We start from the raw sequence: 57516 nt of genomic DNA on the forward strand, positions 1-57516 counted from the left end.
GCTGAGTGTCGGAACCCTCATCGGGGTCTCAGCTCTGCTCGATCATCCCTCCGCTGCTGCCGGCTGCTCGGCCGGCGCCTCGGCAGTGTCGTTGAGCGACTCGTCGAGGGTGATGACGCCGTAGCTCCAGCCGCGGCGGCGGTAGACGACCGAGGGCTTGGAGGTCTCCTCATCGATGAAGATGTAGAAGTCGTGGCCGACCATCTCCATCCGGTTGAGGGCCTCCTCGATGCCGATCGGGTTGGCGGGGAAGTTCTTCTCGCGCAGCACCACCGGCGAATCGCCTTCGGACTTGATGCGCCCGTTGGTCTTGTCGGTGCTGGGCTGCTCGGTCTGGCTGTCGTCCTCCTGGCTCGGCGCCAGCGGCTCGATGACCTCGAGTTCCGCGAGCGCCTCGGCGGTCGAGGCTTGGCGGTGTCCGCCCTTGCGGGAGACCTTGCGGCGATCGCGCGCCCGGCGCAGACGCTCGAGCAGCTTCGCCCAGGCGAGGTCGAGGGCCGCGTAGCGGTCGGATGCGTGTGCCTCCGCGCGGAGCACCGGGCCCTTGGCGATGACGGTGATCTCAACGCGCTCAGCGGTGTCGGGCTGGCTGGTGTTCGCGTCGTGCGTGGCGACGACCTCAGTGCGCAGGGCGCGCGGCGCCAGCTGCTCGACCTTGGAGACCTTGTCCTCGATATGTGACCGGAAACTGTCGGAGATGGTCGTGTGGCGACCTTTGACGACGATGTCCATGGTGACTTCCTTTACACGTCGGGGAGACGGATCGCTCCGTACCCATCCGAGCGGATGGGGTTACTCCATTACATACCATGTCGGCGCTCGAGGGAACCACTGCCGGGGGCGAGTGCGATCACGGCCGTTCCACATGGCAGGATGCCGCCGGCGCGCAGCGCGCGTGCCGACTCGGCAAGTGTCGCCCCGGTGGTGCAGATGTCGTCGACGAGCACCGTGGTCGTCTGCGACACGGCGTGCCGGGCCCGAGGTGTCAGGCGGGTGTCGAGAGCATGGGAGCCGCGCACGTTGCGGCGTCTGCTGCGCGCACCGAAGCCCACCTGGTCGCGGTGCCGCCTGACGGTCAGCAGCTCGGCGGTGTGCACGCGCAGCCTGTCGGCGGCCAGCAGCTGTGCGGCGGCCGCGCACAGCTGGGCGACGTGGTTGCCGTCGCGTGCCCGGCGGGCCTTCGGTGTGGCAGGGACGGGGACGAGGAGGACGAGCCCGCCGGGTGTCGGGATCTCCTGTAGGCAGGTGATGATCGCCCGGGCCAGCTGCAGGCCGAGCAGCGGGGCGAGGTCCTTCCGGCCGGATTCCTTGAAGGCCACGAGTGCTGCCCGCAGCACCCCAGTGTAGGAGCCTGCGGCGGTGACTGCTGCGGTGCCGTAGCGCGGCAGCGCGGTGATGGTCTCGGTGGCCATGCCGGTCAGGCAGTGCCCGCACACGGAGACGGTGTCGGCCCCGCAGCCCACGCAGGCGCGCGGGATGACGAGCTCGGCGAGCTCATCGGCGGCTGCGGCCGCCCATGCTGTGACCGGGCCCCGTGCCCGAGGTGCGCCCATCGTCCCAGCGTGCCCACCGCCTCGGGCGCGGGCAACGGGGAGACGGCGTTTGTGACCTCAGGTCGGCAGGTATCAGCCGGGTGCTGAGGGGTCGTAGGTCTGGGCGTCGACGAGCTTCTGCCACGAGCCTGCCCCGTAGCTGTAGATCTCGCCGTCGGCGGTGCCGACGCGCACGGAGCGCTGCTCTTCTCCGGAGGTGATCTGGGTGCCGCCCTCGATCGAGCCGAGCGAGGTCGCCGGCCCGGAGACCGGCACGGACAGCGGTTCGACGCTCGTGCCCTGTTCGGCGCCGAGCAGGACGAGGGCGTCGTAGCCGAACCAGGAGAAGTCGGTGATCTTCGAGAAGCCCGTGGCCACCTGCAGGGGCGTTGCCGAGGAGACCCCGGTCGGGGCGCCCTGGGAGTCCCGGGAGATGCCGACGACCTCCAGACGGGTGTCGTCGCCGTCGCTGCTGAGGACTGCCAGGCGGGTGCCGTCGGGTGAGACGCCGATGCTCGTGACCATGCGGCCGCCCAGGAACGGAACCGCCACCTCGGTGAGTGCACCGTTGCGGCTGATCGCCTGGATGCGGCCGTCGGAGGCCGTCTCCGCCGCCCACAGCCAGCCCTCCTTGTCGAAGGACAGATTGGCGTAGCCCTCACCGCGCAGCACCTCCTCGTCATTGGGGCTGTCGGCGAGCAGGCGCCGCACAGCCTTCGCGTCGTCGGCGAGATAGGCGTACATCGACTCATCGAGGGCGATCGCAGGCCGGGCCGCTCCGTCGACGAGCTCCGGGGCCCCGTCGATCGGATCGATGGCGGTGCCGAGAATGCGCACGAGCCTCCGATCGGAGATCGCGATCGGGTTGTCGGAGATGTTGAGCGTGGTGGGCACGTCGGGCAGGGAGCCGAAGTCGAGTTCGCCGCTCGTGCCGGAGACCCGCGCCGCGGTGATCGACCCGACTTCCTTGAGGGTCGTCTGGATCTGCATCGCGATCCGCCCGTTGGTGCGCTCGTCCAGGCCCGAGGCAGTCGCAGACAGTTCGACGCGGGCGACCCCGTCGGAGACGGCGACCGAGCGCGGATCGAGCTGGGTGCCGTCGGGGATCGCGGAGACGACCGCGCCGGTGAGGTAGTCGGCCGGGCCGCCGAGCAGCTCGGTCATGATCTCACTGGCCGTCGCCGGTGAGCGGATGAACCAGCGGGTGTCGGGCACGAGCAGCTCGTAGCCCGGTGAGTAGAAGTACAGCGGGTAGGGCTGGAACAGGGTCGAGAAGTTCACGGCGGTGAGCACCATGCCCGCCGGGGCCTGGGAGATCCGCCATTCGCCGTTGACCTGCCGCAGTGTGAAGTCCATATCGACCTGGGTGCCGCGGGCCGATTCGCGGTAGATGCGGCGGTCGTCGAGCACGCCGCCGACCGGGATCGTCAGCGACACCGACTGCGAGTCGGTGGTGACCTCGCTGGTCACCGAATCCAGTGTGCGCCCAGGCTGCAGCACAGTGACCGAGGACAGCGGGTTCCACTCGCCGGCGAAGCTGTCGGTGAGGTAGGAGCGGGCGACTTCGAAGTTGTTGCTGTAGCCGGCGCCGGCGGCGAGGAACCCGCGGACGATCTCGTTCGGGCTCTGCCCAGGGACCGGCCCGTCGGGATCGATGCGGGACTGGACGTGCGGGTCATCGCCGCTGACGTCGCGGTGGCCGACGGATCCATCCTTGGGGATCGAGGCGCAGCCGGAGATGAGGACGACGGCTGCGAGGATGGCGGCGAGCAGGCTACGCGGTCTCATCGCTGGCCTCCTGGGTCTCGACGACGATCGGGATGCTGCCGGTCTGGATGCGCAGCGAACCGTCCGAGGTGGCCGGTCCTGCCACGAGTGCGGTGCCGCCGACGCGTGCATCGGCCGGCGGCAGCGGCAGCGGCGAGGTGGTGATCGACTGGCCCTCCCGGCGCGGGATCGTGAGCCGGAAGCACGAGCCCTCCCCGACCCGGCCCCAGGCCTGCAGCCAGCCGCCGTGCAGGTGAGCGTCTTCCAGGGAGATCGCCAGGCCCAGCCCGGAGCCGCCGAGCGTGCGGCGGCGAGACGGGTCGGCTCGCCAGAACCGGTCGAAGACGTGCTCGACCTGCTCCTCGGACATGCCCACCCCGTGGTCGCGCACGCTCACGGCCACCGCCTCGGCGTTGGCGGCGACGAACACGTCGATGCGGCGCTGTTCGCCGTGCTCGATGGCGTTGACGATGAGGTTGCGGACCACCCTGTTGATGCGCACCCGGTCGATTTCGGCCATGACGGGCGCGGAGGGAGCGTGGAGGATGATCTCGGTATCGGCGTGATCGGCGACCATCGTCAGCGTGTCGATGACCCCGGAGACCACCTCGCACACATCGGCCGGCTTCGTCACCAGCTGGGCGGCACCGGCATCGTGGCGGGAGATCTCCAGCAGATCATTCAGCAGCGTCTCGAAGCGCTCGACCTGCGAGTTGAGCAGCTCGGCGATGCGGCGATGGGATTCGTCGAGCTCGTCGCGGGACTCGTAGATCACGTCCGATGCCATCTGGATGGTGGTCAGCGGGGTGCGCAGCTCGTGGGACACGTCGGAGACGAACTGGCGCTGCAGCACCGTCAGCTGTTCCATCCGGGTGATCTGGTCCTGCAGCGTGTCGGCCATGTCGTTGAAGCTCTGCGCCAGGGTGGCGAGCTCGTCATTGCCCTGAACCGGCATGCGCTGGTCGAGGTCGCCGTCGGAGAGCTTGCGGGCCACCTCGGAGCCGGTGCGCACCGGGACGACGACGAGCCGGGTGACGATCCACGCGACCGCGCCGACGAGCACCACGAGCACGAGGGCGGCGACGATGAGCACCCGCTGGACGAAGTCGAGCGTGTTCTGCTCCTCCTGCAGGTCGGCGACGACGTAGAGGTCGAACTGGCCGGCAGAGGGCACAGTCACCTGCTGGGCGAGGATGAGGCCCGGTGAGCTGCCGGGCCCGGGCAGTTCGACGGACTGGTAGAGCTGTTCGCCGGCCTGCGCCTGGGACACAGCGTTGCGGAACGCATCCGGCATCGCCGAGGGTGCGATCGCCTCACGCCCAGACATGACCGCGGTCGTCGGCTGGACCTGGGATGAGCGCTCACGCGGTTCCAGCGCGATCGAGCGCAGCGGGGTCGGGGACCGGGAGAGCATCCCGCGCAGCTGGACGTTGAGGCTTTCGGACAGCGCGCTGTCGTCCTCACCTGGGGACAGCGATTCGAGCTCGCCGGCATAGCCGGACATCTGCGTCGAGACCGAGGACAGCTTCGCTTCGAACAGGCCGCGGGAGATCTGCTGGGCCATGAAGCTGCCGACGCCGTAGACGGCGATGATGGTGAGCAGGATGGTGAGCACGACGATGCGCAGCTGCAGCGAGCGGGTGAAAGCCGCTGCGAGGAACCGGTAGATCCTCATGAGGCCGCCCCAGGCGCTCCGGCCCAGTCGCACGGCCGATGCGGAACGACTCACGAAGCCTGGCCCGCCTTGTAGCCGACACCGCGGACGGTGACGACGATGTCGGGCTTCTCCGGATCCTTCTCGATCTTCGAGCGCAGCCGCTGGACGTGGACGTTGACGAGCCGGGTGTCAGCGGCGTGCCGATAGCCCCACACCTCCTCGAGCAGGGTCTCGCGCGAGAACACCTGCCAGGGTTTGCGGGCGAGCGCGACGAGCAGGTCGAACTCCAGCGGGGTCAGCGACACCGGTTTGCCGCCCTTCGTCACGGTGTGCCCGGCGACGTCGATCGAGACGTCGCCGACGTTGAGCACCTCGGGCGCGGAGGGCTCTGACATCCGCAGGCGGGCGCGCACGCGCGCGACGAGCTCCTTGGGCTTGAACGGCTTGGGCACGTAGTCATCGGCACCGGATTCGAGCCCGAGGACGACGTCGACGGTGTCGGACTTGGCGGTGAGCATGATGATCGGCACCCCGGATTCCTCACGGATCTCCCGGCACACCTCGAGGCCGTCTTTGCCGGGCAGCATGAGGTCGAGCAGGATGAGGTCGGGCCTGACGCTGTGGAAGGCCTCCATCGCACCATCGCCGGTGGCGCAGAAGTGCGGGTCGAAGCCCTCGCTCTTGAGCACAATGCCGATCATCTCCGCCAGTGCGGTGTCATCGTCGATTACCAGGATCCGTGCGTTCATAGCACCCATTGTCACCTATCCGGCTGAGAAGTCCGCGCAGGGGGCGGCAGGTGTCGGCAGGTTCACACGGTGAGCCTGCATGACGGGCCCGCGTGGCGCGCCTGCTGGTCCGGCGCCGAGGCGGTGATGCAAGTGAGTGCCCGAATGTCGTCTCGGCACCGGGCACGTGTGCATAGAATGGGGCGTGATCTGACCCCGAACCAGGAGGTGCCGTTGTTCGTCACCGACCGCGCCGCCTGGGACGCACAGACCGATTGGGCGACCGGCCGCTGGCACCCGCGCACTGAGACCCGCACCCGCCCGGCCTGGCAGCCGGCCCCGCAGCCGGGCGTGCTGTCGAAGCGGCCGATGCGCTTCGCCGAGTCGCTCGATGCCGGGTTCCGGCTGCTGCGCTTCAGCCCCGGGGTCTCCGTCGGCACCGCGATGATCGCGCTGACGCTGTTCCTGCTCGCTGTCGGTGCCGCAGTCGCCGGTCTCATCTGGTTCAGCTTCGGCTATGTCGTCGGCATCGCCGGCAACACCGAGGCTGTCGGCGGGCTGTCCTTCCTCATGCAGTTCGGCGCCTCGGCTGTCTCTCTGCTCTCACTGTGCTTCCTGCACTTCCTCTCCGGGCTTCTCTCGATCCCGGCCCGGCAGGCGTTCTTCACACCGCCCGGCGGCCGCGCCGTCGACGCGCGCGGGCGGTCGACGACGACGCTGCGCCGCACCTGGGGGCTGCTGGCCGGCCAGCGGCTGCGTCTGATAGCCGCCACCGCCCTGCTCGGCGGGGCGCACTTCGCGGCTCTGGCGCTGCTGCTCGCTCCCGGAGTGGTCATCGCGGTGTTCACCGCGCAGGCCGTCGTCGGGTTCCTGCTTGCCGGTCTCGGGGCGCTCGGCTGGGTCGTGTTCACGGTCTTCTTCATGGTCCGCACCGCCTTCGTCGGCTGCGCGATCGCGCTGGAGCGGATGACGATCCGGCAGGCCTTCGCCCGCTCCTGGAAGCTCACCGGCCGCCGCTTCTGGGCCACCGCCGGCACACTGCTGCTGTCGTACTACCTGTCTTCGCAGCTCGTTGGCATCATCGTCTTCCCGCTGCTGCTCATCTTCTTCATCGCCGCGCTCATCGTCTCGCTGACCTTCCTCGACTCCACCGATGCCGACACCTTCGCCACCGTGGTGATCGGTGTGCTGACGATCCTCGGGCTCGCTTTCACCGCGGCGGCGACCGCGGTGCTCTACGCCTACCAGTCCGGGGTCATCACCGGCCTGTACTTCGACCGCAGGATGCGCTTCGAAGGCTATGACCTCCTGCTGCTGCGCGAGGCCGAGGAGCTGGATCGCCGCACATGAGCACTCCCCTGACCCCCGATCGCGACGAGGCCCGGCGCTGGGCTGAGAAGAAGCTGTCCGAACCGGAGTACCGCGACGCCGACCTGTCCCCGCTGGAGAAGCTCGGCCGGGCCATCGACCGGTTCTTCGACGGGCTCATCAGCAGCGCTGCCGCGATCGACTCGCCGTGGACGCTGCTCATCATCGCCGCGATCATCGTCGGGCTCGTCGTCCTCGTCATCCGGCGGGTCCGCCGCGGCACCAGCGGCGGTGTCGACCTCGCCGCCTTCGACCCCGCCGAGCGAGCCGAGACGATCGACCCGCAGGCCTTCTGGGATGCCGCCCAGACGGCAGCCGGCAAGGGAGACTACACGCTGGCGGTGCAGAACGGGGTGCGGGCGATCTTCGCCCAGTTCGTTACGCTGAGTCTCATCGACATGACCGCCGCCTCGACCGCCTCGGAGCTGGCCCGCGCGGCCGCTTCTGCCTGCCCGCCGGCCACCGCCGATGCGCATGCCGCCGGTGGGCTGTTCGACGCCGTGACCTTCGGCGAAGCCCAAGCCACAGCCGCTGACTGGCAGGACCTGCTCGCCCGCGCCGAGCGGATCACAGCCGCTACCTCCCAGGCCGTCTCCACGCGGTCCGCCGCCTCGGGAGCCGCCAGCTCGGCCACCGCCTCGGGCGCGGGCAGCGGGGAGGCCGGCGCATGAGCACGAGTCTCGACCTCGCCGTGCGCGGCACGACTGCGCACACCGGGCCGGGCCGGGTCGACCGGCTGCGCAGCGGCACCCGGGCGGCAGCACTGTGGGTCATCGCCGCGGTTGTCATCCTGGTGACCGCGATCGGTGGGTTCTTCCTCTCGATCCTCGATGAGGAGACCGGCGAGCTGCACCCGGAGTCCGTGCAGCCCTCGGGCACGAAGGCGCTCATGGACATCCTGCGCGAGCGCGGCGTCGAGGTCACGGTCACCGAATCCAGGCAGGAGGCGCGCACGGCCGCCGCAGGGGCAGACACCACGGTGCTCTACCTCGACGTTGAGGGCAACGGCGAGACCGAGACGCGCGAAGAGCTCGGCGAGGCGGTGCGCTCCGGCGGCAATTCGCTCGTGCTCGCCGATCCCGGTTATGACGTCGAGGACTTCACCCCAGCACTGCGGATGGCGCCCTATTTCGAGAACGAGGCGCAGAACGAGCTGCTGCAGCCCGGCTGCCAATCCCCGGCAGCCGTGGCCGCCGGGCAGCTGCGCGGCGCCGATGGCTTCTACGCGGCCTCGCCGGGATACGAAGACGCAGTCACCACCTGCTACGCGTTCCCCGGCGTCCCGCCGGATTCGGGTGCCTACGCCCGCGCCGAGGCGGACGGCGCCGATGTCACGGTGCTCGGTGCGCGGGCGTGGATGACGAACGCCGAGCTTGACGAGGAGGGTCATGCCGCGCTCATGCTGCACACCCTCGGCCAGCACAAGAACCTCGTCGTCTACCTGCCGCAGGCCGGCGACCAGCCCTCGGCCGGTGAAGAGGAGCCGCCGAATGCGCTGACCTTCATCCCGCCGTGGTTCGGCGTCGCGCTGCTGTGGCTCATCCCGCTCACCGCCGCACTGCTGTGGTGGCGGGTCCGGCGCTTCGGGCCGCTGGCTGTCGAACGACTGCCGGTCGTCGTCCCGCCGGTTGAGACCGTGCACGGCCGGGCTGCACTCATGCAGCGGGCCGGGGCCCGCACCGCATCGCTGCACTCGCTGCGCACAGCTTCACTGCTGCGCATCGCCGCCCGGCTCGCCCGGCCCTCCCAGGAGCGGCCCGAGCAGCTGTGCGCTGCGATCGCCGCCCACACCGGCCGCGACCTGGCCGAAGTCCGCTACGCCTATCTTGAGGGAGTGCCGGCCAACGACCGGCAGCTCTCAGACATCGCCGTCCTCATCACCGCCATCGAAAGCGAGGTCTCCCCGACATGACCGACACTCCCCACCATCCGCAGCAGCCCGGCCAGCAGCCGGGACAGCCTGCTGGTCCGTTCGGGTCGGGCGGTCAGCCGGGCGGGCCCGGCGTACCGGTCGGCAGCCAGCCCGGTGGTCCGGTCGGCAGCCAGCCGGGGATCCAGCCCGGCCAAGCGCCGCTGCCGCCGCAGCATGCGCCAACCCACGGGCAGATGCCGGGCCAGCTGCATGGCCAGCAGCCCGGCCAGCCGGGGCACGCGTCCGCGCCAGCCCCCGGGCAGCTTCCGGGCCAACCGCACGGACAGGTTCCGGGCCAGCCGCACGGACAGGCGCCCGCCGCCTCGGGCGCGGGACAGCCAGGACTCCATGAGCGGCTGGCGGCCGAGCACCAGCTCGGCGACCGCGACCACGAACTGCGCGAGCGATTCCTCGCCGTCCGCCATGAGGTCGGCAAGGCCGTCGTCGGCCAGCATGAGGCCGTCGACGGGATCCTGCTGGCACTCCTGTGCCACGGGCATGTGCTGCTCGAAGGCGTGCCCGGTGTGGCGAAGACGCTGCTCGTGCGCGCGCTGGCCGAGGCGCTCGAACTGGACTCGACGCGCGTGCAGTTCACCCCCGACCTCATGCCCGGCGACGTCACCGGCTCGATGATCTACGACACCCGCTCAGGCGACTTCGAGTTCCGCGAAGGCCCGGTATTCACCAACCTGCTCATCGCCGACGAGATCAACCGCACCCCGCCGAAGACCCAGTCGGCGCTGCTGGAGGCGATGGAGGAGCGGCAGGTCTCCGTCGACGGGCAGACCCGCCGGCTGCCCCAGCCGTTCCTCGTTGCCGCGACCCAGAACCCGATCGAGCATGACGGCACCTATCCCCTGCCCGAAGCACAGCTCGACCGGTTCCTCTTCAAGCTCATGCTCACGCTGCCCGAGCGCGAGACCGAGCTTGAGATCCTCACCCGCCACGCCCACGGCTTCGACGGCCGGCGCCTGTCCGATGCCGGCATCGAGCGCGTCGCCGATGCTGCGACGATCCTGGAGGCCGGGAAGCGGGTCGGTGACATCTACGTCGATCCCGAGGTGCTCGGTTACATCGTCGACCTCGTGCAGGCCACCCGCAGCGCACCGTCGTTCGCGATGGGCATCTCCCCGCGCGGCGGCACCCGGCTACTGGCCGCAGCCCAGGCGCAGGCGTGGATGTCCGGGCGCGGATTCGTCACCCCCGATGACGTCAAGACGCTCATCTCGCCGGCCTTCCGCCACCGCGTCATGCTGCGGCCGGAGGCGCAGATGGACGGCATCACCGTCGACCAGGTGCTCGCCTCGATCATCGACACCACCCGCGTGCCGCGATGATCGTCACCTGGCGCTTCGTCGTCCTCGTCGCTCTGGCGGCGATCCCGGTCATGGTCTTCCCCAGCTGGGGCACCACCGGCATCGCCTTAGGCTCTGTGCTGCTCGTGGCGTTCCTCGACTGGCTGGTCACCGCTTCGCCTGCGACGATCCGGCTGCAGCGCACCCCCGGCCGGCGCGTGCGGCTGGGCCATGAGACGGACTCGACGCTGACGGTCATCAATGCCGGTAAGCGGGCCGCCAGCCTGCACATCCGCGACGCCTGGCCGCCGTCGGCAGGCGCGCAGGACAACCGTCTGCGGGTTCGGCTGGCAGCCGGTGAGCAGCATGAGCACGTGACACGGCTGGTGCCCACCCGTCGAGGTGAGCTGCCGGCCGATCTCGTGACCGTCCGGGTGGCCTCGCCGCTGCGGCTGTGCTGCCGCCAGCAGTCGGTCGAAGTGCCGGCGGCGATCCGCGTCATGCCGCCGTTCGTCTCCCGCAAGCACCTGCCCTCGAAGCTCGCCCGGCTGCGCGAGCTCGACGGGCGCACCCTGCTCATGACCCGCGGCATGGGCACCGAGTTCGACTCGCTGCGCGAATACGTCCGCGGCGACGACGTCCGCTCAATCGACTGGCGGGCCACCGCCCGCGCCCAGCACCTCATGGTCAAGACATGGCGGCCCGAACGCGACCGCCGGGTCGTCATCGTCCTCGACTCCTCCCGCTTGGCCGCCCGCCGGATGGGCGACGGCACCGCCTTCGACGCAGCGATGGAGGCGGCGATGCTGCTCGGCGCACTGGCCGCCGGCGGCGGTGACCGCGTCGACATCCTCGTCGCCGATGCGCGTGTGCGCCGGCACATCGGCCCGATCTCCGGTTCCGATCCGCTCGGCATCATGACCAACGACCTCGCCGACGTGTTCCCAGAACTCATCGACGCCGACTGGAACGAGATCGTCACCCAGACGCTGCGGCTGAGCACACAGCGCGCCTTCGTCGTCTTCCTCACCGCCCTCGATGAGCGCACCATCGCCCAGGACATGCTCCCGGCCCTGCCCGTGCTGCGCGCCCGGCACCGGCTGGCGATCGCTTCTGTCGCCGATCCCGACCTCGGCGACCTCGCTGCACAGGTCTACTCCCCGGCCCAGGTCTACCGCGCCGCAGCTGCCGAGCACGACCTGCTCACCGCCCGCTCACTCGGTCATGCGCTGTCCGATGCCGGCATCCACACCGTCCACGCGGAACCCGAGGACCTCGCCCCGCAGCTGGCCGACCTCTACATCTCACTCAAGGCCAGCGGCAGGCTCTAGCCAGCCGCCGGCACCGAGGCGCGCCCCGCCTCGGGCGCGGGATCAGCGGTCTGTGGCGACGATGCTGTAGCCGGCCTTGTCCGAGGACACGTCCCCGCTCAGACCGGCCTTGAGCGCTGGGCGGCCGAAGTAGATCGCGTAGGCGAAGATCGCTGCGGTCAGCAGGATGCCGGTGCCCATGCGGATGACGTTGGGCAGCTCAGATGGGGTGATGAAGCCTTCGATGAGCCCGGAGAGGAACAGGTAGATGATGAGGCCGAGCCCGACGGTGATCGTCGTGCGGGCTTCCCGCGCCAAGCGGGTGCGCCGCAGCTCCGGGCCGGGGACGACCCAGGCGACGCAGATGCGCAGGCCGGCAGCGGCGGCGATGAGGATGCCGGTGATCTCGGGGATGCCGTGGGGCAGGATGTAGTAGAAGAAGTCCCCGCCCTTGTCGAACTCGAACATGATCGCCCCGGAGATGCCGACGTTGACGGCGTTGACGATGAGCCCGTAGATGACGTAGATCCCGGTGATGCCCAGGGCCACCCACTGCAGCGCGATCCAGGCGTTGTTCGTCCACACACCGACGGCGAAGACCTCGTTGCGGTGCTCGAAGTAGTACTCCTTGAAGTCGCGTTCGGCCAGCTGGCGGCGCATCTCCTCATCAGCAAGGGCCGGCAGCACGCCGGGCGTGTGGTAGGCCCAGAGGGTCGTGAGCACGGAGATGCCGACGAAGAAGACGAAGGTGAAGACGAAGAACCACCGCAGCCGGTAGAGCGCGGCCGGCAGCGAGATGGTGAAGAACCGCGCGAGCGCCCCGCCTGCCCCGGTCGGCACGCCCGTGAGCTGGGTGCGCGAGCGGTGCACGATGTTCGACAGCCGTACCGAGATCTCCGAGTCCGGGGCGACCGTCTGGATGCGCGAGAGGTCCTTCGACGCCGCCCGGTACAGGCGCAGGAACTCCTCAGCCTCATGGGGACTGAGGGTGTTCTTCTTCGCCAGGCGCGACAGGCGCTCCCATTCGCCAGCGTGGCGTTCGGCGACGAGTGCGGGGTCCATAGGATCCCAGCATAACCGCAAGTGAGGGGTGCCTCCGGCGGGCAGGCCGCAGGCCGTGCCCGAGGTGGTGGTTGCGGTGGTGCTCGCGGGAAGGGATGTCAGTGGGTGCTGGCAGACTGAGATTAGATTCGAAGCAGGCATATGTTTATGTGAGTTTCATGTGAACGCAGTCGAAACTATTGTTCCAGCATATCGAACACACTTAGACTTAAAACAACAAAGATCACGGTAGATCACAAGGGAGGTGGCCGCGATGCTCGTGGAAGAACAGGTCATCACGACCCGCCGCAACGATACAGTGGTCGACACGTCTGATTTCGCTGACTGCCTCTACCGGCTGAAATCCACCAACCGGGACATCGACGACCGCCGCATGACTGGGCTTGGATTCCTCTTTGATGCTTTCCTCGCCCGTGCGGCTTCCGATTCACCAGAGGATGTCTCCCTGCAGGTCGATGCGGTCCGTGAGCTCGCGGCTGACCCGCGTGCGCTCGGCCGCCCGGACCGTGACGGCACGGACTTTAAGAACGAGGCCGAGCAGCGCCGGAACGCCTACGCCTGGCTTGTTGAACGGACAGCGTCGACGTCGCTGATGCACATGGCAGACGCACTCGATACCACCGTGAAGCATGTTCGCTCCCGTGTGCAGGTCGCTGCAGCAGGACTCGTCGGGCTGCCAGCCTTCACGTCCCTAGCTAGAGCCGGGGTCATCGGCTACGACAGGTATCTTCACGGCGCCCGGCGCGCCACGAGTCTGGAGCCTGAGCATCTGGCGGACTTCGATGCCGGGCTTGTCCGGATCCGGGTGTCGGATATGACGACGTTCAAACGAGCAGTCACGCAACTGATTTCCACACTCGTTACGCGCGAGGAACGCGCGAAAGAAGTCCGGGATCGCCGCACCGTTGAGACCTACTACGAGCCGCACGGGTTGGGGATCCTCATCGCCCGCGGCCCATCCCACCAGATCGCGCTCTTAGAAGCGCGGTTGGCTGGCATGGCCCGCAGCGTCATCAAGGGCCTCGGCGCACCACTTGGGGTGCCCGAAGGACGCGAGATCGTGGACGACCGGGGGATGGGTGAGCTGATGTTCGACTTCCTCACCGGCTCCCAACCTGCAGGCACGCTGACCACACAGCCCACCGACAGTGACTCCACGATTGTCGAGGCTGCCAATCCAGCCGGTATTGACGTCGACGCGACCGCTGAGAAGATCGCCGAGACTCTTGCTGAGACCGGTGTTCAGTGCCCGGTCGATAGCGAGTGGCTCAAGCGCCAAGCTCGCATCACCATCACGGTCCCGGCACTGACCCTGCTCGACAAGAACACCGACGAGGAAGACGATGCTGCACGTGTTCCGGGGATGGTCAATGGTCACCCGATCTCACCCGAGACCGCCCGCCAGCTCACCGGTACGGGGCATCCGACGGTCTACCGGATTCTGACCGACCCGACCGACGGCACTGTCCTCGATCACGCGGCCGAAACGTACACGATCCCGGAGAAGATGCGGATCGCTCTCGTGGAGAAGTGGCAGTTCTGCACTCTGCCTGGTTGTGATCGCTCCGCCGTGAAAGCAGAGCTCGATCACATCGAACCGTTCAATCATGAAGACCCTGGACGAGGTGGACCCACCTCAATGGCAAACCTCCACCCGTTGTGCCGGCAGCATCATCAGATGAAAACCGAAGACAGACTCAGAGTCACCCGCAGTCCCGACACTGGGATGCTGACCTGGACACTGCCCGGCGGACACCAACTCCAAGCAAGGCCACCGACGAATCCCATCGGACAGGCACACGCCCAACAGCTCCTGAATCTCACCACTGACTAGACCACACCGCCGCCACCGACTTACCCGAAACGATTCTCAGTCGTTTCTCTACCAGCGCTGCCTGCAGCACCACCGCAGTGACAGAACGATGTTTGATAACTCCATAGTGCCCGGCTCTACTCATGAGTGCTCCCACAAGTGAATCCTGTTGGCGGTGACCGGACCGGTCACTGGCTGGGCGTGCCCACCTGTGCCAGGATGATTGCGTGAGCTCACTTGTGACCGGCGAGGCGATCGCCCTAGACATTCGCCCAGCATCGCTGGCGATGCGCGCCGTGTCGTGTGCCATCGACTACGTCATCATCACGGTGCTCTATATCGCCGTCCTGGTCTCAGCCACGTGGTTGATAGAAGAACTCATGATCAGCGAACCCCTGATCTTCCGGACCGTTATTCTGCTGCTGTCAGTCTTCTGCCTGCTCATCGTCCCGTTCACCGTCGAGATCCTCACCCGTGGCAGGTCGATCGGAAAGCTCATCTGCGGTCTGCGCATCGTACGAGACGACGGCGGAGCGATCAGCGCACGGCATTCGTTCCTGCGTGCAATGCTCTACGGATTCGAGATCTTCGGCACCGCTGCTGGACTCGCCGCACTCGTCGGCCTGCTCTCACCGCAGTCGAAACGCCTCGGTGACTACCTGGCAGGAACCATTGCTGTCAACGAACGTGCGAAGATGCCGCCCATCGCCCAGATCCACGTACCGCCACGGCTCCATGCCTGGGCACGCAGTGCGGATATCTCTGCGATCCCCAACGGCTTGTACTACCGCATCACCCAGTTCCTCATCTCGGCACACCTGCGCGAACCCGAGTCGCGCTGGGACCGTGCCGTCGAGTTGGCCGAGGAGCTCAACCCCTACATCGCCCCTGCTCCCCCAGAGGGCACTCTGCCCGAGGAGTTCCTCGCAGCCGTCGTCGGGTGCACCCGCGCTGAGCACGCTCGGCAGATGGAGAAGACCGCTCGCACAGCCCAGCGCTTCCAGCAGCGCGTCGGCCAGCTGCCCTTCGGCCTGTCGCTCGACGCCCCACGCCCGGAGACTCACCAGCCTGGACCGGCGGCACACACGACAGGGGCTGGCCGCCAGCAGCGACCAGCCCCGTCTGTGTATTCGCAGATGACTCAGTAGCGGTAGTGCTCGGGCTTATACGGCCCTGCCACGTCGACGCCGATGTACTCGGCCTGTTCCTTCGTCAGTTCGCTCAGGTGAGCGCCGAGAGCCGGCAGATGCAGTCGCGCGACCTTCTCATCGAGTTCCTTCGCCAGCCGGTGCACACCGGCTGGGTAGTCCTCGTGCGAGGTGAACAGCTCGATCTGGGCCATCACCTGGTTCGTGAACGAGGCACTCATGACGAATGACGGGTGCCCGGTCGCGTTGCCGAGGTTGAGCAGGCGTCCCTCGGAGAGCACGATGAACGACGTCTCATTCCGATCCAGACCGGCCTCAGCCGGCACCGGCACCGTCCATTCGTGGACCTGCGGCTTGATCTCGACGACCTCGACTCCGGACTGGCGGCGCATTGCCGCCAGGTCGATCTCGTCGTCGAAGTGCCCGACGTTGCCGACGATGGCACCCGGCTTGAGAAGCGCGAGGTGCTCGGCGGTGATGACCTTCGTATTGCCCGTCGTGGTGATGATGAAGTCTGCTGAGGAGATCGCGTCCTCGGTGCGCACGACCTCGTAGCCGTCCATGGCAGCCTGTAGTGCGCAGATCGGGTCGATCTCGGTGATCTGCACCCGGGCGCCCTGCCCGCGCATCGCCTCGGCAGCGCCCTTGCCGACGTCGCCGTAGCCGATGATGAGCGCGACCTTGCCGCCGATGAGCACGTCAGTGGCGCGGTTGATGCCATCAGGCAGGGAATGGCGGATGCCGTAGCGGTTGTCGAACTTCGACTTCGTGACCGCGTCGTTGACGTTGATCGCCGGGAACTTCAGGTCACCAGCTGCAGCCATCCGGTACAGCCGGTTGACACCGGTCGTCGTCTCCTCGCTGACGCCGAGCATCTGCTCGCTCATCTTCGTGAACCGCTGCGCGTCTTCGGCAAGCGACTGGCGCACCCGGTCGAGGAAGACATGCTTCTCCTCCGGATCGTCCTCCCCTGCCTCCGGCGCACCCCCGGCGGCTTCTGCACGGGCGCCTTCGATGAGCAGCATCGTGGCGTCGCCACCGTCATCGAGAATGAGGTTCGGGCCGTCGGCGAACCGGAAGATCTGGTCGGTGCACCACCAGTATTCCTCCAGCGTCTCGCCCTTCCACGCGAACACCGGCACACCGTTGGGCGCCTCCGGGGTGCCGTCCCCGACGACCACGGCGGCAGCCGCCTCGTCCTGAGTGGAGAAGATGTTGCACGACGCCCAGCGCACATCAGCACCGAGCGCGGTGAGCGTCTCGATGAGGACCGCCGTCTGCACGGTCATATGCAGGGAACCGGCGATTCGCGCACCGGCCAGCGGCTGCGCGGCACCGTACTCCTCGCGCAGGGCCATGAGTCCGGGCATCTCCCGTTCGGCCAGGCGGATCTGATGGCGGCCGGCTTCGGCCAGGGACAGGTCTGCGATGCGGTGGTCGAGCATGGAGATTCCTCTCGGCTATCGGCGGATGAGTTCCAGAGCTGTGGACACGAGCTGATCGGTGCGCTCCTGCGTCGGCGCCTCGCAGTTGAGGCGCACGAGCGGTTCGGTGTTAGACGGCCGGACGTTGCACCACGCCTCGGGCATCTCGATCATGACCCCGTCGAGGTCATCGACCTGGCATTCGCCGAACACGCCCTCGAAGGCGGCCTGCCGGATCCGGGCGAGCGCCGCCTCGGGGTCGTCGACAACGGAATTGATCTCCCCGGAGGCGACGTACGGGTTCCATTCGGCGACGAGCTCGCTCAGCGGCTGGGTCGTCTCGGCCAGCGCCGCGATGACGTGGCAGGCGGCAAGGATTCCGGAATCAGCGCCGTAGAAGTCGCGGAAGTAGTAGTGCGCGGAGTGCTCGCAGGCGAACACGGCATCGTGCTGGCGCATGAGCTGCTTGATCCGCGAGTGACCCACCGGCGTGCGCACGGCCTGTCCGTCGGCGGCGGTGATCGCCTCGGGCACGGCGCGTGAGGTGATGAGGTTGTGCAGCACGACCGGGGTCTCCTCGCCGCGCTCGGTGCGGGCTCGGCTGATCTCGCGGACGGCCACAAGCGCGCCGATCGCAGACGCCGAGACTGCCTCACCGTGTTCGTCGATGAAGAAGCAGCGGTCGGCATCACCGTCGAAGGCAAGGCCCAGGTCAGCGTCGTGGCCGACGACTGCAGCCTGCACATCGCGCAGATTCGCCGGGTCGAGCGGGTTCGCCTCGTGGTTGGGGAAGGTGCCGTCGAGCTCCGTGTAGAGCCCGATGACGTCGATCGGGGCAGCCGCCAGCCCAGCTCCGGTGCCGAACACCTCGGGCAGCAGCTTGCCAGCCATCCCGTTGCCGCAGTCGGCGACGATCCGCAGCGGCCGGTCGATCGCCTCAATCCCGGTGAGCGACCGGATCCGGCGGGCGAAGGCCTCAGCGAGTTCGCTGGCGGCCGTGCCCGAGGCGACGGGCACCTGCCCAGTCGTCTCACCTGGGTGCTCAGGCGCTTCGAGGGCGAGCAGGCGGATGGCGTCGAGTCCGGAATCACGGGAGATCCCGGCGGCGGCCGGGCCGCAGATCTTGATGCCGTTCCAGTCAGCAGGATTGTGACTCGCCGTGACCATGAGGCCAGGGGCATTCCAGTGCCCGGAGGCGAAGTACAGCTGGTCCGTCGACGTCATGCCCAGCCGTGTGGCCTCGAACCCGGCGGCTTCGACCCCGGCGGCCAGCGCCTCGGCGAACCGCGGGGAGTCCGGGCGCGTATCGCAGCCGATCACGACCCGGCTGCTGCCGTGCTCGCGGTGCATGACGTGAGCTGTCGCCCAGCCGATGGCGAAGACGACGTCTTCGTCGAGGTCGACGCCGATCCGGCCACGGATGTCGTAGGCCTTGACGGCGCGCGAAAGCTGTGCGGCTCGGGTCGTCATCAGTCTCCGTTTCCGATCACACGCAGATGCCCGTGGGTGCGCCCCTCGGGCTCCGGCTTGGGTTTGGCGGCCTCGCGCACGGCGTCGGCGATCGCAAGCAGGTCATCGCGGCTGCGCTCCGGGGTCTCCTCCCCCTGCCCGAGGCGGATGAGCTGCCAGCCGACGGGTGCGGTCAGCCTCTCGGCGTGCATGCTGCACAGATCGTGGGCTCCCGGCTGGGCGTGCATGGACAGCGGACCGATGACAATACACGCATCAGCGTGGACGTATGTCAGCGTCCACGCTGCTGAACGGTTGCAGTTCATCTTCGAGCACAGTCTCACTCCAGGCACGCCACGAGTCTAATACAATCGCGGTATGCCAGCCCGCCGCCTCCCCCGGGACCGTCACGGCCGTGGCGTGCGCGGTGAGCTGTTCCTCGCCGAGGTGCCGGCCAAGCGCACCCGCGCCCAGCGCTTCGCCGCGCTGGCCGCCCGCATCTTCGAGCAGATCCGGCTGCGCGCCGACGGCGATCTCTCCGAGGTGCGCCTGGCTGTCGACCAGGTCCCGCCGCCCTCACGCCAGGTGGAGCTCGGCCGGGTGTTTCCGGCTCGGCGCGACCGCCCGGCCACGATCGTCATCTACCGGCTGCCGGTCGTCAGCCGGTGCCAGGACTTCGAGGAGCTCAACGAACTCGTCGCCGAGGTGCTCGCCGAGCAGGCCTCAGTGCTGTGCGGCCGCCACCCCGACGATCTGCTGCCCTGACGTTCAGTCCGTCAGCCGGATGTTGCGATAGCCGATGCCCGACGGCGCATCGGGCACGGTCAGCGCGCTGATGCCCCGACCGGTCAGGGCCACACCGGCGGCGAAGGCGCTGACATCGGCAGGCGTTTCGATGATGACCGCAGCGGTGTCGTCGCCGAGCAGCTCGGCGGGGTTGACCTCGGTGGCCCGGTCGCCGGACAGGTCGACAGGGAACTGCCCGGTCGCTGAGCCGTCACTGCGCAGGCCAACGACCCCGAGCGTGCCCTCACCGGGGCCGAACAGCATCGTCGCGCCGGTATTCTCCGGCAGCATGAGCAGCTGACGCGAATTCAGCTTGTCAACCGCTGGGAACACCGCGAAGTCAGCTCCGCCGTCTCCGTCGCGGGTGACCTCGACGGCGGCGGTGACCCGGTCTCCGGCAGTGATCGTCAAGGCGGCGGGCGGGATCTCGCCGATGTCGAGGGTGACGGTGCCGTGTGCCGGGATCGAGGTGCCCGAGCGGGCCAGATCGACCGGCCCGTCGACGCCGACAGCGCTGACATCGACGCTGACCGGCTCGCCGTTCGGGTTGCTCAGACGCAGCCGTGCCGGTCCCCCGACGGCCACGGGCAGGTACACCTCGCGCGCCGGGTCGGCCACCGGCCCGCTCATCTCGATGCCCTCGGCGGTGAGCCCGGAGCGCTTGGCATGCTGCAGGACCGCGCCGATGAGCCCGCCGTCAGCACTCACCGTCAGGCCCACCTCGGGCTCCTCAGCAGCGATCGCACCGAGCTGGATGACCCGCTGCTCGCGCGGCTGCAGGCTCACGGTCGCATCACCGCCGATGTCGATCGGGCCGTGCGCGCCGGTCGCCTCGGTCGTCGCGGTGATCGTCGTCTCGCCTGGGTTGGTGAGCACGAGGCGCACATCGTCGGTCGCCGAGGCACCGGAGGTCGCGAACCGGGCGTGGGTGGCCGGGCGGACGCATTCGAGGGCTGCGACCCCAGCCCAGTCGCCGTCATCGGCGCGGGTCACCTGCACCGCGGAGACGAGAGCAGGGTTCTCACCCTCGGCCACACCGGTGACGGTCGTCGGAGCCTGCTGCTCGTCGGCACCGGAGACGAATCCGTTGGTCGTCCCGACCGTGTAGTTGTCTTCGCCGCCGAGCGTCCGGGATTCGACTCCTGCGGCGAGGATCGTCGAGTCCGGGGCCTGGGTCAGCGCCGAGGCGGTGCGCACGGTCGGGGTCGGGACCTCGCTGGTCTGGAACTCCTCATCGGTGCCGGCAGCATCGTCTTCGGTCTTGAACGGCCCGGGGCACATCGACACGGTGTCGGTGGCTGGCAGCCGCACCTGCTCGGCCCCGCGCGGCACGGATCCGCCGGCCAGCGGCTGCAGGTACCCGGTCACCGCGATCATGAGGCCCGGCAGCCCGATCGCGGTGAAGGTGAGCACGGAGCGCAGGTTGCGGCGGTTCATGCGCTGACCCTTTCGTCGGTCCGGTGTTCGGCCGTGCCCGAGGCGGTGGTCGCCGGCCGTGGGGCGGTGCGGGCACGCGACCGGTTGCCGAAGGGGATTGCGACGAGCACGGACACGAAGACGAGCACCCAGCCGATGCCCACGCCGATCGCGTACTGCGGGTAGGTGTAGCTGATGGTCACCGTCGATGCCTCGTCGGGCAGCTGATAGGCGGCCTGCCAGCTCGGCGCGCCGGTGCGGGCCTCCTCGCGCACGGCGTCCTGACCGTTGATCTGCACGCGGGCCAGTCCGGCTCGCTCTGCGAGGATGAGGGTGCGCTGGCCGGCGCCTGCCGGGATTTCTCCGCGGCCGTCGACGATCTCGACGGGGCTGAGGCTGCCGTCATCGGCGACGACGGAGGCTGAGGACAGCGGTGATCCGTCGGGCACCACCTGGTAGAGCAGCCCCTGATCGGTGGCCCCGAGGCGGGTGAGACCTGGGGAGACGGCAACGGTCTGGGCCAGTTCGCTGGCCCCGGATCCGCGGATGACGACGAAGCCGATGCCGAGCTGGTCGAGCGCGGTGCGGGTGTCGTCTCCGCTGCCGCTGGTGAGCCGGCCGATGACGCGGGCGAGTGCGATGTCGGCGTCGTCGATGGCGACAGGACGGCGGTCGAAGGGGTGGCCGCTGATGCTGCGCGCTTCGTGCATCGTCGAGGTGGTGAGGATGGTGTTCGACTCCGGGGTGACGAGCTGTCCGTAGAGCTGGTCGTCATCCGATTGCAGGATGAGGGTCTGCTGGCCGAGCGCACCGGTGTGGCGTTCGGCGGCGAAGGCCGGCAGCGGCGAGGCGGTGGTGCGGTGGATCGGGGTGCCGACGAGCAGGGACTGCAGCGTGAAGGCGGTGATCATGAGCAGTGCGCCGGCTGGGATGAGGCCGCGCAGCGCGTAGTTGCGCACCCGGGAGCCGCGGTCGAAGGCCACCGGCCACAGCGCGGCGGCGGTGAAGCCGCAGAAGCCCAGGCCGATGAGCAGCATCGAGTCGCCGGTGAAGGAGGCGACGAGTCCGTCGGCGGTGAGTTGTCCTTCGAGTGCAGCCTGGACGATCGCGCCGGCGAGTCCTGCGGAGTAGCAGACGACGGCCAGACCGAGGACGGCGAGGCTGTTGCGCACCCGCAGGGCTGCGAGCACGAGAGCGGCGAGCAGCGGCAGCAGCAGGGCGGCGAGCACCCACGGCACGGCAGCTGCGGGCAGCCAGTTCTCCAGGACGCCCAGCTGCGGGCGGGTGGCCCAGCCGAGAGCGAGCTGGAAGCTGTGCGGCTGGGCGTAGTCGAGGACTCGGCCGGGGTTGGTCAGCAGCGCATCGGGCTGGCGGATGGCGGCGATGAGCCACGGCCAGGACAGGCCGATGCCGGGCAGCAGCGCCCAGATGAAGCTGGTCGACCGGTAGAGGATCATGACCGCGATGACGACGATGATGATCGGGACGATGAGGAAGGGTGAGCCTGCCATGATGACGGCGAAGGCGAGCCCGCAGGCTGCGGCTGCGGCGACCGACCGGTAGTGGATCGAGCGGTCGAGTGCCCACAGTGCGGCCGGGGCGACAATCCAGGACAGCACGGTGCCGACGCGGCCGCCGTGCAAGGAGATGAGGAAGGCGGGCTGGGCGATCCAGATGAGGGCCAGCAGAGCCCGCAGTCCGGCGGCGGGCACGACGCGGCCAGCACACAGGTACATGATGGTCGCTGCCAGCGGCAGGGCGAGCAGCCAGAGGCTGCGCAGCATGAGGTCGAGGCTGCCGCCGAAGGGCAGACTGAGGATCGCCAGCACGCTCAGCAGCGGATCGGCTGGCGTCGAGCTGCCGAGGCCGAGTTCGAGGACCGGTGAGAAGATCCTGGTGACGACCTCGGCGAAGGGTACGTCGAGGCGGGCCCAGGCGCCGCCGGTGATCGCGCCGGGGCCGATGAGCCGGTAGAACATGAGCGCGCTGGCAATCGAGCTGACGACGATGATGACGACGAGCGGGTGGAAGAGCAGGCTGCGCTTGGTGCGGGTGTCGATGCCGGAGAACTCGGCGAGGTCGCCGGCGGTGTTGAGCGCGCCGTCTTCGCGCAGGTGGTCGGCTGCGACCTCGCCGCCGACTCCGGCGAGTTCGCGCCGGGCCGAGCGCAGGTCGTGTTTGCTGGCGTAGACGCTGGCCGGCAGGCTGCCTCCGGTGCGGTAGCGGCGCAGCCGGCGGGTGGCGTGGGCGTCCTGCGGCAGCGCCCAGGCGGCGCCGAGCCACCAGGAGGCTTCATCGGGTGAGTTGGCGAGTAGGTTGCCGAGTGCTTTGAGAACAGCGAGCAGCGTGAGTTTGAGCTGCATGATGCTCGAGCGGCCGCGGGTGGCGGTCGCCAGCCGGTAGCGGTGCTCGTGGCGGACGATGTGCTTGTGCGGCAGCGGGCGCGGGGACGAGTAGTAGCGGCCGATTCCCTCGGTCGGGATGGCGATGCGGGCTTGGGGAACGACTTCGACGCGGTGGCCAGCTCGGCGCAGCCGGTCGCAGTATTCGATGCCGCGGTAGCTCACCGACAGGGTCTCAGAGGGCACACCGAGCTGGCGGACGACGGCGGCGGCGACGAGCATGCCGGGTTCGTCGACGGCGAAGACGTCCTCGCGGCGGTTGTGCTGTCCGGCGTCCTCCTCACCGGGGCTGACCGGTGAGTAGCGGGCGCCATCAGCGGTGGTCGTCACGCCGACGGAGACGAGGTCACCGTCGGCAGACAGGATCTTCGGACCGACGACGGCCAGTGTGTCGGCGGCGCTGAGCCGGGTGTGCAGCTGGGTGAGGCAGTCGGGTTCCGGAAGGGAGTCAGGGGAAAGGAACCAGACGTAGTCAGCGCGCTCGAGGTCCGGGGAGGACACCAGTTCGGCTGCGGTGAGGGTCTCGCCCGCCGGCAGTTCGGGATTCCGCCGGCGCCGGCGGGCGAGCTTCTGCGCTGTCCGAGAGTCGTCGAGCAGCGCCACCGAGGTGATCTGAGGGAAATGGCGCCGCAGTGCTGTCAGCCAGGCTCGGCTGACGGTGTGGCCGCCAGTGCGGATGACGGCCGCAACACTGAAACTCACACGACCCGCTTCTTCAGTCGCCGCCGTTCGCGTTCGGACAGCCCGCCCCAGATGCCGAAGCGCTCGTCGTTCTGCAGCGCGTACTCGAGGCATTCGGAGCGGACCTCGCAGGAGGCGCAGACCTTCTTCGCTTCGCGCGTCGAGCCGCCCTTCTCAGGGAAGAACGCCTCGGGATCGGTCTGGGCGCACAGCGCCTGGTCCTGCCAGCTCAGCGCAGTCTCGTCGGCGTCGCCGAGCAGCAGCGACAGCGGTGAGACGGCCGCCAGACTCTCCGACTGCGTCGGCTCACCCGGCACTGGGCTCAGGTCGAGTGGATCGAGCTGGAGCGGATCCGGAACAATGGTCGGAGTGGCGCGGGTCGGATCGACGAACCAGTCTTCGGCGGTTCGCGCGGTCACACCCGGTGCGGAGACGGCCGGCTGCAATGCCGGCTGCTCTTGTCTCGCGTAGTTGCGTGCAGTAGTCACGGTCTTCCCCTTTCGCTTGCCGGATGCCGTGAAGCGCTGGAGAACCTCAGTGCCGTTCCCCTGCTTCTGTACGGTCATCCGGCCTTCCCGTACCTAAAATTACACGCGTGTCATTACCTATTAGTCAAGCGCCTGTTTGGTATTCAAAGGACCCAGCCGCAGCCCATTCGAACGGGTGTTCCAACCCAGAGTGCCCTTTATCACTACATATGGCGCCCGTGGCATGCACTGACCACAACTGGTGCCATTCTGTGATCTCTGCGGTTTTCCTCGCCACACCTGTTGGCGCGGGCACCGCTGAGGGCAAGGTGACATGATGGAGGCTATGAACGGCCCCGCACCAACCCCGCCGCCCTCCAGCCGGCTGCTGACCGCCTACGCGATCCCCGGCATCCGTCAGATCTCACCCGGTGACGACCTGGCCGTCGAGATCTCCTGGGCGATCGCAAACAACCGCATCCAGATCAAGGACGGCGACATCCTCGTCATCGCCTCGAAGCTCGTCGCCAAGGCCGACGGGCTCATCCGCACCGCAGCAGACCGCACGGAGTTCGAACGCCTCGTCACCGAGCATTCGACCGGGACTGTGGCCGCGCGGACCTTTCACACTGCCCGAGGCCCTGCGACCGTGGCGATCACCCGCACCCCGATCGGCACCGTGCAGGCCGCCGGCGGGCTCGATCGTTCGAACACCGGCACCCGGGACGGTGCAGGCGGTGGTGGCACTGTGCTGCTGCAGCCGGCTGATCCGGATGCGGCGGCTGAGAAGCTGCGGGCGAAGCTTTCACGCGAGCTGGGCGCGACGCTCGGCATTGTCATCTCCGATTCGACCTCCCGGCCGTGGCGGGCAGGCGTGGCCGACATCGCCATCGGCGCGGCCGGAATCGAAGTGCTCGATGACCAGCGCGGGCGGCTCGATGACTCCGGGCGGCGGCAGGGCGTGACGGTGCGGGCGATCGCCGATGAGATCGCCGCTGCTGCCGACCTCGTCAAGGGCGCCGCGCGCGGCCTGCCGGCTGCCGTCGTGCGCGGCATGGGTGCACATGTGCGTGCAGACGGGGGAAGCGCTCGGGAGCTGGGCCGGGAGTTCGTCGAGGACTGGTTCCGCTACGGTCACGTGGAGGCCGTCCACCGGTCACTCGGCTGCCAGCGCCTCGACGTCGCACCGGCCTCGGCTGACGGTGATGACGACATCCTCACGAAGGTCTCGCGTGCCCTGGCGGTCGTGCGCCGCGGTGCGGCCCGCACCCCCGGCCAGTCGGCGTGGCGGATGCGCGTCGCAGGCTCCGGCGGACAGATCCTCATCTCCCCTGCCGACTCCCCAGCACGGTCGAGCGCCGGCGGGCACCCTCTCATCGAAGCGACCCTCGGCCTCGGCGCACTCGTCGACCGCCTGCAGTCCGCACTGTGGTGCGAGGACCTGCAGGCCAGCACCCAGTACACCTGGGCTGACAACGGCTCCCCGACCGGTGCGAGACTCTCGATCGAACTCGCCCACCCGCAGCCCTGAGAAGAAAAGGACCCCATGCAGCAGCTCATCGACGCACTTTCCTCTCGCCGCTACCCGGTGCTCACCTACCTGCCGGAAAGCAGTGAGCGGCTGGAACTCACCGGCACGGTGGTGGCGAACTGGGTGTACAAGACTACGAGCCTGTTCGCCGAGGCGGGAGTCGGCCAGGATCTGGGTGTCGGGATTGTGCTCGACGAGACCGGTCCCCTGCACTGGCGGGCACTGGCGGCGATGCTGGCCGCCTTCGGACTCGATGCGCCGGTGGCGCTGCTCAGCGCGGATTCGGAGCCGCCCGAGGCGGAATGGGTCGCGTTTGCTGATGAATCGCATGCCGCAGATGAGATCACCACTGAGGCAGATGAGGTCTTCGTCTACGCGGCACCGGCACTTGCGCTGGCAGCCGAGGCGCCGGAGGGCTGCATCGACTTCAACTCCGAGGTCCGGGCCCACCCCGACGTGTGCCCGATCCCCGGCACCCAGATCAGCCTGACACTGCCCGGCGGCGAGCAGGTGGCGAGCGACAGCCGGGAGGTGCCCACCGCCTCGGGAACGGAGCTTGAGACCACCGGAATCCCGGTGGATGGTGAGGAGCTGGCAGCAGTGCTTGCGGCGCTGGTGGCGGGGACGGTGACGCTGAGCGGACCTGCCGTCTCGATGTGATCCGGGTCATGCCAGAATGGTGGCATGGACAAAGTAGTTGCATCAGCAGCTGAGGCTGTGAAGGACATTGCGAGCGGGTCGACGATCGCAGTGGGCGGATTCGGGGTCGTCGGCGTGCCCGAGTACCTCATCCGCGCACTCCGCGACCAGGGCGCGGACAATCTCGAGCTCATCTCCAACAACGCCGGCCTCGATGGCCGCGGACTGGGCATGCTCCTCGAATCCGGGCAGGTGGGGCGGATGATCGCCTCCTATGTCGGTGAGAACAAGGAGTTCGCCCGCCAGTACCTCTCCGGCGAGCTCGAAGTCGAGCTCACCCCGCAGGGCACCCTGGCCGAGAAGCTGCGCGCGGCAGGTGCGGGCATCCCGGCCTTCTACACGATCACCGGCGCGGGCACGCAGGTCGCCGAGGGCGGCATGCCGTGGCTGTACGACTCCGAGGGCAACGTCGTCAAGGAATCCCCCGCCAAGGAGACGAAGACCTTCGAGACCTTCGGCGAGAAGCAGGAGTACGTGCTCGAAGAGTCGCTGCCGGCCGACTTCGCGCTCGTGCGCGCGGCCAAGGCCGACCGCCACGGCAACCTCGTCTTCCACTCCTCGGCCCGGAACTTCAACCCGCCGGTCGCCCAGGCCGGACGGATCACGATCGCCGAGGTCGAGGAGATCGTCGAAGCCGGTGAGATCGCACCCGATGACGTGCATCTGCCGGGCATCTACGTCCACCGGATCGTCGTGCTCAGCCCCGAAGAGGCCGCCGACAAGCCGGTTGAGAAGAAGACAGTACGGGAGGCTTGAGATGGCACTGACCAGACAGCAGATCGCAGCACGGGCCGCACAAGAGCTGCCCGACGGCGCCTACGTCAACCTCGGCATCGGGCTGCCGACCCTCGTGCCGAACTACGTGCCCGAGGGCGTCCACCTCGTGCTCCAGAGCGAGAACGGCCTGCTCGGTGTGGGCCCGTACCCGACGGAGGATGAGCTCGACCCCGACCTCATCAACGCCGGCAAGGAGACCGTCACGATGCTGCCGGGTTCGTCATACTTCGACTCGGCCACCAGTTTCGGGATGATCCGCGGCAACAAGATCGACGTCGCGATCCTCGGTGCGATGCAGGTCGCCGTCAACGGCGACATCGCCAACTGGATGATCCCCGGCAAGATGGTCAAAGGCATGGGCGGGGCGATGGACCTCGTCCACGGCGCCCGCAAGGTCCTCGTCATCATGGACCACGTCGCCAAGGACGGCTCGCACAAGATGCTTGAAGAGTGCGCGCTGCCGCTGACCGGCAAGGGTGTGGTCCAGCGGGTCATCACGAACCTCGCCGTGCTCGACGTCGAGGGCGATTCGTTCACCCTCGTCGAACGTGCCCCCGGCGTCAGTATTGAGGAGATCCGCGAGGCCACCGGCGCCACCCTCAACGTCGACGGCGATGTGCCGGAGATGCAGCTCTAGACGCTGTCGGCTGCCGGCCGCCTCGCCGGAGGCGGTCGGCTCCCGATCAGCTCCCCTTCTGTGAGGACGTCATGAAGATCAGCGCACTCGTCTCCGCAGCCGCCGGGTCCGCACTGCTGCTGGCCGGATGCAGCGGGGTTGCTCCGTAGCCTGAACCGGAATCGGAAAAGGCAGTCGTCGACGCGTACTTCACCGCATTCGCTTCGAGCGATCCGGCGGAGATCGAGAACGCCGCGGACACCGCTGTCGAGGATTCCACGGCGGCCCGCTATCTCGCTCATCAGCTGAATGTGGCCAGGGCAAACAACGCCAACGGGCTGGATCATCGCAGCAGCGATGTCGAAGTCGCTGACGATGCGGTATCGGTGTGTCAGCACGGCAGGTGCACCGACTACGCAGACTTCACGTTCGAAGACGGGAAGCTGTCGGACTTCTCAGCCAACGGCACCAGCGTCGGCGAGCGCCTCGTGATCGGCGGCGGAAAGATGGTCACGTCCCACGATATCGCTGGCTTCGAGGTGCTGTCGGCTGCCCAGTCAGCAGATGACGAACAGCTGCTCGTCGTCGTCATCAGATTCCACTCCTACGACCGAAGCATCGAACCGGTCACCTCAGCGGTCTACCGGAATCCCGGTGGAGAGCAGGTCGACCACGGCCTCAACTCCGTCCTCCCGCGACGTCTCCTCCCCGATTCCCACCAGCTCGGCTTCGTGGGATTCCCCCGCTCCGAGATCGGCGGAGAGATCGTCGTCGAATTCAGAACGGAAGACGACCAGGAGGCGATCCGCGACAGTGCGCGCGTTCCCGTAGCTCAGGACTGATCAGGCAGTCCGGTGGTGGCGACGAACAGCCGCCCGGAGCCGGTGACGGTGAGTACTGGGACCTCGGCTGCGAGGAACACGGAGTCGCCTGCCTGCAGGCGGGTGCTGTCGCTGCAGGTGAAGGTGCCCGAGGTGCACAGCAGGATGGCAGGTCCCGCGCGGTGGACCTCCCGGTCCTCGGCGGTGTCGATGACCTGGAGGGCGAAGTCATCAGTCGCCCCGCGCAGCACGCCGGAATCATCAGCAGTGACGAGTTCAGGCTGGCCGGGTGTGTAGCTCACCACGGCGTCGAGTTCCTCAACGTCGATGTGCTTGCTCGTCAGTCCGCCGCGCAGCACATTGTCAGACGAGGCCATGATCTCAATGCCGAGCCCGCCGAGATAGGCGTGCAGGATCCCGGCGTCAAGGGCCAGCGCCTGGCCGGGTTCGAGCCGCAGGCGGTTGAGCATGAGCGCGACGAGCACGCCGGGATCGTGCGGGAAATCGGCCTGGACTTCCCGCAGGGTCAGGGCCGGGTCGACGGCCGAGCCGGCGTGTGAGGGATCGTCGGCGGGCACCGGGTCGATGGCGATGTGTGCAAGCGTGTCGGCGAGACTGCCGTAGGTGTCGCGTTCACGCAGCAGCAGGCCCGTCGCCTGCTTCAGATCTTCAGACGCCAGGGCGTCGCGCCAGTCGGCCAGGGCCGGCAGCTGAGTCTGCTCACCAGCGGCGTCGAGGGCTGAGGCGAAGCGGTCGAGCATCGCAGTGATTGCTTCCGGACGGCGGAAACCGCACAGGGCGTGGAATTCAGTCAGCGCGTAGATGAGTTCGGGCTTGTGCGAATCGTCCTTGTAGTTCCGCTCAGGAGCATCGAGCGGGATGCCGGCGGCGTTCTCGCGGGCGTAGCCGGCACGTGCCTGGTCGAGTGATGGGTGCGCCTGGATCGACAAGGCGGTTTCCGCTGCGAGGATCTTGAGCAGGAACGGCAGCCGGTTGCCGAAGGCGCCGATCGATGCCTTCCCAAGTGTCGCCTCGGGTGCGGTCTCAACCCATTCGAGCAGCGAGGCGACCGGCTGGCCGTCGGCGTCGAGCAGCTGGGAGGGGGCGACGGGATGGGCGCCCATCCACAGCTCTGCGGCCGGCTCGCCGGTGACAGGCTGGCCGAGGATCTCGGGGATGCCGCTGGGTGCCCCCCAGGCGTAGCGCTGAACTGTGTTTGACAGGAACCGCACGTCTTTCCCTTCGCTTCGATGGTGTCAGCCTAGGGCTGCACGAGGACGAAGACCAACCGTAGGCGGCAGCTGTGAACCGCAGGTGACGCCGAGGTGTCCTGGGGATGCGACAGGCGCCCCGCACCGGGAGGGTGCGAGGCGCCTGTGGCAGTGGTGTCAGTCGATGACTCGGACGAAGACCGCGCCGCGCTTGAGCATCCAGCTGTACGAGCGCTTCGTGGTGCCCGTGCGCTTGGAGCCGGCGTCGTACATCTGGCCCTTCGTCTCGGAGACGATGCCGATGTGGCCAGGGACCCAGATGAGGTCACCGGGCTTGGCCTGCGAGGCCGGGATCACCTTGCCGGCAGCCTTCTGCGCCGAGGTGTGGCGCGGCAGGTTGATGCCGTTCTGCTTGTAGACCCACACGGTGTAGCCCGAGCAGTCCCAGCCCTTGGTGGTGTTGCCGCCCCAGACGTAGCGGACGCCCATGCCCTTGCGGGCGGTCTTGATGATGTTGTCCCGCAGCTCCTTCTCCTGCTGAGCCTTGGACTTCTTCTCATCCTTCTTGGGCTTGTCCTTCTTGGAGTCATCCTTCTTTTTGGAGTCGTCCTTCTTCTTGGAATCATCCTTCTTCTTGGAATCGTCCTTCTTCTTGGAGTCGTCCTTCTTCTTATCGTCCTTGTTGTTCTTGTCGTCGTCTGCTGGACCTTCCCCGTCGTCAGCAGGCGAATCGTTGTCGTCGCCCGGGGGCGAGGCCCGGTTGTGATCCCGGGCCCCTCCCTCGATCGAACCAGTGGGCGAGAACTCGGTGGTGCCGTAGCCGTTGGCCCAGACCAGGCGAGCGCCTTCGAATAGCTGCTCGCAGCGGCCGTCGGAGCACTTCGGCGCCTCAGTCGGGTAGCCGAGGTGGCCCTTCTCGTAGCCCTTCGAGCCCCAGTACTTCTGCAGGATGCCGTGCGTCGGCTGCGCGCCGGTGGCGCTCGTCCAGTGCACCGAGCCCTTCTCGAACTTCTGGTAGACACCGCCGTTCTTCAGGCCGCCGCGCTCATCGGAGGTCGGGAAGCCGAGCGTGTCGCGCATCGAATCCTTGTACATGCTTCGGATCGCGCCCTTGAGCAGGAAGGTCTTGCCGTTCTTGTGGAAGACCGCGCCCTTCTCGAAGTCGCGGGCGGTGCCGCCCTGGAAGCCGTACTCCTTGCCGGTGGCCTTGCCGAGCTTGTCGGCGTTCTTCTCGGCGTACTTGTCGATCGGAGTCTGCTTCGGCGGCTTCGGCTTCGGCTTGTCCTCCTTGGGCTTCTCCTCCTTCGGGCCCGAACCGTCCTTCTGCATCTTCTCGATGGCATTGCGCATGCCGCCGATCTTGGAGTAGAAAGCAGCTCCCGGGCACGAGGTGTTGCCGAGGTCCCGGTGACCGACGATCGTGTTGATCCGCTTGCCGGCCACGGTCGTCTTGCCCTTGGCGGGCACGCCGTTGGCCGAGAGCTTCCAGGCAATCGCGTGCTCGACGGCGCGCAGGGTCTCATTCGGCGGTGCGGACTTCTCGAAGGTGCCCATCACCGAGATGCCGAACGTGCCGGTGTTGTAGCCGGCGACGTGGGCGCCGATGACGGCCCGGTCGAGTCCTCCGGCACGGCCCTCCCACAGGCGGCCGTACTTGTCGGCGAGCACGTTGTAGCCGACGTCGGACCAGCCGCGGCCCTTGGTGTGGAAGCTGTAGATGCCGCGCAGGATGCCCGGCACATCGGAGGCCTTGTAGTTGTTCGAGCCTGCGGTGTGGTGGATGACGGTGGCCTTGACGCCGTTGGCGTAGCTCGGCTTGCCCTTGCGCAGGCTCTCCTTGGCACCCCAGGACTTGCGGGAGCCGATCGAGGGCTTGGGCACCTTCTTCATCGAGGTGTTCGCCACAGCGGCGTCACCGGGGACGTAGGCGGCGTTCTGTGCGTCGTACTCGGGCTGCTGCGCATCGGTTTCCCCGGCCGGATCTCCGGCCCCGGTGTCAGCAGTTCCCTCAGTCTCAGCGCCGTCGGTCGCGCCGGCGGCGTCGACGACCGGGGCGTTGCTGGCCACGGCATCGGCGTCTGCCGGTGAGGACTTCGGGTCGACGAGGACGAGTTCGGCCTTCTGCGGCGCGTCCTCGCCCAGCACGCGCATCTGCACGGCGGTCGCGGAGTTGACGATGAAGGGCTCAGTGCCCTCGGTGCCCTCTCCCTGGCCGTTCTCGTGCTCGACTTCCTCCCACGGCGACCAGCCGTCGGCGGACTGCACGCGCACCTCGATGGTGACGTTGGTGGTGCCCTGGTAGGCCGCGCCGATGACCGAGGAACGGCCGGCGGGCACGTCGAGGACGTCGGAGATCGCGGCGATGTTGACGCCGTCTTCGGTCTTCTCCTGGACGCTGCCGGACATGTCCGGTTTGCTCGTCTCAGTCGGGGCCTCGGTGGATTCGTCCGAGCCGCCTCCGGTTTCGGGGGCCTCGCCGCCACCGAGCTCGCCCGGGGCGGTGCTCATGGGAGCGGCGCTGGCGCCGAAGACGCCGGAGCTGCCGACGCTCATCTGCTGGATGAACGCATCGGACTTCATGAGGTTGGGCAGATTGGTCATCGACTGATTCGCCGCATCGGCTGCGCTGCCGGAGGCTGCGCGGGCGCCGGGGGCTTCGAGACCTGGCTCGCTGACATCGGTCAGCGACTTCTTCTCGATGTCGGGCGTGACGGTGTCGGCCGAGGCCGGCAGCACCAGTCCCAGTGTCGAGGTCATGACGGCTGCGGCACACGTCGCCACAGCGGGTATCAGTATTCTCATCGTTTCAGCCTTTGCGAGGAAGACAGGGAAGATAGGCTTCACGAGCGATTACCGTCATTGGCATGATGACGAATCAGCTCAACATGACAGAATTGTTACATACTTCGCGGCGTGTCGCTTTGAAAAAAGCCTCGCAAGAGGAATTACAGCGATGTCGTTCGGCGTGTTCATGCGGCTCGAGAGGCCTGAAAAATTTTTGTGATCCCCTTGCGAACTCGGTGAGACTCCTGACATCCGGGTCACGGAACGCCGTCGCCGAGGTAGCGGGGCGTGAGTGCGGGAACCGGGCTGGGCGACCGGTCAGGGAACGTGGCAGATGGCCTTGTCGTCCTCGTCCTTGCCATTGCCGCCTTCCGGCTGAGCTGCGGTGAGGTGCATGCCGCTGGTCGCCAGGGCCGCGCCGGCTGGAGCATACATGCCAGCGGCGGTGTCCTCCGCGTCCTCCTCGGAGGCCTCTATCGTCGAGGAGACGAGTTCGTGGACGGCGCCGAAGTCCGGGTGGGTCGGGTTGACCTTCGGCGGGGTGAGGTTGAGCGATTCCATCTGGTGCTCCCGCGACTTCATCGCCAGGTCGACGAACTTATCAACCTGCAGCTGCGGGATATCAGCGGAGACCACCTCGGGAGCGGCTTTGGCGATGTCCTGGAACCGCAGCATCACCGTCGAGGCATCGAGCTGCTTGAGCATCGCCTGCTGCACGCAGCGCTGGCGAACCATGCGCTCATAGTCGCTGGAGAACTCGCGGGAGCGGGCGTACCACAGCGCGTGGTAGCCGTCGAGGTGCTGTTCGCCGGGTTCGATCCAGCCTTTGACCGGGCCGTGCTTGCCGGTCTTCGGGTTGACCTTCGAGGAGATCGGCACGCGTTTGCCGGAGACGATGTCGATGCCGCCCATGGCGTCGATGAGCTGCTCGAAGCCTTTGAGGTCGATCATCGCGTAATACTGCACTTTGAGCCCAGTGACGCCTTCGGCGGCGTCCTTGGTCGCCTGGATGCCGGCGGGGGTCTTGCCGTCGAACTCGTCGGCGTGCTTCTCGCCCTGCTGGTAGACGGCGTTGAGGATGCATTCGTCGCCGCAGTTGAAGCCCTGCGGGTAGTGCTTGTGCAGCGGGGACTCGTCGGGGAAGGGCACGTTCTGCATATTGCGCGGCATCCCGATGCTGACCGCCTTGCCGGTCTTGGCGTCGATCGAGATGAGCGAGAGGCTGTCAGGCCGGATGCCGGTGCGTCCCTTGCCGGCATCGGAGCCGAGCAGCAGGATGTTGTAGCGTCCGTCGACGGCGCGCTGACCCCAGCCGGCAGCGAACACACCGGTCATGAGCTGGCGCTGGCTGTTGATCATCATCGTCCCCCAGGCCAGTCCCCCGCCGATGACGAGTGTGCATACGAGGCTGGCGGCCAGGAATGTGCGCCGCACCTTCGGCGACAGGGTCACAAGCTTGACTCGGCGCACGGTGTCGAGCAGGCACACGATCCAGTTCAGCGTGAACACGGCGAGGAATGCAGTGACGCCGGTGAGCACGAACGGGTTGGTGCCCAGGGTGATGAGGAAGCCGCGGGCGAAGATCGCGGTCAATGCGGCGACGAGCAGCAGTGCCCAGCCGACGAGGGTGAGCGTGAGCGAGAACTTCGCCCATCGGCGCACCCGGAACAGCGACTGCACGGAACCGGGCACGAGGATCGTTGACGCGAGCAGGATCCAGCCGCGGGCGTTGCACACCGGCTGGTTGGCATGCTCCGGATAGCGCACCGGGTCGATGTACTTCAGGGGCCTGCGCTCGGCCATCGGCTGCCTCCCGTCTGCTGGCGTGCGCTCTCACGTCCTCGTCATGGGGCAGGTCGCACGCGCCGGAGGCGGTGTGACGCGGGGTGCGGCAGCTGCGCCGCACGGGGACGTCGCGTCGGTACTGAACCAGGTTAGCGCTCAAGCCTGAGACTGCCTGGGAGAATCCAGCTGCGAGTGTCCGCGTGTCTTGCTGTCAGTCGGTCGTGTACAAGCTGTGAGAAGCCCCCTCGCTGTGCCGCAGGCTCCCCTAAGATGAGGGCTCCACTGGCACTTCGCAGATCGGACTTCGATGGCAGCTGAAACGGGACAGTTTCTTTCGTCCCTTCTGACAGCGAACAATTCAACTCAGGCGATGCAGGCGGCGGTCCGCCATGTCGTCGCGGTGGTGCAGTGCGACATCTCATGGACGGGTGTGGTCAAGGCTGATGCTGAGATGCACATCGGAGCCCACCACGGACTTCAGACGCCAGAGATGGCAGCGGACTGGCATCTGGCCGTCGGTGAGGGAATCGGCGGGAAGGCTGCGTCGCTGCAGCGCACGCAGAAGAGCAGCAACTATCTGCACGACTCACGCAGGGTGCCCGCCAAACGGCTGATCGACAACGAGAAGATCGGGTCAGTGCTCGTGTCTCCGCTCATGGCACACGACGCAGCGCTTGGGGTGCTGTATGCCGCAGACCGACGGCAGCGGAATTGGACTTCAGAGGACATCGACGAGCTGGAGTCGATCGCCGACCATCTCTCGGTGCGCCTGGCGCAGCTCGATCGCGTCCGCCTGGCAGAAGCTCGGGCCAGCGACGCCCGGCGACGAGCCGAAGCAGCCGACTCCCACCTGACGTCGGCCATCGAATTGGTCGAGCTGCTGAGCTCGGCATCGGCGGTCAATCACGCTCTGGATGCAGTCGCGGTTTACCTCAACGCCCGGATCGAACTGCATGACCGCCACAATTCAGTCATCGGAGCATCCGGTCCAGACCGGGCATCATGCCATGGAGTAGAAATCTCCAGCCGGCTCAGCCCGCAGAGCAGACTGACGGTGCACCTGTCCTGCGTCGATGAGGACACGACCCTCACCGAGCCGTCTGCCCGGATCGCTCTTCATGCGCTCAAGCTTCAGCTGCTGCGCCTCTGCGAGCGGTCGGCGACAATCGAGACGCTACGCGGAGACCTCCAGGAGAAGCTGCTGACCGGCAACTTTACTAATTCGGCCCATATTCAGCGGCGACTCGCGCTCATCGGGTGCTCACCGATCGGATCAGATGCACGGGTTATCGTCATCAGAGCACGGGACCAGGCCGATCAGATCTCTGAGCGCTTCCACAGCGACCTGCGCACGACGTTCCCGGACTATCTTGTCGATCATCGCGATGAGTCCACTGTCGTCATCATCGGCAACGGCGGGTCGGAAGAAGAGCTCTCACTTCAGATCGCAGATCTGCTTGGCCGCGAAGAGCATCGTCGGAAGCGAAAAGGCACGGCCGAAGGAAGCCCAGGCGACAGCCGCAGATTCGTCGCCGGTATCGGACGTCGCACAGAACAGCTGCATGAGGTGTCCATCTCCTACGATGAAGCACGGGCCGCATGCACCGTGGGCATGTCCAACCCGCAGACCAGCATCGACGGGTTCGCCAGCGCCCGGGCTCTGGGTCTTCAGGGGCTGGCGAGCATCCCTAATGCCCAGCTCCAGGCGATGGTGACGGACACGTTCGGGCCGATCATTGCCCATGACGAGCGCCACGGAACGCACTACATGACAACCATCAGCTCGTACCTGGCCAACGACCGACACCTCGGCGACACCGCAGCCGAGCTCCACGTGCACTACAACACTGTGCGCAACCGCATCGCCCGCATCGAAGAACTGCTCGACCTCAGCTTCGCCCGCACCGACGACCGGTATCGCGCGGAGACTGCCGTGCGCATGGCTGCCGTGCTAGCGGCCCGCACGACACCAACGACAGCCCTGTGACGATCTGACAGGCGACGGCCGGAAGTCTGTACCCGATTCACATAGCCAGCCCTGCATGCGTGCGACATCCTGACTGACAACGTGGCGCGGGCCACATCGCTCAAGGGAGAGGGAGTCGCAACGATGCAATGTGATGTCATCCGGGACCTGGTTCTGCCGGCAGTCAAGAAGCACGGGAGCCGCACAGCCGTCATCGCCGACGGACGAACCTGGACGTACCGGGAGCTGCACAATGCCGCACGCGAAGTCGCCAGCATTCTAATCGCACGAGGGGTCAAAGCCAGCGACCCGGTGGCCATCATGCTGGACAACAGCGCCGAATACCTCGTCGCCGACCTGGCGATCGCATCCGTCGGCGCTGCCAAAGTCCCCATCAACCTGATGCTCTCGCCAGCAGAGATGACCTACATCCTATCCGATTCCGGTGCGAAGCTGGTGCTGACATCGGATGCTCGCAGAGGCACGCTGTCCGATGCGACAGGCGAATCCGTTCTGGAGAAGCTCATCCTCAGCGTCTCCGACGAACGACGTGTCGCGGTGGCCGACGCCGACGGCCCGCTCACAGCAGATGCCGCACAGGAGCTGCCTGCTGTCAGCGCCGAGGATATCGCGCTGATCATGTACACCGGAGGCACGACCGGCCGGCCGAAGGGTGTCGTCCACCTGCAGAAGGGCTTCGCCTCCAATCTCCTCTCGCACGTCATCGAAACCGAGATCACGGCTGACGATCACCTGCTGCTGTCCTCGCCGCTCCCCCACAGCGCAGGCGTCCTTGCACTCGCCGGTCTGCTGCAGGGAGCCGTTGTCGAGGTGATGAAGCAGTTCGACATGGAGTCCACCCTAAACAAGATCGAGACCGGTGGCGTGACGTATCTGTTCATGGTGCCGACCATGATCAACCGGCTTCTGGATGCGACCGAGGAACGCCCGAAATTCGATCCCGGCCGACTGCAGACGATCCTCTACGGCGCCTCCCCCATTTCGGAGGAGCGACTGCGTCAGGGACTGCGGATCTTCGGCCCGGTGTTCATGCAGCTCTACGGACAGACCGAGGCACCGAACTTCCTCACACGCCTTCGCAAAGACGACCACGATGCCGACCGCTTCCCCAAACGGCTGCGCAGCTGTGGCCAGCGCTCGCTCATGGCCGCCGTGCGCGTCGTGCGCAATGACGACACCGACTGCGATCCGCATGAGGTCGGCGAAGTCATCGGAAGCGCGCCCTATGTCATGGACCGCTACCTCAACCGTCCCAAAGCGACAGAGGAGACAGTCCGCAACGGGTGGCTCTACACCGGCGACCTCGGCTACATGGACGAAGACGGTTACGTCTACCTCGTCGATCGCAAGAAGGACATGATCATCACCGGCGGCTTCAACGTCTACGCCAGCGAGGTCGAACAGGCGCTGTCTGCGCTCGATCTCGTCCAAGACGTCGCTGTCGTCGGCACTCCTCACCCGGATTGGGGTGAGGCGGTCACCGCTTACGTCGTACCCGCACGTGAGGGTGTCGAGCCCGGCGACATCATCAACGCCTCCCGGGACGTGCTTTCCAGCTACAAGCGGCCGAAGTACGTCCACCTCACCGACGCTCTGCCCGTCACGGCCGTCGGCAAGATCAACAAGAAGCAGCTGCGCGAGCACAGCTGAGCCCAGCGTCATTCGCGCATGCCCGCCGGCACGCACATTTTCCAAGGAGAACTTCACACATGAGCTCGACCACCAACCTCGAACGTAAGCCAAAGTTCCTCGACCGGTACCTTGCCTGGTTCATCCGCTGGATGCCGGATTCGTTCGTCATCTGCTTAGCCCTGACCATCATCGTCGGCGCGCTCGCCTTCTTCCTCACCGGGACCTCGTTCTGGTCATCGGATGCCGAAGAGGTCACGCTCGTGTCTGCATGGACGGGTTCCTTCTGGAACCTGCTCGAATTCACGATGCAGATGACAGTGCTGCTGGCGACCGGCAACGCGGTCGCCACCTCTCCCCCGGCCAAGCGCCTGCTTACCTGGGTCGCCCGGATCCCGAAGAACCGCACACAGGTGATCATCCTGGCCGGAACCGTTGCCAGCCTCCTCGGCTTCGTGCACTGGGGACTCGGCATGATGGGCGGCATCGTCCTCGGCAAGGAGCTCCTGGCCGAGGCGAAGAAGCGCGATATCAAACTCCACGCACCGGTCCTCGTGGCCACCTTGTTCATGTGCATGGTCCCCGGAGCAGCCGGCATGTCCGGAGCCGCAGTGCTGTATGCAGCCACCCCGGAGTACCTGCGCGATCTGGTGCCTGATTCCCACGTCGAAGCGACCCCGGTCTCCGTGCCGCTGACCGACACCGTCGTCCGTCCGGACTTCGGCCTTCTGCTCGTCGCCTGCATGCTCGTCGGCATCATCTTCATGCTGCTGATGCACCCGAAGGACCAGACGAAGATGAAGCAGGTCGACGCTTCGGTCTTCGAGGAGCTTGAGTCAGGTGCCGCCTCGGCGATCGTCGAACGCAACACCCCGGCACAGCGCGCCAACGCCAGCCGCATCGTCATGATCGTGGTCGGCGGCATCGGTCTGGCCTTCAGCATCCTCAATATCGCTGCAACCGGCATCGCCGGCCTCGACCTCAACGCCTACAACTTCCTGTTCCTGACCCTCGGCATTCTGCTGTGCGCCAATCAGGGCCCTGAATACTACGCAGGACTCGTGCGTGAGGGCATCTCCGGCACGTGGGGATTCATCCTGCAGTTCCCGTTCTACGCAGGAATCTTCGGCCTCATCAGTGCCACCGGACTCGGCGTCCTGATCTCGCAGGCGTTCACCGCCATCTCGAACGCGACGACCTGGCCGTTCATCGCGTTCCTCTACTCGGGAATCCTCAACATCGCCGTCCCGTCCGGCGGTTCCAAGTTCGTCATTGAGGCTCCGTACATCGTTCCCACCACACTCGACCTGCAGGCGGACTTCAGCCTGGTCATGCAGGCCTACCAGATGGGTGACGCGGTGTTCAATCTCCTCATCCCGTTCTTCGCGCTGCCGTACCTCGCGAACTTCAAGCTGAAGTTCGGTGAGGTCGTCGGCTACACGGTGCCGCCGGTGCTCGTCATGATCGGCGTCGTCAGCACCTATCTCCTCATCTTGTCGGCGATCGGCTGACCCAACAGGACGGAGAGTAATCCGGAGACGATAATGGGGCCGGTGTGAACGCGTAACGCGTCCGCACCGGCCCCATCAGCGTCACATCACCCCAGCAGCTTGCGGCCCATTACAAGGCGCTGGATCTGGTTGGTGCCCTCGTAGATCTGGGTGATCTTGGCATCGCGCATCATGCGTTCGACCGGATGATCCTGCACGTAGCCGGCACCGCCGAGCAGCTGCACGGCATCGGTGGTGATCTCCATGGCGACATCCGAGGCGTACGCCTTGGCAGCAGCACCGAAGTAGCCGAGGTCGTCGTCGTTGCGCTCGCTCTTGGCGGCAGCGGCGTAGGTGAGCTGGCGGGCGGCTTCGAGCTTCATGCCCATGTCGGCGACCATGAACTGCAGCGCCTGGAACTCCGAGACCGGCTTGCCGAACTGCTTGCGCTCCTTGATGTAGCCGATCGCGTAGTCGAGCGCACCCTGGGCCACGCCGAGTGCCTGCGCAGCGATCGTAACGCGGGTGTGGTCGAGGGTCTGCAGGGCGATCTTGAGTCCCTGGCCCTCCTCGCCGACGATCCGGTCGCCGGGGATGCGGCAGTTCTCGAAGAACAGCTCACGGGTCGGGCTGCCCTTGATGCCGAGCTTGCGCTCCTTCTCACCGAAGGAGAAGCCCTCATCGGACTTCTCGACGACGAAGGCGGAGATGTTGCGACCGCGCGGCCCGTCGGGGTCGGTGACGGCCATGACGGTGTAGAAATCGGACACACCGGCATTCGTGATCCAGGTCTTGACGCCGTTGAGCACCCAGTCATCCCCGTCGCGCACTGCGCGGGTCTTCATGCTCGCGGTATCAGAGCCGGCCTCGCGCTCGGATAGGCCGTAGGAGAACCCGGACTCACCCGCGGCCACGGCCGGGAAGTACTTCTGCTTGATCTCCTCAGAGCCGCCGATCTGCACCGGCATCGAGCCGAGCTTGTTGACCGCCGGGATGAGTGAAGACGACACGCAGCCGCGGGCGACCTCTTCGATGACGATGGCAGTCGCCAGCGCATCGGCGCCGACGCCGCCGTACTCCTCGGGGATGTGCGGGGCGAAGAAGTCGGTGGCCACGAGCGCGTCGTGGGCTTCCTGCGGGTAGCGGGCGTTGGCGTCGACGTCGGCGGCGTGCGGGGCGATCTTGGCGTCGACGACCTCGCGGACGGCTTCGCGGATCGCTTCGTGGTCATCGCTCAGCTGGTAGATGTCGAACATGTCTCTCCTTGTCAGGTGATGCGTCGGCACACAGGTGCCGGGTCGGGTCGAGTGGGGGTCAGCCGTCGAGCTGGTCGAGCAGCGCGCGGCCTTTGGCCTCGGCGGTGGCCTTGAGTTCGTTGCGGTAGCCATCGAGTCGCTGCCGGATCGCAGCAGCGTCCTCTGACTCGCCTGCCCCGAGGATGCGGGCGGCGAGCAGGCCGGCGTTCTTGGCACCGCCGATCGAGACGGTCGCCACGGGCACGCCAGCTGGCATCTGCACGATCGAGAGCAGGGAGTCCATCCCGTCGAGCTGCTTGAGCGGCACCGGCACGCCGATGACCGGCAGTGAGGTGACCGAGGCGAGCATGCCGGGCAGGTGGGCCGCTCCCCCGGCACCGGCGATGATGACCCGGATCCCGCGCTCGGCGGCGATGGTGCCCCATTCGATCATCTCGTGGGGCATCCGGTGGGCGGAGACCACCTCGGCGCTGGCCGCGATGCCGAGCTCGCCGAGCACCTCGGCGGCCGCGCGCATCGTCGGCCAGTCGGAGTCCGATCCCATCACGATGCCGACCGGACCCGTTGTCGAGGCGGTGGCTGGCTCAGTCATGAACGGTTCCCTTCTGCAGCTGGGCCGGTGCCCCCGCCGACGAGGTGCTCTTCGCCTCCGGCGCGATGGTCCGGGTGTGGATCGGGGTCGGTGCCGGCGATGTAGTCGGCGGCATGCCGGGCCCGGCGCAGCACCTCGGCGGCGTCAGAGCCGGTGAGGTTGACGTGGCCGAGCTTGCGGCCGGGCCGCACCTGCTTGCCGTACATGTGGACTTTGACCTGCGGGTCATGGGCCATGACGTGCAGGTAGGCGTGGTAGAGGTCGTCGCGGTCAGCGCCGAGCACGTTGACCATCGCGGTCACCGGTGCGTGGGCGGCCGGGTCGCCCAGCGGCAGGTCGAGGACGGCGCGCAGGTGCTGTTCGAACTGCGAGGTGATCGAGCCGTCCTGGCTCCAGTGGCCGGTGTTGTGCGGGCGCATCGCCAGCTCGTTGACGACGTAGCCGTCTGCGGTCTCGAACATCTCCATCGCCATGACGCCGGTGACCTCGAGGCTGCCTGCCACCCGCAGCACATCGGCAGAGATCTGCCGGGCCAGCTCGGCGTCGAGACCGGGGGCCGGGGCGAGGGCCTCCTTGCAGATCCCGTCCTGCTGGTAGGTCGCCACGACCGGCCACACGGCGGTCTGGCCCATCGGCGAGCGGGCGACCATGACGGCGAGCTCGCGGGTGAAGTCGATCTTCTCCTCCGCCAGCAGTGGTGAGCCCTCGGCCAGCCAGTCGGCGGCCTCTAAGGCGGCGTCGATGACGCGCACGCCGTGGCCGTCGTAGCCGCCGCGCGGGGTTTTGAGGATGAGCGGGAACCCGATCTCGGCACCGAAGGCCTCGAGCTCCTCGGTCGAGCTCACCTGCGCCCAGCGCGGGTTCGGCAGGCCGAGTTCGTCCATCTTGGCGCGCATGACGAGCTTGTCCTGGGCGTGGATGAGCGCCTCGGGACCGGGATGACACCGGTGGCCCGCCTCGGCAAGGGCGCGGAGATGCTCCGGCGGCACGTGCTCGTGGTCGAAGGTGAGGACATCGACGGTCTCGGCGAACGCCTTGAGCGTGCCGTAGTCGCGGTAGTCGCCGACGGTCACATGGGCGGAGACCTCGGTGGCGCAGACATCGTCGCTTTCGGCCAGCACGTGGAATCCCACGCCCAGCGCCTCGGCGGCCGGGGCCATCATGCGCGCCAGCTGGCCTCCGCCGATCACTCCTACTTTGGGAAAAGTCACAGCACCACTGTACCCGTCACCACACCGTGGGCAGTCGGAGGGTCTGCGACCGCCGGGCATGCGCGTCCGGTAATCTCGGAAGCGGCAGGAACCACGGATCCCGACGACAGACAGGTGCGCGGTCATGGAGATGCGCAAGGAGGCCAAGCGGGTCGCGAAGTTCTCCGTCGTCGGCCTCGTCGCCTTCGGCGTCGACTTCCTCGTCTTCAACCTGCTGCGCCCCGAGGCTCTCGGGATCGGCCCGATGTGGGCGAAGATCATCTCCGTCACCCTCGCCACCCTCGTCGCCTGGCTCGGTTCGCGCTACTGGACGTTCAGAGACGGCAGGAACCGCTCAGCGACCCGTGAGGCGGTGTGGTTCTTCGTCGTCAACGCCATCGGCCTGCTCATCGCGATGGCGTGTCTGTGGGTCTCGAACTACCTGCTCGGCTTCCGCTCGGCACTGGCCGACAACATCTCCGCCAATGTCGTCGGGGTCGGTCTGGGCAACATCTTCCGCTACCTCATGTACCGCCTCGTCGTCTACCGCGTGACCCCCAGGCGCAGGAAGCGCCGCCGTGAGGTGCTGGCCCTCGACGAGCGCTGACCGCGTGTCACTCCCCGCGCCCGAGGCGGTGGCCGGCTTATGTGCGTAAGAGCGGGATCGCCAGTTCCTGGCTGGTGATGCCGCCGTGGTGGCCGATGAGGGCCAGGGATGAGGGGGTGTCGCGTTCGGAGTCGACGATGCCGGTGCCGGCCTCGCAGACGACGATGACATCGCCGATGCGCTGGAGGTTCTGCGGGCGCACGGGTCCGAAGAAGCCGCGGGCGATCGCCTGCTCACGGGTCATCACCAGCGCCCGGTTACCGAGAGCCTCCGCGAAGGCGGTGTGGACGGTTTCCCAGGCGCCGGGCCGCACGTAGAGGTGCACCGCACGCGGTTCGCCGCCCACAGCACGCAGACCCTCGCGCAGGTGCGGATGGTCGGCAAGGTCGAGGCGGCCCTCATGCGGGACGTCGACCATGCCGTGGTCGGCGGTGATGGCCAGTTGGGCGTCATGCGGCAGGCCGTTGGCCAGTCGCGACAGGTGCCCGTCGACCTCTTCGAGCTCTTCGAGCCAATGCCATGAGTCGACGCCGTGGACGTGGCCGGTCTTGTCCAGGTTGCCCCAGTAGAAGTAGACGAGGCGCCTGCCGGGCCGGCGGATCTCTTCGAGGGCGTGATCGACGCGCTGGCTCATCGTGCGTGAGCCGCGGAACCGGCCGCCGCGCAGGGATGCCTGGTTGAGCCCGCGGCCGGCGAACTTCGGCTCACCGAGGCTGACGACGTCGACCCCGGTGCTGACGAGGCGTTCGAACATCGTCGTATCCGGCACCCACACCTCGGGATCGACCTCAGGATCCCAGGTCAGCTGGTTGAACACGATCTCGCGTTCCGGGTCGAGCAGCTGGTAGCCGACCACCCCGTGGGCGCCGGGCAGCATCCCGGTGCCCAGGGAGGACAGCGAGTTCGCCGTCGTCGACGGGAAGCCTGCGCTCATAGCGAGCATGTCCGGCAGCAGTCCGCGCAGGAACGGGGCGTGGGCGGCCCGTGCGCGCAGCAGCTCGGCGCCGAGTCCGTCGATGAGTGCGACGACGACCACCCGCGGTTCGGCATCGAAGTCGAGCTTCAGCGCCCGCTCAGCAGCTCCGTCGTCGAGGATCTCCCGGGCCCCGAGGCTGATCGCGGCAGCCGGGATGACATCGGAAAGCAGCGGGGAGTTCCGGTAGTCAGGGGCTTGGCGCGTCTGCATGCTCACAGCCCGCCGGACAGGCCAGCGCTGCGGCGGGCCTCGAAGACCAGACGGCGCAGGTTGAGGGCGAAGTCGAGCGCCTGGTCGACAGCGGCCTGCCCTTCGGCCTGGGCGGAGACCCGCAGGGTGACGTCCTCGGGATAGCTGGAGCCGGAGTAGCCGTGGTCGCCGTCGCAGTCGGGGTCGCCGCAGGATTCGGGCACCGTGTCGATGCGGCGCATCGATCCCCAGCCCAGGGTGAGGGCGACTTCGACGGGGCGTTCACCGGGTTCGAAGTCGGCTGGATTGTCGTAGGTGCGGGAGATGAGCGCGGTGCTCACGCGGGCGAGCGCGATGTCCTCGGTGGTGGTGAGTCCTCGGGGCATCGTGCCGAGCTCGGTCTGCGGTTCGTCGTCGATGTGGGTGAGCAGCAGCCTGCTCGGGGTGAGGACGAAGGCGGTGAGGTGGCGGTGGATCGCGTCGAGGTCGACGTGGGTCTCCATGTGCACCAGGTGTGAGACGACCGGCTCACCGAACAGCGATTCGCTCAGCATCTCAGCGGCCAGCTGCGGATAGTACCCGGCTGACTGCAGGTCGTGGGCAAGTGATTGCGGGATCGTGGGCATGCCCCCATTGTGCCCCACAGCCCTGCCTGCACCCCACCGGCACTACCGCCGGAGTGCGCCGAGTCACTATGCTGGCGTCATGGGAGCATATCCAGCGTATTGGGAAGCCGATGTCGTCCTGCGCGATGGAGCCACTGCCCATCTGCGCCCGATCGTGCCCGAGGACGCCGCCGGCGTGCAGGAGATGCACGCCAAGCAGTCCCCGGAGTCCATCTACCTGCGCTTCTTCGCTCCGCTGCCGGTGATTCCGGCCAAGGACCTCGACCGGTTCGTCAACGTCGACTACCACGACCGGGTCGCCTTCGTCATGACGATCGGCGAGGAGATCATCGGCACCGCCCGCTACGACCGGCTCGACGACACCTCGGCGGAGGTCGCGTTCAACATCGCTGACGCCCACCACGGCCGCGGCATCGGCTCGATCTTCCTAGAGCACCTCGCCGCTGCCGCACGGGAGTGCGGGATCAGCGTCTTCACCGCCGAGGTGCTGCCCCAGAACCGGCAGATGCTGCAGGTCTTCGCCGCCGCCGGCTACGAGGTGTCCCGCGAGTTCGACGACGGAGTGGTCGCCGTGCGCTTCGACATCGACCCGACCGAGAAGTCGATGCAGGTCCAGGAGGCCCGCGAGCACCGCGCTGAGGCGATCTCGGTGCGCCAGGTCCTGCACCCGGCCTCGGTCGTCGTCATCGGCGCCAGCCGCACCTACAACTCGACGGGCAACCTGCTGCTGCGCAACCTCGTCGGCGCCGACTTCACCGGCACGCTCTCCGTCGTCCACCCCGAAGCCGATGAGGTCGCCGGTGTGCCGGCGGTGCGCTCGCTCGATGAGCTCGACGATCCGGCTGACCTGGCGATCATCGCGGTGCCTGCCGAATCGTGCGCCCAGGTGGTCCGCGACTGCGCCGCCCACGGTGTCAAGGCCTGCGTCGTCATCTCCTCTGGTTTCGCGGAGACCGGCGAGCACGGCCTGGAGCTGCAGCGCGAGATGGTCACCACCGCCCGCTCCCACGGGATGCGCGTCGTCGGCCCGAACTCCTTCGGGGTGGCCAACACCTCGCCCGAGGTCTCGCTCAACGCCTCGCTGGCACCGTTCCTTCCCGGCGCGGGAACCTTGGGCCTGTTCAGCCAGTCCGGGGCGCTCGGCACCGCGCTGCTGGCCGCAGCCAAGACCCGCGGGCTGGGGATCTCGACGTTCGTCTCCGCCGGCAACCGGGCAGACCTGTCGGGCAATGACATGCTGCAGTACTGGGAGGAGGACCCGGCCACCCGGGCGGTCGGCCTGTATCTGGAGTCGATCGGCAATCCGCGCAAGTTCTCCCGCATCGCCCGCCGGGTCTCCCGCGTCAAACCCGTCATCGTCATCAAATCCGACCTCACCGGCCGCGAGTTGCCGCCCGGCCATCAGGTGCGTCTGTCGAGCCTGTCGGGCAAGGCCCTCGATCAGGTGCTCGGCCAGGCCGGGGTGATCCGCGCCGATACGATCCACCAGCTCTTCGACGCAGCCCAGGTCTTCGCCACCCAGCCGGCACCGCGCGGCCGGCGGGTCGGAGTGATCGGCAATTCCGCGGCTCTCGCGACGCTCATCATCCAGCGCGCCCGCTCCGAAGGGCTGCGGGTGGATTCGCCTGCTGTGTCGATGCACCCGGAGGTCAGCGTCGAGGAGTTCGGCCGGCAGTTGGAGGACATGTACGCCGACAGCTCGATCGACACCGTCGTCGTCACCTTCACTCCCTCGGCCGGTGCTGATGAGCGGGAGATCGCCACCGTGCTGGCGGAGACGGCCGCGGCCTCGGGCAAGACGACCGTCGCCTGCTTCCTCGGCATCACCGGTGTGCAGGACGAGCTCACCGCCCGCATCGACGACGGTGAGGGCACCACGACCGCGCACACGGTGCCCAGCTACATCGGCCCCGAAGATGCTGTGTGGGCGCTGGCTCGGGCGACCGACTATGCGATGTGGAAGAAGGCCGATCACGGCGTCTACCCGGAGTTCGACGACCTCGATGTGCGCGCAGCCCGCAAGATCATCGAACGCAACCTCGAAGGTGTCGACGCCGGTGAGCGCGTCATCCTCAGCCGGGACGACTCCCGGCAGCTGCTCGCCCACTACGGCGTCGAATGCCTGCCCTACATCACCTCGTACTCCGTCGAGGAGGGCATCGCCGCCGCTGAGAAACTCGGCTACCCGGTCGCGCTCAAAGCCGTGCACAAGCGGCTGCGCCACCGCATGGAGCTCGGCGGGGTGCGGCTGAACATCGACACCCCAGAGGAGCTCGCCGAGGACTGGCAGGGCATCGCCGAGATCATCGATCAGCTTCTCGAGGACGATGAGGACCACGGCATCGATGTGCAGCCGATGGCCCCGCCCGGCACCGCGTGTGTCATCTCCGCCGGTGAGGATCCGCTGCTCGGGCCGATGGTGTCCTTCTCCCTGGCCGGGGATACGACCGAGCTGCTCGATGACGTCGCCCATCGGGTCGCACCGCTGACCGATGTCGATGCCAAGGAGATGGTCCGCTCGCTGAAGTCCTCACCACGGCTGTTCGGTTACAAGGGCCTGCCGGTGATGAACATGGCACCGGCCGAGGAGGTCATCCTCAGGCTCTCAGCACTCGTCGAGGAGTTCCCGGCCGTGCGTGAGATCGAGCTGCGGCCGATCTCGGTGACCGAAGGCGATGCGTACCTGCTCTCCGTCAAAGTCGAACTCGCCGCTGAAGCCGACCGGATGGATTCGCTACGCCGGCGCATGAGCATGGGGTGAGAACCTCCGCACCCGGCGAAATCCCGGGCTTCGCGTCGGTTTGCCGGTAGCATAGGCCTGTCGTTTCGCCCGTCGAAGGAGTCCCATGACAGAGCCGGTCGCTGGCCAGGTCGTCGATATCGACGTCTCCGAGGAGATGGAGACCTCGTTCCTCGAGTACGCCTACTCGGTGATCTACTCCCGGGCACTGCCAGATGCCCGCGACGGCCTCAAGCCCGTGCAGCGGCGCATCATCTACCAGATGGGCGAGATGGGCCTGCGCCCGGACCGTCCGCACGTCAAGAGCTCCCGCATCGTCGGCGACGTCATGGGCAAGCTGCACCCGCACTCCGATGTCGCCATCTACGACGCACTCGTGCGGCTGAGCCAGGACTTCGTCATGCGCACCCCGCTCGTCGACGGCCACGGCAACTTCGGCTCGCTTGACGACGGCCCGGCCGCTCCGCGCTACACCGAGGCCCGCCTGACCGACGCAGCGCTGACGATGATCGCCGGCCTCGATGAGGACGTCGTCGACTTCGTGCCCAACTACGACTCCTCGACCACCCAGCCCGAAGTCCTGCCGAGTGCGTTTCCGAACCTGCTCGTCAACGGCGCCTCGGGAATCGCGGTCGGCATGGCCACGAACATGGCCCCGCACAACCCCGGCGAGGTCATCGCCGCAGCCCAGCACCTCATCGACAACCCCGAGGCGGAGCTCTCGGAGCTCATGAAGTACGTCCCTGGCCCCGACCTCCCCTCCGGCGGGCGGATCATCGGCCTGTCGGGAGTGCGTGAGGCCTACGAGACCGGCCGCGGGTCCTTCCGCACCCGGGCGACGGTGAAGATCGAGAACATCACGGCCCGCCGCAAGGGCATCATCGTCACCGAGCTGCCCTACCTCGTCGGCCCGGAGAAGGTCATCGAGAAGGTCAAGGACGTCGTCGGGAGCAAGAAGCTCGCCGGTATCGCCTCGATCGACGACTTCTCCGACCGCAAGCACGGCCTGCGGCTGGTCATCGGCATCAAGAACGGTTTCAACCCCGATGCGGTGCTCGAAGAGCTCTACCGGCTCACCCCGCTGGAGGACTCCTTCGGCATCAACAACGTCTGCCTCGTCGACGGGCAGCCGCGCACGCTTGGGCTCAAGGCGCTGCTGGAGGTCTACGTCGACCACCGCATCGCCGTCACTCGCCGGCGCACAGTCTTCCAGCTCGGCAAGGCCAAGGACCGCCTCCACCTCGTCGAGGGCCTGCTGACCGCAATCCTCGACATCGACGAGGTCATCGAACTCATCCGCTCCTCTGATGATGCGCAGATCGCCCGCACCCGGCTGATGAGCGTCTTCGACCTCTCCGAGGTGCAGGCGACCTACATCCTCGACCTGCAGCTGCGTCGGCTGACGAAGTTCTCCCGACTCGAACTTGAGGCGGAGCAGGATGAGCTGAAGAAGCGCATCGACTACCTGCAGTCGATCCTCGACGATGAGGCGAAGCTGCGCCAGGTCGTCTCTGAGGAGCTCGGCGCCGTCGCCGAGCAGATCGACTCCCCGCGCCGCACCGTGCTCGTGGAAGGCTCGCATCAGCAGATCACTGCACGCGGCCGGAAGAAGGGCTCACCGGAGCTGCAGGTCGCCGACTCGCCGACGTGGGTGCTGCTCTCGACCTCGGGCCGGATCGCCCGCACCTCTGACCGCTCGGCTCTGCCGACCGGTGGCAAGCGTCTGGCCCATGACGCGCTCGTCTCGCAGGTCGCCTCGACCACTCGGGGGATCATCGGTGCGATCACCTCGAAGGGCCGTCTGCTGACCGTCGACGTTGTCGCCCTGCCGGCCCTGCCCCCACAGGCCACCCGGCCGGGCCTGGCCGGAGGTGTGAAGGTCGGCGAGTTCGTCACCCTCGACTCCGGCGAGAAGGTGCTCGGGCTCATCGACATCACCAAGGACTTCGTGCTCGCCACCGCCCGCGGCGTCATCAAACGCGTCGCCGGTGCGGAGCCTGCCAAGGGCAAGGATGCCTGGGATGTCATCAACCTCAAACCCGGTGACACGGTGATCGGTGCCGGTCAGCTGCCCGACATCGACGCCGCCCGCGCGGTGCTCATCACCTCGAATGCCCAGCTGCTGACATTCGGCACCGATCTGCTGCGCGCTCAGGGTTGGAACGCCGGCGGCGTGACCGGCATGAAGGTCGCCGCCGACGCCTCGGTCATCGCCTTCAGCCTCATCGACCCCGAGGCGGAGAACCGTGTCGTGACAATCGCGACCGGCGAGAACTTCTACGGCGAGACCGCGCTGAGCGTCAAGGTCACCGATCTCGCCGAGTTCCCCACCAAGGGCCGCGCGACCGCCGGTGTGCGTGCGCATCGCTTCCTCAAAGGTGAGACCGAGCTCGTCACCGCCTTCGCTGGACCCGAACCGCAGGGCGCGGCCACTGGCGGCGGTGCCCGCAAGCTGCCGGCCGAGCTGGGTAGGCGAGATGGCTCCGGTCAGCCGCTGGAGTCGAAGGTCGATGCGATCGGCACCGTGGCGCATGACTACGGTGCAGAAGCTGGTGCGGTGCCCGTTCCCGAGGCGGGAGCTGGCAGCGCCGCGGATGCTGGCGCAGCGGGTGGGCTCAGTGCCGCCGAGCTGGCGCGCCGCAAGGAGGAGATCGCTCAGGCGCGCGATGAGGACTACTCCCCCGTCGTCATCGTCTCCAGCGACGAGGACGATGCGGGCGGCGCGCTGTTCTGAGCGGCTCAGCGGCCGGGCGCGATGACTGTCAGTCCGGCAGCTTCGGCCGCAAGCGCAAGGCGATGGTCGTACGTCAGCATGGCGTCGGCATCGAGGCGAATAGCGGCCTCAAGATGCAGCGCGTCAAGAGTCCGCAGCATCTCCATCGGCAGGAACCCAGCACTGAGGAAGACTGCCCGGTCGAGCGCAGCGAGAGCCACTCCGTCGAGCAGGGCTGTCACATCAGTTTGGCTCAGTCCGTCGCGGACGGCGACACGACGGAGCTCAGTCTCAAGCAGGTTGCTGGAGACCAGCGTCGCCGAAGTTTCGTCGAGCCAGCGCTCCAGAGACTCGCTTTCCGGCTCAGGCTTCAGAAGGGCTGCCAGCGCGGACGTGTCAACGTAGACGACTCTGACGTTCACACCCGATCCTCACGCTGCTCATCGATGAGCTCCTGCACAGATCGATCGCTGCGCCTGCGCTTGATGCCGAGATCCGACCAGCCGCCGACGCGCTTGGCAGGACGGGTGATCTTAAGCCCGGGCGCAGGCGCATCCAAAGGGATGACGCGACCGACCGGGACTCCGCGATTCATCAGCACGAACGAGTGACCTTCGCTCACTTCACGCAGGACACGACTTGACTCATTTCGCAGTTCGCGCTGAGACAGGCTTTCGGATTCGGGCTGAGCGGCACTCATAACTTGAGTGTAGCACCCGTGCGACGAGCGCGCCTTAGCTCTGCGGGGGCTAGCCCCTGCACCCGACTCCTGTCCCGCCATCACGCCACCTGCAGAACTTCAGGTGGTCATTCAGTTCCCCGACGGCAATCTCGGCGCGACTGAAAGCGTTCGGGTCCGCTTTCAGAACGCCAGCAGAAAGACATGGGAGCGAATCAAGCGTCGCCCCGTTCGGAGAATCAACGCAGACTCAGACGTTCTTCACAGCCACGGATGAGCTGCTACTCGTCCCCATCCATCGACAGGTCGAGGCTTTCGGCGGTACCGCGGTCCATCTGGAACATCGAGATCTCACCAAGGCCCTGCAGGGTGATCGTCTGCCGGTTGGAGAAGACGTACTCCCCTGAGCGTTCGAGGATGCGGGCGGTCTCCCAGTCCGTGGCCACGGTTCCGGGCTCGCCGATCGCGGTGAGGCGGGCGGCGAGGTTGACCGTCGAGCCGAAGACATCGCCGAGCCGTGAGAGCACGCGCCCCCACGCGAGGCCGAGGCGGGCCTGAGGCAACTCTTTGTCGTCGATGATGAGATCGCGGATCGTCAGCGCGATCTCGGCACCTGCCTGTGGGGTTTCGGCGACGAAGAAGACCTCATCACCGACGGTCTTGATGACCCGGCCGTTGCCGGTGGCCACAACGTTGAAGACGATGTCCTGGAAACGTTTCACCAGTGATGCCAGCTGTTTGGGCTCCAGCCGCTGGGACAGGCGGGTATAGGAGACGAGGTCGACGAAGCCGACCGCCCGGGCCAGCGGCATCTGAGAGTCATACCAGCCCTGCCGGTTCTCGATCGCCAGGCCTTCTGCGACATTGACGTTCATGCGCCCGAGTGCGCCGGCGAGATTGCGGCGCCACGCGTAGACGAGGACCCGTTCGAGCGGCTCGATACTGCTCTCGAACAGCTCGATCGCCTGCTGGCGGGCGTGCGTCTCCCCCAGCCCGCGGGTATCGGACAGATACTCGACGAGCGTCTCCATCTGCCATACGACAAGCCGGTCGCTCGTCTGACCGATGGCGCGGGCCAGCGAAAGCACTGTCGCCTCATCGAGCACGCCGGTGTCGACGACCGAGGCGATCTCGCGCAGCGCCTTCGCGTCCTCAACGGTGAAGGCGGTCTGGCCTTCGGGCACGCGGGACATACCGAGGGCGCGCCAGAACTTACGGGCCGCAACCGTGGAGACGCCGGCGAGCTGGGCGACTTCCTTGCGGGTGAGCACGCGCTTGCCGCCGAGCAGGCTTTCCTCGAGCTTCTGGGCGGCTGAGCGCAGGTGGTAGATCGTGTCTTCGATCTCGGCCTTCTCACGCTCGTCGACGATCGATTCGTCGACGGTCTCGGGTACCGGCCGGGATCCGGCCAGGCGGGCGGCGAAGGCCTCCTGGGCGGCTGCGGCGACAGCGTCGAGCGCCTCGTCGCCGAGTTCCTCAGAGGCGAGGTTCTCGTCGTCGTTGGGCGTTTCGCTCATCGGCTGGGCCTCAGGTGGGTGACGTCGCCGGCGCTGACCACCTCGCGGCCGGTGCCGGTGTCGATGATGAGGTTGCCGCCGGCATCGACACCGACGGCGCGCCCCCGCACCTGGGTGTCACCGGGAAGCTCAGCGCGGACATCCATGCCGAGGGTGGCCATGCGGTTGCGGATCTCATCGGCGGCCACGGACTGGGAGAACGCCTCGGCCGTCGAAGAGCCCAGCAGGAAAGGGATCGCCTGGTGCAGACGGCGCAGCACCTCGGTCAGCAGCAGCTCCCGGGAGATCGACCCGCCGGCCAGCGTGAGGGAGGTGGCGGTCTCGACCGGGAGTTCGTCTGCAGTCATATCGACGTTGATGCCGATGCCGAGGATGACAGCCATCTCGGCCTCATCGGTCTTCGGCAGCTGGGTGGCGCGGGTGAGGATCCCGCAGATCTTCTTGCCATCGACGAGCACATCGTTGGGCCATTTCACCTGCGCGTTGACACCGGCGGTTCCCACGGCCTCGGCGACGGCCCAGCCGGCGATGAGCGGCAGCCAGCCTAGCCCGGCCAGATCGAACCCCACGGGCACCCGCATGATGGTCGAGAACGTCAGGCTGGCAGCAGGTGGGACGGTCCAGGTGCGGCCCATTCGGCCGTGGCCGGCGGTCTGGTGGTCGGTGCCGTACACGGCGTAGTCAGCCCACTCCTCGGGAGCGGCGGCAACCGCCTCGGCGAGTGCGTCGTTGGTCGACGGGCAGGCGGCAGGCCATTCGAGGCGCGGGACGTCGACCTCCGCGCGGGACAGTGCGGCACGCAAGACCGGGATATCAAAAGGAGGGCGGGAAGATACGTTGTGCACCAGATCACTGTATGGCTTTTGGCGGCTTCGCACAACGCAGGAGGCGGGCGGTACATTAGTGCCATGACCGAAAGCACTGTGCCGCGTACCACCGCCGAACGCATCGCCGCGTTCGAATCCCGTCGTCAGGCCGCGCACGCCGGAAACGAGCGTGCGGTCGCCAACCAGCACAAGCGAGGCAAGCAGACTGCCCGCGAGCGCATCGACCAGCTGCTCGATGACGGTTCATTCCAGGAGATCGATGAGTTCGTCCGCCACCACAACACGCAGTTCGGGATGGAGAAGAACCGGCCCGACGGTGACGGGGTGGTCTGCGGTCTCGGCACGATCGACGGACGCACCGTGGCGGTGTTCGCCCACGACTTCACGATCCTCGGCGGGTCGCTGGCTGAGGCGAATGGCCGCAAGATCGTCAAGGTGCAGAAGCTCGCTCTCAAGCTCGGCTGCCCGATCATCGGCATCAACGACTCCGGTGGTGCCCGCATTCAGGAAGGTGTGGGCTCGATTGCACTGTTCGCTGAGATCTTCAAGTGGAACGTCGCATCGTCTGGTGTCATCCCGCAGATCTCGCTCATCATGGGCCCGTCTGCCGGTGGTGCGGTCTACTCCCCTGCGCTGACCGATGTCACGATCATGGTCGATGGGACCAGCCACATGTACATCACCGGCCCGGACGTCATCAAGACCGTCACCGGTGAGGACGTCGGCCATGAGGAGCTCGGCGGCGGGCGGACCCACAATTCGGTGTCCGGCAATGCCCACTACCTGGCCGCCGATGAGACTGATGCGCTGAACTTCGTGTGCGATCTGCTCTCCTTCCTGCCGCAGAACAACCTCGATGACGCCCAGGACTTCGACGCCCCGGCTGATCTGACGGTCGATGATGAGGATCTGGCGCTCGATGAGCTGATGCCGGATTCGCCCTCGCAGCCGTATGACATCCTCGATGTCGTCACGCGGGTGCTCGATGAGGGTGAGTTCCTGGAGATCTCCGAGCTGTTCGCCCCGAATGTGTGCACCGGTTTCGGACGCGTCGAGGGAACGACGGTCGGTGTCATCGCCAACCAGCCGATGCAGCTGGCCGGCACGCTCGACATCGACGCCTCGGAGAAGGCCGCCCGGTTCGTGCGCCTGTGCGATGCCTTCAACATCCCGATCCTCACCTTTGTCGACGTGCCCGGATTCCTGCCGGGTACCGATCAGGAGCTCGGCGGCATCATCCGCCGCGGCGCGAAGCTCATCTACGCCTACGGTGAGGCGACCGTCCCGCTCATCACCGTCATCACCCGCAAGGCCTACGGCGGCGCGTACTGCGTCATGGGCTCCAAGCAGCTCGGCGCCGACCTCAACCTCGCCTGGCCGAGCGCCCAGATCGCCGTGATGGGCGCCCAGGGTGCTGCCAACATCGTCTACCGCCGCAAGCTCAAGGCCGCAGGCGAAGCCGGTGAGGATGTCGATGCGCTGCGCAATGAACTCATCCAGGACTACGAGGATGCGCTGCTGAATCCGTACAAGGCCGCCGAGGAGGGTTACATCGACGCGGTCATCAAGCCGAGTGAGACCCGCGAGCGGATCATCCGCGGGCTGCGCGCGCTGAAGAACAAGCATGTCGATCCGCCGGCCCGCAAGCACGGGAACATCCCGCTGTGACCGAGGAGCACGCAGAGAAGCCGATCATGGCCAGCGACGCGGATCTCGACGGCATCGAGGTCACCGTCGACAAGCGGCCCAACGGCGCGACCCTCTCAGCTGACGAGGAGCGCCGCCTGGCCCGTGCTGCTGTGGCGGCAGCACTGGTAGCTGTGCGTCAGCTAGCCGCTGCCGCCGCCGAGGAACCGGTGAAGAAGGCTGGAGGGTTCGCCGATCCGCGCCGCAAGGTGCGCCGGCCCCTGCCGCCGTCGTGGCGGCGCCGCTGATGGCAGGCGGCCAAATGCCATACGAGGGTGTGCTCGTCACGGCTTTCGAGCCGTTCGGCGAGCATGACGCGAATCCCACGATCGCCGCCGCCCAGGCGGTCGCTCGCGAATGCCCCGGTGTCGTCACCGAAGTGCTGCCAGTGGAGTTTGAAGCTGCGACGAAGCGGGTCCGTGAGCTCATGGATGAGCATCAGCCGCATACAGTCATCAGCCTGGGACTGGCGGCCGGACGGACAGACATCACACCCGAGCGGGTGGCGATCAACGTCATGGACGCCCCGATCCCAGATAACTCCGGGGCACAGCCAATTGACGAGCCGGTGGTCAAGGGCGGGCCCGCCGCGCACTTCCTCACCCTGCCGAACAAGGCGATCGTGCAGGCGCTCAAGGATGAGGGAATCCCGGCGAGCCTGTCGAATTCTGCTGGGACGTATGTCTGCAACGCTGTGGCGTATGCGGCTGCGGAGCATGCGCAAGCAACGAGTTCGCCGGTTAGGACTGGGTTTATCCACGTGCCGTCGACGATGGACATAGACGACAACGAAGGTCTCGAACTAGGGTTTCGTCAGGACCAGATTAGCAAAGCGGTCACACTAGCCTTAAAAGCCAGCCGCACGGTTGGCAACTGTGACTTACCCATCGCAATTGGCTCGGCGGATTAGCAGGGTTTAGGGCCAGCGGAACCACTTCTTTTGTCCAGGTGGTGACTAGATCAGGCGGCAGTCTCGTTAACGAACAACTCCGCTTGCTCGAGAACTAGCTCGAGGGCCTTTGCTTCGGAATCGGGCGGATAATCGTATCTAGCGAGTAAGCGCCGGACTTTCGATCGCATTGCTGCGCGAACGCTCTCCTTTTGGTCCCAGTCGATGACAATGCTCTTGCGGACTGAAGCGACCAGATCGACAGCGATCTGCTTCAGCGTCTCGTCACCCATATGCAAAACAGCAGACTCACTTTGCGCGATTGCATCGTATAGCGCTGCTTCGGCCGCTGAGAGCCCTAGTAGCTCGTGGCGAGTCTGAGCCTCACGCATCTCCTTCGCCAAGGCAACGAGTTCGGCGATGATTTCAGCGGTTGTCAATGACCGATTCGTATACCGATTAACGGCTTCGTCGAGCATTTCTGAGTATTTACGTCCTTGGACAATATTCTTTCGACGTATGGTACGAATCTCGTCATTAAGCAGACGTCGCAGCAACCCCATTTGAAGGTTCGGCTTATCATTGTGAGCGAGCGAATCGAGGAACTCGTCGCTGAGGATCGAGATTTCGGGCGTTTCGATCCCGGCGAGCTTGTACACGTCCACCACCTGATCAGCAGTGACAGCCTCATTGAGAAGCTGGCCTAGCGCGGTGTCGATCTCGACCGCGCCCGAACCGCCTCGGCCGGAGTCGGGGTTTTGGATCTTCAGGATCGCTGCTCGGACGTCCGTGAACAGTCGGACATCGTTCCGGATCGCGGCGGCCTCGTCGCGCGCGCCCGCCAGCGCGAACGCCTTCGCCAGAGCCAGCACCTGGTCATTGAACCGCGAGGTTCGGTCTGGGTCCGCCATGACGAAGTCGAGGACCTTCGCATATTCGTTCAACCGCTGGGAGGCTGTCAGCTCGGGGGAAGAGTCGAATTGGACTCCGTGGAGGAGTCCGCGCACGATGTCGTGCTTCTCCAGCATCACCTGGACCATCTCGTCGATGGGCACGCCAGCCTGGTCGCGGTCGGACGGCGAGTATTCGCTCAGCGCGTTCTGGAGGTTCGCGAACACTCCGATGTAGTCGACGATCAGCCCGCCGGGCTTGTCGCGGAACGTCCTGTTGACCCGAGCGATGGCCTGCATGAGCCCCGCGCCCTGCATGGTCTTGTCGACGTACATCGTGTGCATCGACGGGGCATCGAAACCGGTCAGCCACATATCGCGGACGATGACCAGTTCCAGTGGGTCGTCCGCGTTCTTCGCCCGCAGCTTGAGGTCCTTGCGCACGTCCTTCGAGTGGATGTGCGGCTGGAACTCAGCAGGATCAGACGCGGACCCGGTCATGACGACCTTGATCTTGCCCTGCGCCGGGTCATCTGAGTGCCAGTCGGGCCGCAGTGCGACGATCTTCTCGTACAGCCGCACGGCGATCCGG

48 protein-coding genes (1 of these 48 only partly in view) are annotated in these 57516 nt (G+C 67.0%); 22 read left to right on the plus strand and 26 right to left on the minus strand.

Features of this window, described 5'->3' with window-relative positions:
- Window positions 1-42: 42 nt before the first annotated feature.
- The 5 genes from hpf to mtrA all read right to left on the minus strand — a co-directional run bounded on the left by hpf (window position 43) and on the right by mtrA (window position 5705).
- Complete coding sequence (hpf, locus tag M3C25_RS02830) at window positions 43-732, minus strand: ribosome hibernation-promoting factor, HPF/YfiA family (RefSeq protein ID WP_102162870.1); 690 nt, start codon at window positions 730-732, stop codon at window positions 43-45.
- A gap of 68 nt (window positions 733-800) precedes the next feature.
- Window positions 801-1553 (minus strand): ComF family protein, encoded by a 753-nt coding sequence (locus tag M3C25_RS02835; protein ID WP_259854971.1) that lies wholly within the window; start codon window positions 1551-1553, stop codon window positions 801-803.
- A 72-nt stretch (window positions 1554-1625) separates the two neighbouring features.
- Window positions 1626-3320 carry an LpqB family beta-propeller domain-containing protein gene (locus M3C25_RS02840; RefSeq protein WP_259854972.1) on the minus strand — a complete coding sequence of 565 codons (1695 nt, stop codon included), beginning with the start codon at window positions 3318-3320 and terminating at the stop codon, window positions 1626-1628.
- Window positions 3307-4974 carry an MtrAB system histidine kinase MtrB gene (gene mtrB, locus M3C25_RS02845; protein ID WP_259854977.1) on the minus strand — a complete coding sequence of 556 codons (1668 nt, stop codon included), beginning with the start codon at window positions 4972-4974 and terminating at the stop codon, window positions 3307-3309. Before mtrB ends, M3C25_RS02840 begins: the two co-directional genes overlap by 14 nt.
- A 50-nt stretch (window positions 4975-5024) precedes the next feature.
- Complete coding sequence (gene mtrA / locus M3C25_RS02850) at window positions 5025-5705, minus strand: MtrAB system response regulator MtrA (protein ID WP_102162867.1); 681 nt, start codon at window positions 5703-5705, stop codon at window positions 5025-5027.
- Window positions 5706-5918: 213 nt separating this feature from the next.
- On the opposite strand from mtrA, the gene M3C25_RS02855 reads away from it, so the two are divergent.
- From M3C25_RS02855 to M3C25_RS02875, 5 genes are read left to right on the plus strand one after another with little or no spacing between them, the layout of a single operon-like run.
- Window positions 5919-7034 (plus strand): hypothetical protein, encoded by a 1116-nt coding sequence (locus tag M3C25_RS02855; protein WP_259854983.1) that lies wholly within the window; start codon window positions 5919-5921, stop codon window positions 7032-7034.
- Window positions 7031-7723, plus strand: coding sequence for a DUF4129 domain-containing protein (locus M3C25_RS02860; RefSeq protein ID WP_259854985.1), 693 nt, complete (start codon window positions 7031-7033; stop codon window positions 7721-7723). The genes M3C25_RS02855 and M3C25_RS02860 overlap by 4 nt, the downstream gene beginning before the upstream one ends.
- A complete protein-coding gene (locus M3C25_RS02865; protein WP_259854986.1) occupies window positions 7720-8964 on the plus strand; it encodes a DUF4350 domain-containing protein in 1245 nt (414 codons plus the stop codon). The genes M3C25_RS02860 and M3C25_RS02865 overlap by 4 nt, the downstream gene beginning before the upstream one ends.
- The gene (locus M3C25_RS02870) at window positions 8961-10301 is read left to right on the plus strand and encodes an AAA family ATPase (protein ID WP_311200487.1); all 1341 of its coding nucleotides are present in this window, start codon (window positions 8961-8963) and stop codon (window positions 10299-10301) included. The genes M3C25_RS02865 and M3C25_RS02870 overlap by 4 nt, the downstream gene beginning before the upstream one ends.
- A complete protein-coding gene (locus tag M3C25_RS02875; RefSeq protein WP_259854988.1) occupies window positions 10298-11590 on the plus strand; it encodes a DUF58 domain-containing protein in 1293 nt (430 codons plus the stop codon). Before M3C25_RS02870 ends, M3C25_RS02875 begins: the two co-directional genes overlap by 4 nt.
- A gap of 42 nt (window positions 11591-11632) precedes the next feature.
- Here the strand turns inward: M3C25_RS02875 and M3C25_RS02880 are convergent, their stop codons facing one another.
- A complete protein-coding gene (locus M3C25_RS02880) occupies window positions 11633-12631 on the minus strand; it encodes a stage II sporulation protein M (RefSeq protein WP_259854990.1) in 999 nt (332 codons plus the stop codon).
- A 253-nt stretch (window positions 12632-12884) separates the two neighbouring features.
- Here M3C25_RS02880 and M3C25_RS02885 point away from each other — a divergent pair, with 253 nt between their 5' ends.
- Together M3C25_RS02885 and M3C25_RS02890 are read left to right on the plus strand one after the other, a co-directional pair.
- Entirely contained in the window at window positions 12885-14465 is a 1581-nt protein-coding gene (locus tag M3C25_RS02885) for an HNH endonuclease signature motif containing protein (protein WP_170274753.1), read from the plus strand.
- Between the two features lie 206 nt (window positions 14466-14671).
- Window positions 14672-15592: an RDD family protein gene (locus tag M3C25_RS02890; RefSeq protein WP_259854992.1), complete on the plus strand. Its 921-nt coding sequence runs from the start codon at window positions 14672-14674 to the stop codon at window positions 15590-15592.
- On the opposite strand, the gene ahcY is transcribed toward M3C25_RS02890, so the two are convergent.
- The 3 genes from ahcY to M3C25_RS02905 are packed head-to-tail and all read right to left on the minus strand — an operon-like array spanning window position 15586 to window position 18818.
- Window positions 15586-17037, minus strand: coding sequence for an adenosylhomocysteinase (gene ahcY / locus M3C25_RS02895; protein ID WP_102162859.1), 1452 nt, complete (start codon window positions 17035-17037; stop codon window positions 15586-15588). The two genes, M3C25_RS02890 and ahcY, sit on opposite strands and share 7 nt — an antisense overlap.
- A 15-nt stretch (window positions 17038-17052) precedes the next feature.
- Window positions 17053-18486 (minus strand): phosphohexomutase domain-containing protein, encoded by a 1434-nt coding sequence (locus M3C25_RS02900; protein ID WP_259854994.1) that lies wholly within the window; start codon window positions 18484-18486, stop codon window positions 17053-17055.
- On the minus strand, window positions 18486-18818 hold the full coding sequence (locus tag M3C25_RS02905) for a DUF3499 domain-containing protein (RefSeq protein ID WP_165883309.1): 333 nt from the start codon (window positions 18816-18818) through the stop codon (window positions 18486-18488). The genes M3C25_RS02900 and M3C25_RS02905 overlap by 1 nt, the downstream gene beginning before the upstream one ends.
- 25 nt (window positions 18819-18843) lie before the next feature.
- Between M3C25_RS02905 and M3C25_RS02910 the strand changes: the two genes are divergently transcribed.
- Window positions 18844-19230 carry a metallopeptidase family protein gene (locus tag M3C25_RS02910; RefSeq protein WP_259854995.1) on the plus strand — a complete coding sequence of 129 codons (387 nt, stop codon included), beginning with the start codon at window positions 18844-18846 and terminating at the stop codon, window positions 19228-19230.
- Between the two features lie 3 nt (window positions 19231-19233).
- Here M3C25_RS02910 and M3C25_RS02915 read toward each other — a convergent pair whose 3' ends face one another.
- The 3 genes from M3C25_RS02915 to M3C25_RS13100 are packed head-to-tail and all read right to left on the minus strand — an operon-like array spanning window position 19234 to window position 24238.
- Window positions 19234-20688, minus strand: coding sequence for a DUF5719 family protein (locus M3C25_RS02915; protein WP_259854997.1), 1455 nt, complete (start codon window positions 20686-20688; stop codon window positions 19234-19236).
- Window positions 20685-23771 carry a glycosyltransferase family protein gene (locus M3C25_RS02920; RefSeq protein WP_259855000.1) on the minus strand — a complete coding sequence of 1029 codons (3087 nt, stop codon included), beginning with the start codon at window positions 23769-23771 and terminating at the stop codon, window positions 20685-20687. The genes M3C25_RS02915 and M3C25_RS02920 overlap by 4 nt, the downstream gene beginning before the upstream one ends.
- Entirely contained in the window at window positions 23768-24238 is a 471-nt protein-coding gene (locus M3C25_RS13100; protein ID WP_311200488.1) for a WhiB family transcriptional regulator, read from the minus strand. The genes M3C25_RS02920 and M3C25_RS13100 overlap by 4 nt, the downstream gene beginning before the upstream one ends.
- A gap of 325 nt (window positions 24239-24563) precedes the next feature.
- Here M3C25_RS13100 and M3C25_RS02930 point away from each other — a divergent pair, with 325 nt between their 5' ends.
- Genes M3C25_RS02930 through M3C25_RS02945 form a run of 4 tightly spaced genes read left to right on the plus strand, consistent with a single transcriptional unit; the run spans window position 24564 to window position 27861 of the window.
- Window positions 24564-25748, plus strand: a complete 1185-nt coding sequence (locus M3C25_RS02930; protein ID WP_259855001.1) for a coenzyme F420-0:L-glutamate ligase — start codon at window positions 24564-24566, stop codon at window positions 25746-25748.
- A 15-nt stretch (window positions 25749-25763) separates the two neighbouring features.
- Window positions 25764-26408, plus strand: a complete 645-nt coding sequence (locus tag M3C25_RS02935) for a TIGR03089 family protein (RefSeq protein WP_259855003.1) — start codon at window positions 25764-25766, stop codon at window positions 26406-26408.
- Window positions 26409-26432: 24 nt separating this feature from the next.
- Complete coding sequence (locus tag M3C25_RS02940) at window positions 26433-27203, plus strand: CoA transferase subunit A (RefSeq protein WP_165883314.1); 771 nt, start codon at window positions 26433-26435, stop codon at window positions 27201-27203.
- A 1-nt stretch (window position 27204) separates the two neighbouring features.
- Window positions 27205-27861 (plus strand): CoA transferase subunit B, encoded by a 657-nt coding sequence (locus M3C25_RS02945; RefSeq protein ID WP_259855005.1) that lies wholly within the window; start codon window positions 27205-27207, stop codon window positions 27859-27861.
- Window positions 27862-27907: 46 nt separating this feature from the next.
- On the opposite strand, the gene M3C25_RS02950 is transcribed toward M3C25_RS02945, so the two are convergent.
- On the minus strand, window positions 27908-28120 hold the full coding sequence (locus M3C25_RS02950; protein ID WP_259855007.1) for a hypothetical protein: 213 nt from the start codon (window positions 28118-28120) through the stop codon (window positions 27908-27910).
- Window positions 28121-28151: 31 nt separating this feature from the next.
- On the opposite strand from M3C25_RS02950, the gene M3C25_RS02955 reads away from it, so the two are divergent.
- Window positions 28152-28682, plus strand: a complete 531-nt coding sequence (locus M3C25_RS02955) for a hypothetical protein (protein WP_259855009.1) — start codon at window positions 28152-28154, stop codon at window positions 28680-28682.
- Here M3C25_RS02955 and manA read toward each other — a convergent pair.
- The 3 genes from manA to M3C25_RS02970 all read right to left on the minus strand — a co-directional run bounded on the left by manA (window position 28673) and on the right by M3C25_RS02970 (window position 34459).
- On the minus strand, window positions 28673-29893 hold the full coding sequence (manA, locus tag M3C25_RS02960; RefSeq protein ID WP_259855010.1) for a mannose-6-phosphate isomerase, class I: 1221 nt from the start codon (window positions 29891-29893) through the stop codon (window positions 28673-28675). The genes M3C25_RS02955 and manA overlap by 10 nt on opposite strands.
- 156 nt (window positions 29894-30049) lie before the next feature.
- On the minus strand, window positions 30050-32674 hold the full coding sequence (locus M3C25_RS02965) for an NlpC/P60 family protein (protein ID WP_259855012.1): 2625 nt from the start codon (window positions 32672-32674) through the stop codon (window positions 30050-30052).
- Window positions 32675-32974: 300 nt separating this feature from the next.
- Window positions 32975-34459 (minus strand): LCP family protein, encoded by a 1485-nt coding sequence (locus tag M3C25_RS02970; protein ID WP_259855013.1) that lies wholly within the window; start codon window positions 34457-34459, stop codon window positions 32975-32977.
- A gap of 352 nt (window positions 34460-34811) precedes the next feature.
- Here M3C25_RS02970 and M3C25_RS02975 point away from each other — a divergent pair, with 352 nt between their 5' ends.
- From M3C25_RS02975 to M3C25_RS02985, 3 genes are all read left to right on the plus strand, one after another.
- The gene (locus M3C25_RS02975; protein WP_170274743.1) at window positions 34812-36428 is read left to right on the plus strand and encodes a helix-turn-helix domain-containing protein; all 1617 of its coding nucleotides are present in this window, start codon (window positions 34812-34814) and stop codon (window positions 36426-36428) included.
- Between the two features lie 123 nt (window positions 36429-36551).
- Window positions 36552-38078 carry an AMP-binding protein gene (locus M3C25_RS02980; RefSeq protein ID WP_170274742.1) on the plus strand — a complete coding sequence of 509 codons (1527 nt, stop codon included), beginning with the start codon at window positions 36552-36554 and terminating at the stop codon, window positions 38076-38078.
- A 59-nt stretch (window positions 38079-38137) separates the two neighbouring features.
- Entirely contained in the window at window positions 38138-39568 is a 1431-nt protein-coding gene (locus M3C25_RS02985) for a TIGR00366 family protein (protein WP_170274741.1), read from the plus strand.
- A gap of 86 nt (window positions 39569-39654) precedes the next feature.
- On the opposite strand, the gene M3C25_RS02990 is transcribed toward M3C25_RS02985, so the two are convergent.
- The 3 genes from M3C25_RS02990 to M3C25_RS03000 are packed head-to-tail and all read right to left on the minus strand — an operon-like array spanning window position 39655 to window position 42558.
- Window positions 39655-40803 (minus strand): acyl-CoA dehydrogenase family protein, encoded by a 1149-nt coding sequence (locus tag M3C25_RS02990; RefSeq protein ID WP_259855015.1) that lies wholly within the window; start codon window positions 40801-40803, stop codon window positions 39655-39657.
- A 58-nt stretch (window positions 40804-40861) separates the two neighbouring features.
- Window positions 40862-41395, minus strand: a complete 534-nt coding sequence (gene purE, locus M3C25_RS02995) for a 5-(carboxyamino)imidazole ribonucleotide mutase (RefSeq protein ID WP_259855016.1) — start codon at window positions 41393-41395, stop codon at window positions 40862-40864.
- Window positions 41392-42558 (minus strand): 5-(carboxyamino)imidazole ribonucleotide synthase, encoded by a 1167-nt coding sequence (locus M3C25_RS03000; RefSeq protein WP_259855045.1) that lies wholly within the window; start codon window positions 42556-42558, stop codon window positions 41392-41394. The genes purE and M3C25_RS03000 overlap by 4 nt, the downstream gene beginning before the upstream one ends.
- A gap of 172 nt (window positions 42559-42730) precedes the next feature.
- On the opposite strand from M3C25_RS03000, the gene M3C25_RS03005 reads away from it, so the two are divergent.
- Complete coding sequence (locus tag M3C25_RS03005; protein WP_259855017.1) at window positions 42731-43192, plus strand: GtrA family protein; 462 nt, start codon at window positions 42731-42733, stop codon at window positions 43190-43192.
- A 37-nt stretch (window positions 43193-43229) separates the two neighbouring features.
- On the opposite strand, the gene M3C25_RS03010 is transcribed toward M3C25_RS03005, so the two are convergent.
- Window positions 43230-44378: an alkaline phosphatase family protein gene (locus M3C25_RS03010; RefSeq protein WP_259855046.1), complete on the minus strand. Its 1149-nt coding sequence runs from the start codon at window positions 44376-44378 to the stop codon at window positions 43230-43232.
- 2 nt (window positions 44379-44380) lie between these two features.
- On the minus strand, window positions 44381-44983 hold the full coding sequence (locus M3C25_RS03015; protein WP_259855019.1) for a DUF5998 family protein: 603 nt from the start codon (window positions 44981-44983) through the stop codon (window positions 44381-44383).
- Window positions 44984-45062: 79 nt separating this feature from the next.
- On the opposite strand from M3C25_RS03015, the gene M3C25_RS03020 reads away from it, so the two are divergent.
- On the plus strand, window positions 45063-47744 hold the full coding sequence (locus tag M3C25_RS03020) for a bifunctional acetate--CoA ligase family protein/GNAT family N-acetyltransferase (protein WP_259855020.1): 2682 nt from the start codon (window positions 45063-45065) through the stop codon (window positions 47742-47744).
- A gap of 85 nt (window positions 47745-47829) precedes the next feature.
- A complete protein-coding gene (locus M3C25_RS03025) occupies window positions 47830-50457 on the plus strand; it encodes a DNA gyrase/topoisomerase IV subunit A (protein WP_259855021.1) in 2628 nt (875 codons plus the stop codon).
- 5 nt (window positions 50458-50462) lie between these two features.
- On the opposite strand, the gene M3C25_RS03030 is transcribed toward M3C25_RS03025, so the two are convergent.
- The 4 genes from M3C25_RS03030 to M3C25_RS03045 form a co-directional block, all read right to left on the minus strand.
- Entirely contained in the window at window positions 50463-50858 is a 396-nt protein-coding gene (locus M3C25_RS03030; protein ID WP_259855022.1) for a type II toxin-antitoxin system VapC family toxin, read from the minus strand.
- Complete coding sequence (locus M3C25_RS03035) at window positions 50855-51136, minus strand: type II toxin-antitoxin system Phd/YefM family antitoxin (RefSeq protein ID WP_259855023.1); 282 nt, start codon at window positions 51134-51136, stop codon at window positions 50855-50857. The genes M3C25_RS03030 and M3C25_RS03035 overlap by 4 nt, the downstream gene beginning before the upstream one ends.
- A gap of 260 nt (window positions 51137-51396) precedes the next feature.
- On the minus strand, window positions 51397-52632 hold the full coding sequence (locus M3C25_RS03040) for an adenylate/guanylate cyclase domain-containing protein (protein WP_259855024.1): 1236 nt from the start codon (window positions 52630-52632) through the stop codon (window positions 51397-51399).
- Complete coding sequence (locus tag M3C25_RS03045) at window positions 52629-53477, minus strand: biotin--[acetyl-CoA-carboxylase] ligase (RefSeq protein WP_259836382.1); 849 nt, start codon at window positions 53475-53477, stop codon at window positions 52629-52631. The genes M3C25_RS03040 and M3C25_RS03045 overlap by 4 nt, the downstream gene beginning before the upstream one ends.
- A 63-nt stretch (window positions 53478-53540) precedes the next feature.
- Between M3C25_RS03045 and M3C25_RS03050 the strand changes: the two genes are divergently transcribed.
- From M3C25_RS03050 to pcp, 3 genes are read left to right on the plus strand one after another with little or no spacing between them, the layout of a single operon-like run.
- The gene (locus M3C25_RS03050) at window positions 53541-55127 is read left to right on the plus strand and encodes an acyl-CoA carboxylase subunit beta (RefSeq protein WP_259855025.1); all 1587 of its coding nucleotides are present in this window, start codon (window positions 53541-53543) and stop codon (window positions 55125-55127) included.
- Window positions 55124-55393, plus strand: coding sequence for a hypothetical protein (locus M3C25_RS03055; protein WP_259855026.1), 270 nt, complete (start codon window positions 55124-55126; stop codon window positions 55391-55393). The genes M3C25_RS03050 and M3C25_RS03055 overlap by 4 nt, the downstream gene beginning before the upstream one ends.
- A gap of 14 nt (window positions 55394-55407) precedes the next feature.
- Window positions 55408-56055 (plus strand): pyroglutamyl-peptidase I, encoded by a 648-nt coding sequence (gene pcp, locus M3C25_RS03060; RefSeq protein ID WP_259855027.1) that lies wholly within the window; start codon window positions 55408-55410, stop codon window positions 56053-56055.
- Between the two features lie 50 nt (window positions 56056-56105).
- On the opposite strand, the gene M3C25_RS03065 is transcribed toward pcp, so the two are convergent.
- Window positions 56106-57516, minus strand: partial view of a type I restriction endonuclease subunit R gene (locus tag M3C25_RS03065; protein WP_259855028.1) — the final stretch only. Its footprint extends 1724 nt past the window's final position; only the last 1411 of its 3135 coding nucleotides appear in the window; its start codon lies beyond the right edge, outside the window; its stop codon occupies window positions 56106-56108.

The organism is Brevibacterium luteolum, assembly GCF_025147615.1.
Taxonomy (GTDB): domain Bacteria; phylum Actinomycetota; class Actinomycetes; order Actinomycetales; family Brevibacteriaceae; genus Brevibacterium; species Brevibacterium luteolum.

What these genes read in the sequence shown, in the direction of transcription:
- hpf (WP_102162870.1), bottom strand. Translation starts at nt 732, where the DNA reads ATGGACATCGTCGTCAAAGGTCGCCACACGACCATCTCCGACAGTTTC.
- M3C25_RS02835 (WP_259854971.1), bottom strand. Translation starts at nt 1,553, where the DNA reads ATGGGCGCACCTCGGGCACGGGGCCCGGTCACAGCATGGGCGGCCGCA.
- M3C25_RS02840 (WP_259854972.1), bottom strand. Translation starts at nt 3,320, where the DNA reads ATGAGACCGCGTAGCCTGCTCGCCGCCATCCTCGCAGCCGTCGTCCTC.
- mtrB (WP_259854977.1), bottom strand. Translation starts at nt 4,974, where the DNA reads ATGAGGATCTACCGGTTCCTCGCAGCGGCTTTCACCCGCTCGCTGCAG.
- mtrA (WP_102162867.1), bottom strand. Translation starts at nt 5,705, where the DNA reads ATGAACGCACGGATCCTGGTAATCGACGATGACACCGCACTGGCGGAG.
- M3C25_RS02860 (WP_259854985.1), top strand. Translation starts at nt 7,031, where the DNA reads ATGAGCACTCCCCTGACCCCCGATCGCGACGAGGCCCGGCGCTGGGCT.
- M3C25_RS02865 (WP_259854986.1), top strand. Translation starts at nt 7,720, where the DNA reads ATGAGCACGAGTCTCGACCTCGCCGTGCGCGGCACGACTGCGCACACC.
- M3C25_RS02870 (WP_311200487.1), top strand. Translation starts at nt 8,961, where the DNA reads ATGACCGACACTCCCCACCATCCGCAGCAGCCCGGCCAGCAGCCGGGA.
- M3C25_RS02875 (WP_259854988.1), top strand. Translation starts at nt 10,298, where the DNA reads ATGATCGTCACCTGGCGCTTCGTCGTCCTCGTCGCTCTGGCGGCGATC.
- M3C25_RS02880 (WP_259854990.1), bottom strand. Translation starts at nt 12,631, where the DNA reads ATGGACCCCGCACTCGTCGCCGAACGCCACGCTGGCGAATGGGAGCGC.
- M3C25_RS02885 (WP_170274753.1), top strand. Translation starts at nt 12,885, where the DNA reads ATGCTCGTGGAAGAACAGGTCATCACGACCCGCCGCAACGATACAGTG.
- ahcY (WP_102162859.1), bottom strand. Translation starts at nt 17,037, where the DNA reads ATGCTCGACCACCGCATCGCAGACCTGTCCCTGGCCGAAGCCGGCCGC.
- M3C25_RS02900 (WP_259854994.1), bottom strand. Translation starts at nt 18,486, where the DNA reads ATGACGACCCGAGCCGCACAGCTTTCGCGCGCCGTCAAGGCCTACGAC.
- M3C25_RS02910 (WP_259854995.1), top strand. Translation starts at nt 18,844, where the DNA reads ATGCCAGCCCGCCGCCTCCCCCGGGACCGTCACGGCCGTGGCGTGCGC.
- M3C25_RS02915 (WP_259854997.1), bottom strand. Translation starts at nt 20,688, where the DNA reads ATGAACCGCCGCAACCTGCGCTCCGTGCTCACCTTCACCGCGATCGGG.
- M3C25_RS02930 (WP_259855001.1), top strand. Translation starts at nt 24,564, where the DNA reads ATGAACGGCCCCGCACCAACCCCGCCGCCCTCCAGCCGGCTGCTGACC.
- M3C25_RS02935 (WP_259855003.1), top strand. Translation starts at nt 25,764, where the DNA reads ATGCAGCAGCTCATCGACGCACTTTCCTCTCGCCGCTACCCGGTGCTC.
- M3C25_RS02940 (WP_165883314.1), top strand. Translation starts at nt 26,433, where the DNA reads ATGGACAAAGTAGTTGCATCAGCAGCTGAGGCTGTGAAGGACATTGCG.
- M3C25_RS02945 (WP_259855005.1), top strand. Translation starts at nt 27,205, where the DNA reads ATGGCACTGACCAGACAGCAGATCGCAGCACGGGCCGCACAAGAGCTG.
- M3C25_RS02965 (WP_259855012.1), bottom strand. Translation starts at nt 32,674, where the DNA reads ATGAGAATACTGATACCCGCTGTGGCGACGTGTGCCGCAGCCGTCATG.
- M3C25_RS02970 (WP_259855013.1), bottom strand. Translation starts at nt 34,459, where the DNA reads ATGGCCGAGCGCAGGCCCCTGAAGTACATCGACCCGGTGCGCTATCCG.
- M3C25_RS02975 (WP_170274743.1), top strand. Translation starts at nt 34,812, where the DNA reads ATGCAGGCGGCGGTCCGCCATGTCGTCGCGGTGGTGCAGTGCGACATC.
- M3C25_RS02980 (WP_170274742.1), top strand. Translation starts at nt 36,552, where the DNA reads ATGCAATGTGATGTCATCCGGGACCTGGTTCTGCCGGCAGTCAAGAAG.
- M3C25_RS02985 (WP_170274741.1), top strand. Translation starts at nt 38,138, where the DNA reads ATGAGCTCGACCACCAACCTCGAACGTAAGCCAAAGTTCCTCGACCGG.
- M3C25_RS02990 (WP_259855015.1), bottom strand. Translation starts at nt 40,803, where the DNA reads ATGTTCGACATCTACCAGCTGAGCGATGACCACGAAGCGATCCGCGAA.
- purE (WP_259855016.1), bottom strand. Translation starts at nt 41,395, where the DNA reads ATGACTGAGCCAGCCACCGCCTCGACAACGGGTCCGGTCGGCATCGTG.
- M3C25_RS03000 (WP_259855045.1), bottom strand. Translation starts at nt 42,558, where the DNA reads ATGATGGCCCCGGCCGCCGAGGCGCTGGGCGTGGGATTCCACGTGCTG.
- M3C25_RS03005 (WP_259855017.1), top strand. Translation starts at nt 42,731, where the DNA reads ATGGAGATGCGCAAGGAGGCCAAGCGGGTCGCGAAGTTCTCCGTCGTC.
- M3C25_RS03010 (WP_259855046.1), bottom strand. Translation starts at nt 44,378, where the DNA reads ATGCAGACGCGCCAAGCCCCTGACTACCGGAACTCCCCGCTGCTTTCC.
- M3C25_RS03015 (WP_259855019.1), bottom strand. Translation starts at nt 44,983, where the DNA reads ATGCCCACGATCCCGCAATCACTTGCCCACGACCTGCAGTCAGCCGGG.
- M3C25_RS03020 (WP_259855020.1), top strand. Translation starts at nt 45,063, where the DNA reads ATGGGAGCATATCCAGCGTATTGGGAAGCCGATGTCGTCCTGCGCGAT.
- M3C25_RS03025 (WP_259855021.1), top strand. Translation starts at nt 47,830, where the DNA reads ATGACAGAGCCGGTCGCTGGCCAGGTCGTCGATATCGACGTCTCCGAG.
- M3C25_RS03035 (WP_259855023.1), bottom strand. Translation starts at nt 51,136, where the DNA reads ATGAGTGCCGCTCAGCCCGAATCCGAAAGCCTGTCTCAGCGCGAACTG.
- M3C25_RS03040 (WP_259855024.1), bottom strand. Translation starts at nt 52,632, where the DNA reads ATGAGCGAAACGCCCAACGACGACGAGAACCTCGCCTCTGAGGAACTC.
- M3C25_RS03050 (WP_259855025.1), top strand. Translation starts at nt 53,541, where the DNA reads ATGACCGAAAGCACTGTGCCGCGTACCACCGCCGAACGCATCGCCGCG.
- pcp (WP_259855027.1), top strand. Translation starts at nt 55,408, where the DNA reads ATGCCATACGAGGGTGTGCTCGTCACGGCTTTCGAGCCGTTCGGCGAG.